The 57671-nt window shown below is 43.1% G+C and carries 65 protein-coding genes and 1 pseudogene (1 of these 66 running past the window's edge); 46 read left to right on the forward strand and 20 right to left on the reverse strand.

The genetic code is table 11. The features are described 5' to 3' along the window. The 5 genes from AWV70_RS18745 to nhaC all read left to right on the forward strand — a co-directional run. Positions 1–1449, forward strand: a 1449-nt coding sequence (locus tag AWV70_RS18745; protein ID WP_060210059.1) for an ATP-dependent helicase, incomplete at its 5' end; no start/stop codon positions are given. Beyond that, a complete protein-coding gene (locus tag AWV70_RS18750; RefSeq protein ID WP_060210060.1) occupies positions 1446–1823 on the forward strand; it encodes a fluoride efflux transporter FluC in 378 nt (125 codons plus the stop codon). The genes AWV70_RS18745 and AWV70_RS18750, both read left to right, overlap by 4 nt. Continuing rightward, complete coding sequence (crcB, locus tag AWV70_RS18755; protein WP_060210061.1) at positions 1820–2179, forward strand: fluoride efflux transporter CrcB; 360 nt, start codon at positions 1820–1822, stop codon at positions 2177–2179. The genes AWV70_RS18750 and crcB overlap by 4 nt, the downstream gene beginning before the upstream one ends. A gap of 73 nt (positions 2180–2252) precedes the next feature. Next, positions 2253–4319, forward strand: coding sequence for a catalase (locus AWV70_RS18760; RefSeq protein WP_060210062.1), 2067 nt, complete (start codon positions 2253–2255; stop codon positions 4317–4319). A 382-nt stretch (positions 4320–4701) separates the two neighbouring features. After that, positions 4702–6081 carry a Na+/H+ antiporter NhaC gene (gene nhaC / locus AWV70_RS18765; RefSeq protein WP_060210063.1) on the forward strand — a complete coding sequence of 460 codons (1380 nt, stop codon included), beginning with the start codon at positions 4702–4704 and terminating at the stop codon, positions 6079–6081. A gap of 39 nt (positions 6082–6120) precedes the next feature. Here nhaC and AWV70_RS18770 read toward each other — a convergent pair whose 3' ends face one another. From AWV70_RS18770 to AWV70_RS18780, 3 genes are all read right to left on the reverse strand, one after another. Next, entirely contained in the window at positions 6121–6654 is a 534-nt protein-coding gene (locus AWV70_RS18770; protein WP_060210064.1) for an isoprenylcysteine carboxyl methyltransferase family protein, read from the reverse strand. Positions 6655–6664: 10 nt separating this feature from the next. Continuing rightward, entirely contained in the window at positions 6665–7744 is a 1080-nt protein-coding gene (locus tag AWV70_RS18775; protein ID WP_060210065.1) for a type III polyketide synthase, read from the reverse strand. A 152-nt stretch (positions 7745–7896) separates the two neighbouring features. Continuing rightward, a complete protein-coding gene (locus AWV70_RS18780; protein ID WP_060210066.1) occupies positions 7897–8346 on the reverse strand; it encodes a YaiI/YqxD family protein in 450 nt (149 codons plus the stop codon). Between the two features lie 154 nt (positions 8347–8500). Here AWV70_RS18780 and AWV70_RS18785 point away from each other — a divergent pair, with 154 nt between their 5' ends. After that, entirely contained in the window at positions 8501–8734 is a 234-nt protein-coding gene (locus tag AWV70_RS18785) for a hypothetical protein (RefSeq protein WP_060210067.1), read from the forward strand. A 155-nt stretch (positions 8735–8889) separates the two neighbouring features. Here AWV70_RS18785 and AWV70_RS18790 read toward each other — a convergent pair whose 3' ends face one another. Both AWV70_RS18790 and AWV70_RS18795 read right to left on the reverse strand, forming a co-directional pair. After that, positions 8890–9921 carry a DUF4097 family beta strand repeat-containing protein gene (locus tag AWV70_RS18790; RefSeq protein ID WP_060210068.1) on the reverse strand — a complete coding sequence of 344 codons (1032 nt, stop codon included), beginning with the start codon at positions 9919–9921 and terminating at the stop codon, positions 8890–8892. Next, on the reverse strand, positions 9914–10237 hold the full coding sequence (locus tag AWV70_RS18795) for a PadR family transcriptional regulator (RefSeq protein ID WP_060210069.1): 324 nt from the start codon (positions 10235–10237) through the stop codon (positions 9914–9916). The genes AWV70_RS18790 and AWV70_RS18795 overlap by 8 nt, the downstream gene beginning before the upstream one ends. Before the next feature lie 154 nt (positions 10238–10391). On the opposite strand from AWV70_RS18795, the gene AWV70_RS18800 reads away from it, so the two are divergent. The 7 genes and pseudogenes from AWV70_RS18800 (at position 10392) to AWV70_RS18820 (ending at position 15417) form a co-directional block, all read left to right on the forward strand. Next, positions 10392–10847, forward strand: a complete 456-nt coding sequence (locus AWV70_RS18800; protein WP_060210070.1) for a hypothetical protein — start codon at positions 10392–10394, stop codon at positions 10845–10847. A 16-nt stretch (positions 10848–10863) separates the two neighbouring features. Then, a complete protein-coding gene (locus AWV70_RS24210) occupies positions 10864–11019 on the forward strand; it encodes a hypothetical protein (RefSeq protein ID WP_201024404.1) in 156 nt (51 codons plus the stop codon). A gap of 72 nt (positions 11020–11091) precedes the next feature. After that, a complete protein-coding gene (locus tag AWV70_RS18805) occupies positions 11092–12468 on the forward strand; it encodes a leucyl aminopeptidase family protein (RefSeq protein ID WP_060210071.1) in 1377 nt (458 codons plus the stop codon). 204 nt (positions 12469–12672) lie between these two features. Further along, the gene (locus AWV70_RS18810) at positions 12673–13149 is read left to right on the forward strand and encodes a GyrI-like domain-containing protein (RefSeq protein ID WP_060210072.1); all 477 of its coding nucleotides are present in this window, start codon (positions 12673–12675) and stop codon (positions 13147–13149) included. Between the two features lie 47 nt (positions 13150–13196). Beyond that, positions 13197–14138 (forward strand): phosphotransferase enzyme family protein, encoded by a 942-nt coding sequence (locus AWV70_RS18815; protein ID WP_060210073.1) that lies wholly within the window; start codon positions 13197–13199, stop codon positions 14136–14138. 56 nt (positions 14139–14194) lie between these two features. Next, a pseudogene (locus AWV70_RS25545) lies at positions 14195–14301 on the forward strand (NUDIX hydrolase); the annotation flags it as partial. A 186-nt stretch (positions 14302–14487) separates the two neighbouring features. Further along, positions 14488–15417 (forward strand): RNA polymerase sigma factor, encoded by a 930-nt coding sequence (locus AWV70_RS18820; protein ID WP_235588756.1) that lies wholly within the window; start codon positions 14488–14490, stop codon positions 15415–15417. 105 nt (positions 15418–15522) lie between these two features. Here the strand turns inward: AWV70_RS18820 and AWV70_RS18825 are convergent, their stop codons facing one another. Next, on the reverse strand, positions 15523–16407 hold the full coding sequence (locus AWV70_RS18825) for a GNAT family N-acetyltransferase (protein ID WP_060210075.1): 885 nt from the start codon (positions 16405–16407) through the stop codon (positions 15523–15525). A 149-nt stretch (positions 16408–16556) separates the two neighbouring features. Between AWV70_RS18825 and AWV70_RS18830 the strand changes: the two genes are divergently transcribed. The 10 genes from AWV70_RS18830 to AWV70_RS18875 all read left to right on the forward strand — a co-directional run bounded on the left by AWV70_RS18830 (position 16557) and on the right by AWV70_RS18875 (position 22938). Continuing rightward, complete coding sequence (locus AWV70_RS18830) at positions 16557–17819, forward strand: serine hydrolase domain-containing protein (protein WP_060210076.1); 1263 nt, start codon at positions 16557–16559, stop codon at positions 17817–17819. 27 nt (positions 17820–17846) lie between these two features. Continuing rightward, a complete protein-coding gene (locus tag AWV70_RS18835) occupies positions 17847–18698 on the forward strand; it encodes a pentapeptide repeat-containing protein (RefSeq protein ID WP_060210077.1) in 852 nt (283 codons plus the stop codon). 39 nt (positions 18699–18737) lie between these two features. After that, positions 18738–19253, forward strand: a complete 516-nt coding sequence (locus tag AWV70_RS18840) for a GrpB family protein (protein WP_060210078.1) — start codon at positions 18738–18740, stop codon at positions 19251–19253. A 21-nt stretch (positions 19254–19274) separates the two neighbouring features. Beyond that, a complete protein-coding gene (locus tag AWV70_RS18845; protein ID WP_082713710.1) occupies positions 19275–19835 on the forward strand; it encodes an NUDIX hydrolase in 561 nt (186 codons plus the stop codon). Positions 19836–19885: 50 nt separating this feature from the next. Next, entirely contained in the window at positions 19886–20620 is a 735-nt protein-coding gene (locus AWV70_RS18850; RefSeq protein ID WP_060210079.1) for a class I SAM-dependent methyltransferase, read from the forward strand. An 83-nt stretch (positions 20621–20703) separates the two neighbouring features. After that, positions 20704–21204 carry a GyrI-like domain-containing protein gene (locus tag AWV70_RS18855; RefSeq protein ID WP_060210080.1) on the forward strand — a complete coding sequence of 167 codons (501 nt, stop codon included), beginning with the start codon at positions 20704–20706 and terminating at the stop codon, positions 21202–21204. Between the two features lie 124 nt (positions 21205–21328). Continuing rightward, the gene (locus AWV70_RS18860; protein WP_060210081.1) at positions 21329–21874 is read left to right on the forward strand and encodes a GNAT family N-acetyltransferase; all 546 of its coding nucleotides are present in this window, start codon (positions 21329–21331) and stop codon (positions 21872–21874) included. A 94-nt stretch (positions 21875–21968) separates the two neighbouring features. Continuing rightward, entirely contained in the window at positions 21969–22316 is a 348-nt protein-coding gene (locus AWV70_RS18865; protein WP_060210082.1) for a MazG nucleotide pyrophosphohydrolase domain-containing protein, read from the forward strand. Positions 22317–22396: 80 nt separating this feature from the next. After that, positions 22397–22654: a hypothetical protein gene (locus AWV70_RS18870; protein ID WP_060210083.1), complete on the forward strand. Its 258-nt coding sequence runs from the start codon at positions 22397–22399 to the stop codon at positions 22652–22654. Further along, positions 22654–22938: a retropepsin-like aspartic protease gene (locus tag AWV70_RS18875; RefSeq protein ID WP_060210084.1), complete on the forward strand. Its 285-nt coding sequence runs from the start codon at positions 22654–22656 to the stop codon at positions 22936–22938. Before AWV70_RS18870 ends, AWV70_RS18875 begins: the two co-directional genes overlap by 1 nt. Before the next feature lie 162 nt (positions 22939–23100). Here AWV70_RS18875 and AWV70_RS18880 read toward each other — a convergent pair whose 3' ends face one another. Genes AWV70_RS18880 through AWV70_RS18895 form a run of 4 tightly spaced genes read right to left on the reverse strand, consistent with a single transcriptional unit; the run spans position 23101 to position 26173 of the window. Continuing rightward, positions 23101–23664: a hypothetical protein gene (locus AWV70_RS18880; protein WP_060210085.1), complete on the reverse strand. Its 564-nt coding sequence runs from the start codon at positions 23662–23664 to the stop codon at positions 23101–23103. A 36-nt stretch (positions 23665–23700) separates the two neighbouring features. Beyond that, complete coding sequence (locus AWV70_RS18885; RefSeq protein ID WP_235588758.1) at positions 23701–24657, reverse strand: RNA methyltransferase; 957 nt, start codon at positions 24655–24657, stop codon at positions 23701–23703. Further along, complete coding sequence (locus tag AWV70_RS18890) at positions 24654–25214, reverse strand: hypothetical protein (RefSeq protein ID WP_060210086.1); 561 nt, start codon at positions 25212–25214, stop codon at positions 24654–24656. Before AWV70_RS18890 ends, AWV70_RS18885 begins: the two co-directional genes overlap by 4 nt. A gap of 56 nt (positions 25215–25270) precedes the next feature. Beyond that, positions 25271–26173 (reverse strand): cation diffusion facilitator family transporter, encoded by a 903-nt coding sequence (locus tag AWV70_RS18895; protein WP_060210087.1) that lies wholly within the window; start codon positions 26171–26173, stop codon positions 25271–25273. 282 nt (positions 26174–26455) lie between these two features. Here AWV70_RS18895 and argH point away from each other — a divergent pair, with 282 nt between their 5' ends. Beyond that, complete coding sequence (gene argH / locus AWV70_RS18900; protein ID WP_060210088.1) at positions 26456–27784, forward strand: argininosuccinate lyase; 1329 nt, start codon at positions 26456–26458, stop codon at positions 27782–27784. 167 nt (positions 27785–27951) lie between these two features. Here argH and AWV70_RS18905 read toward each other — a convergent pair whose 3' ends face one another. The 4 genes from AWV70_RS18905 to AWV70_RS18920 all read right to left on the reverse strand — a co-directional run bounded on the left by AWV70_RS18905 (position 27952) and on the right by AWV70_RS18920 (position 31982). Beyond that, on the reverse strand, positions 27952–29514 hold the full coding sequence (locus tag AWV70_RS18905; RefSeq protein ID WP_160327686.1) for a YndJ family protein: 1563 nt from the start codon (positions 29512–29514) through the stop codon (positions 27952–27954). Beyond that, the gene (locus AWV70_RS18910; RefSeq protein WP_060210090.1) at positions 29507–30115 is read right to left on the reverse strand and encodes a DUF4166 domain-containing protein; all 609 of its coding nucleotides are present in this window, start codon (positions 30113–30115) and stop codon (positions 29507–29509) included. The genes AWV70_RS18905 and AWV70_RS18910 overlap by 8 nt, the downstream gene beginning before the upstream one ends. A gap of 8 nt (positions 30116–30123) precedes the next feature. Then, positions 30124–31020, reverse strand: coding sequence for a DoxX-like family protein (locus tag AWV70_RS18915; RefSeq protein ID WP_060210091.1), 897 nt, complete (start codon positions 31018–31020; stop codon positions 30124–30126). Positions 31021–31202: 182 nt separating this feature from the next. Then, on the reverse strand, positions 31203–31982 hold the full coding sequence (locus tag AWV70_RS18920; RefSeq protein ID WP_060210092.1) for an enoyl-ACP reductase FabI: 780 nt from the start codon (positions 31980–31982) through the stop codon (positions 31203–31205). Positions 31983–32179: 197 nt separating this feature from the next. Between AWV70_RS18920 and argC the strand changes: the two genes are divergently transcribed. From argC to AWV70_RS18970, 11 genes are all read left to right on the forward strand, one after another. Next, on the forward strand, positions 32180–33214 hold the full coding sequence (gene argC, locus AWV70_RS18925) for an N-acetyl-gamma-glutamyl-phosphate reductase (protein WP_060210093.1): 1035 nt from the start codon (positions 32180–32182) through the stop codon (positions 33212–33214). 15 nt (positions 33215–33229) lie between these two features. Next, positions 33230–34456 (forward strand): bifunctional ornithine acetyltransferase/N-acetylglutamate synthase, encoded by a 1227-nt coding sequence (gene argJ, locus AWV70_RS18930; RefSeq protein ID WP_060210094.1) that lies wholly within the window; start codon positions 33230–33232, stop codon positions 34454–34456. Then, positions 34419–35198: an acetylglutamate kinase gene (gene argB, locus AWV70_RS18935; protein ID WP_060210095.1), complete on the forward strand. Its 780-nt coding sequence runs from the start codon at positions 34419–34421 to the stop codon at positions 35196–35198. The genes argJ and argB overlap by 38 nt, the downstream gene beginning before the upstream one ends. Beyond that, a complete protein-coding gene (locus tag AWV70_RS18940) occupies positions 35195–36340 on the forward strand; it encodes an acetylornithine transaminase (protein ID WP_060210096.1) in 1146 nt (381 codons plus the stop codon). Before argB ends, AWV70_RS18940 begins: the two co-directional genes overlap by 4 nt. Before the next feature lie 274 nt (positions 36341–36614). After that, positions 36615–37841, forward strand: a complete 1227-nt coding sequence (locus tag AWV70_RS18945; protein ID WP_060210097.1) for a CynX/NimT family MFS transporter — start codon at positions 36615–36617, stop codon at positions 37839–37841. A 63-nt stretch (positions 37842–37904) separates the two neighbouring features. Beyond that, positions 37905–38876, forward strand: coding sequence for a stalk domain-containing protein (locus AWV70_RS18950; protein WP_060210098.1), 972 nt, complete (start codon positions 37905–37907; stop codon positions 38874–38876). Between the two features lie 140 nt (positions 38877–39016). Beyond that, a complete protein-coding gene (locus tag AWV70_RS18955) occupies positions 39017–39313 on the forward strand; it encodes a hypothetical protein (protein WP_060210099.1) in 297 nt (98 codons plus the stop codon). 12 nt (positions 39314–39325) lie between these two features. Continuing rightward, the gene (locus AWV70_RS25130; protein WP_268777888.1) at positions 39326–39448 is read left to right on the forward strand and encodes a hypothetical protein; all 123 of its coding nucleotides are present in this window, start codon (positions 39326–39328) and stop codon (positions 39446–39448) included. A gap of 115 nt (positions 39449–39563) precedes the next feature. Further along, a complete protein-coding gene (locus AWV70_RS18960) occupies positions 39564–40016 on the forward strand; it encodes a MarR family winged helix-turn-helix transcriptional regulator (protein WP_060210100.1) in 453 nt (150 codons plus the stop codon). A 24-nt stretch (positions 40017–40040) separates the two neighbouring features. After that, a complete protein-coding gene (locus tag AWV70_RS18965) occupies positions 40041–40559 on the forward strand; it encodes a GNAT family N-acetyltransferase (protein WP_060210101.1) in 519 nt (172 codons plus the stop codon). 19 nt (positions 40560–40578) lie between these two features. After that, entirely contained in the window at positions 40579–41262 is a 684-nt protein-coding gene (locus AWV70_RS18970; RefSeq protein ID WP_082713712.1) for an FMN-binding negative transcriptional regulator, read from the forward strand. Here the strand turns inward: AWV70_RS18970 and nspC are convergent. Genes nspC through speD form a run of 6 tightly spaced genes read right to left on the reverse strand, consistent with a single transcriptional unit; the run spans position 41243 to position 47598 of the window. Then, a complete protein-coding gene (nspC, locus tag AWV70_RS18975; protein WP_060210102.1) occupies positions 41243–42385 on the reverse strand; it encodes a carboxynorspermidine decarboxylase in 1143 nt (380 codons plus the stop codon). The genes AWV70_RS18970 and nspC overlap by 20 nt on opposite strands. A 16-nt stretch (positions 42386–42401) precedes the next feature. After that, the gene (locus AWV70_RS18980; RefSeq protein ID WP_060210103.1) at positions 42402–43601 is read right to left on the reverse strand and encodes a saccharopine dehydrogenase family protein; all 1200 of its coding nucleotides are present in this window, start codon (positions 43599–43601) and stop codon (positions 42402–42404) included. A 24-nt stretch (positions 43602–43625) separates the two neighbouring features. Then, positions 43626–44477 (reverse strand): agmatinase, encoded by an 852-nt coding sequence (gene speB, locus AWV70_RS18985; protein WP_201024405.1) that lies wholly within the window; start codon positions 44475–44477, stop codon positions 43626–43628. Continuing rightward, on the reverse strand, positions 44467–45318 hold the full coding sequence (gene speE / locus AWV70_RS18990) for a polyamine aminopropyltransferase (RefSeq protein WP_060210104.1): 852 nt from the start codon (positions 45316–45318) through the stop codon (positions 44467–44469). The genes speB and speE overlap by 11 nt, the downstream gene beginning before the upstream one ends. Then, a complete protein-coding gene (locus tag AWV70_RS18995; RefSeq protein WP_060210200.1) occupies positions 45315–46742 on the reverse strand; it encodes an aminotransferase class I/II-fold pyridoxal phosphate-dependent enzyme in 1428 nt (475 codons plus the stop codon). Before AWV70_RS18995 ends, speE begins: the two co-directional genes overlap by 4 nt. Before the next feature lie 43 nt (positions 46743–46785). Continuing rightward, on the reverse strand, positions 46786–47598 hold the full coding sequence (speD, locus tag AWV70_RS19000; protein WP_235588760.1) for an adenosylmethionine decarboxylase: 813 nt from the start codon (positions 47596–47598) through the stop codon (positions 46786–46788). Positions 47599–47942: 344 nt separating this feature from the next. Here speD and AWV70_RS19005 point away from each other — a divergent pair, with 344 nt between their 5' ends. The 11 genes from AWV70_RS19005 to AWV70_RS19060 form a co-directional block, all read left to right on the forward strand. Continuing rightward, positions 47943–48365, forward strand: coding sequence for a DUF1801 domain-containing protein (locus AWV70_RS19005; RefSeq protein ID WP_060210105.1), 423 nt, complete (start codon positions 47943–47945; stop codon positions 48363–48365). Positions 48366–48475: 110 nt separating this feature from the next. Next, entirely contained in the window at positions 48476–50371 is a 1896-nt protein-coding gene (locus AWV70_RS19010) for a PrkA family serine protein kinase (RefSeq protein WP_060210106.1), read from the forward strand. Between the two features lie 77 nt (positions 50372–50448). Then, complete coding sequence (yhbH, locus tag AWV70_RS19015) at positions 50449–51606, forward strand: sporulation protein YhbH (RefSeq protein WP_060210107.1); 1158 nt, start codon at positions 50449–50451, stop codon at positions 51604–51606. After that, positions 51603–53006, forward strand: a complete 1404-nt coding sequence (locus tag AWV70_RS19020) for a SpoVR family protein (protein WP_060210108.1) — start codon at positions 51603–51605, stop codon at positions 53004–53006. Before yhbH ends, AWV70_RS19020 begins: the two co-directional genes overlap by 4 nt. 325 nt (positions 53007–53331) lie before the next feature. Continuing rightward, a complete protein-coding gene (locus AWV70_RS19030) occupies positions 53332–53841 on the forward strand; it encodes a GNAT family N-acetyltransferase (protein ID WP_201024406.1) in 510 nt (169 codons plus the stop codon). 4 nt (positions 53842–53845) lie between these two features. Then, on the forward strand, positions 53846–54562 hold the full coding sequence (locus tag AWV70_RS19035; protein ID WP_060210111.1) for an alpha/beta fold hydrolase: 717 nt from the start codon (positions 53846–53848) through the stop codon (positions 54560–54562). A gap of 6 nt (positions 54563–54568) precedes the next feature. After that, entirely contained in the window at positions 54569–55501 is a 933-nt protein-coding gene (locus tag AWV70_RS19040) for an aminoglycoside phosphotransferase family protein (protein WP_060210112.1), read from the forward strand. A 47-nt stretch (positions 55502–55548) separates the two neighbouring features. Then, a complete protein-coding gene (locus tag AWV70_RS19045; protein ID WP_060210113.1) occupies positions 55549–55767 on the forward strand; it encodes a spore coat associated protein CotJA in 219 nt (72 codons plus the stop codon). Further along, positions 55764–56030 carry a spore coat protein CotJB gene (locus AWV70_RS19050; protein WP_060210114.1) on the forward strand — a complete coding sequence of 89 codons (267 nt, stop codon included), beginning with the start codon at positions 55764–55766 and terminating at the stop codon, positions 56028–56030. The genes AWV70_RS19045 and AWV70_RS19050 overlap by 4 nt, the downstream gene beginning before the upstream one ends. A 14-nt stretch (positions 56031–56044) precedes the next feature. Further along, entirely contained in the window at positions 56045–56614 is a 570-nt protein-coding gene (locus AWV70_RS19055; protein WP_060210115.1) for a manganese catalase family protein, read from the forward strand. A gap of 139 nt (positions 56615–56753) precedes the next feature. Further along, on the forward strand, positions 56754–57671 hold the 5' portion of the coding sequence (locus AWV70_RS19060; RefSeq protein ID WP_060210116.1) for a YcjF family protein. It continues 96 nt past the right edge of the window; only the first 918 of its 1014 coding nucleotides appear in the window; its start codon is at positions 56754–56756; the stop codon falls past the right edge of the window.

Here is a 57671-nt window from a genome sequence, read left to right on the forward strand (position 1 = left end):
AGCCAGGATACATCGCTTGTTCAACACCGCATTGTCGAGCATCTCGTAGCGCATCACGGCAATCTGTGTGTCGTGGCGGATGACGATCAATCAATCTATACATGGCGCGGTGCGGATCCCGCTTATTTGTTGAACTTCAAACATGTTTATCCGGACGCGAAATTGCTCAGGATGGAACAGAATTACCGTTCTTCCAAAGAGATTGTCGAAACTGCAGCCAAATTCATTACACGTAATAAGGAAAGATATAGCAAAGAAATGCGGACCGACAACGAGAAAACCGGTCCGATTATTATGAAGCAATTCGAAGATCCGAAACGATTATTGGAATATGTCACTTACGAATTGTTGGATGAGCAAAACTTGGATGAAGTCGCCGTTTTATTCAGAAATAACGCTTCGTCCACGATATATGTCAACGAACTCCATCGAAGGGGAATCCCTTTCTATATGAAAGACGCGGATGATAAATTCTTTTCTCATTGGGTCGTTGAAGATATTTTGAATTTCATGCGGCTAAGCTTCAATGTGGAACGGAAAGACATCTTAGCGAAAATTATTATGAAAATGAATTTATTCATCTCTAGGGATATGCTCTCCCAGTTCATGAATAAAACGACTTCTGGAAATGTTTTTGAGGCATTCGTTCGAACCGTGCAATTGAAAGGCAGTCAAATTGAAAAGCTGGACAATTGCATTGAAATCTATAACAAAATACCCGATATGCGGCCAGCTCAAATCATTCGGATGATCCGCTATGAGCTGGAATATGAGGAAGCATTGAAAAGCCGGGCTGCAAAATTCGGCTATCGGATCGACCACCTTCTCGGTATCCTCGATACGCTTGAAGGAATCGCTTCACAGGTGCGGACGATGGTCGATTTCGCGAATCGTTTAAAGGAATTGGAGCAGGCGGTGCAGCAGGCGAAAATCAATCCCCCTGCAAATGCATTGACATTATCAACTTTCCATAGTGCCAAAGGGTTGGAATTCAGGCGTGTGTTCATGATTGATTTAGTAAAAGGAATCATCCCTTCCGAAGAGGACGAAACTGACCCGATGTTGCTCGAGGAAGCAAGACGTTTGTTCTACGTCGGAATGACAAGGGCAAAAGAACGGTTGGAATTGCTTTCGTATCGGGAAGCGAATGGGAAGTCCAAAGAAGATTCAAGATTCTTGAATGAAGTGCGGGGGATATTGATGAAGCCAGAAGCACGGAAAACAGAGAAAGTAAAGAAAGCGGACTTGTCGACGTTGCCGGATCCGGATGGCATTAGTGATAGACATGCATTATCCATCGGGATGCACATCCTGCACCGGGTATTTGGCAAGGGCATCATCAACGGTATCAGTGATGAAGAAATTCGGATCCAATTCGGCGAGACCGAAAAGCGGCTATCACTCGAAACGATTCTTTCACGTCGTCTGTTGAAAAAGGTGGAGTTATGAAGCAAGCCATCTTTGTCGGGATCGCTGGGGCGCTTGGTGCCATTTGCCGTGTAGGAATCGGAAGGCTGTTTGAAGGGACGTCTGGGTTTCCGTTTGGGACATTGACTGCGAATTTAGCCGGAACATTTTTTCTCTGCCTTCTCAGTGCAGGCGTCATTCAACGGCTTATAGCTGATAAACAGCTTCAAACTGCAGTCACAACAGGATTTTTAGGCTCTTTTACAACGTTTTCCGCGTTCAGCATAGAGACGGTGAATCTATTTCAAAACGGGCAAATAATGCTCGCTATCCTTTACTTTGCAATTAGCATCACTGGAGGTCTGGTGATCGGCCGATTCGGCTATCAAATTGGCCATAGGATGGTGAAGGCATGACAGTAGCGGAAGTGGTTGTCATCGGATTAGGGGGCTTCATCGGGGCAATTGTCCGTTTTTTCATCTCCGCACGGATGAATAAAGAGGAAGGCGTGCCACTCGGGACAATGACCGCCAATTTGACAGGGGCTTTGCTCATTGGTTTCCTAATTGGACTGGATTTGCCAACGCTATGGACGGTCTTTCTTGTGTCCGGCATATTAGGTTCGCTTACGACATTTTCGACGTTGATGAAAGAGTTGCTTCAGTTATGGGGAAGTGGCAGGAGAAAGGAATCGTTGCTATATAGCCTATTGACTTTCGTTTTAGGAGTCATTTTGGCTTTCGCGGGTTATGTTATCGGTCAATTATGCTAATTTGCTGTTTGTTTGGGGAATCTCTTGGCGGGAATAGAGTAGGAGACTACTGAAACCGAATGGAGGAAATGAAATGGATAAAAACCATTCCGTAGATGCGAACAGCAAACATGAACAATTGGAACATTATCGCACACTCGACAAAGGAAAGAAATTGACGACGAATCAAGGACTGAAAGTTTCGGAGGATGAACATTCATTAAAAGCCGGATATCGGGGACCGACCCTAATGGAAGACTTCCATTTCCGTGAGAAGATGACTCATTTTGACCATGAGCGGATTCCCGAGCGAGTCGTTCATGCAAGAGGATACGCGGCACATGGGGAATTCGAATTGTATGAGTCGATGAAAAAGTATACGAAGGCGGCTTTCTTACAGGAAGCAGGATCGAAGACCCCAGTTTTCACACGGTTTTCTACAGTGGCAGGAAGTCGCGGATCTGGGGAAACGGTGCGGGACGTTCGTGGTTTTGCCGTGAAGTTTTATACGGAAGAAGGGAACTACGACCTTGTCGGGAATAACATCCCTGTGTTCTTCATCCAGGATGCCATCAAATTTCCGGATCTTATTCATGCTGTCAAACCTGAGCCGCATAATGAAATGCCGCAAGCCGCTTCTGCGCACGATACATTTTGGGATTTCGTTGCAAACAATCAGGAATCCGCACATATGATCATGTGGCATATGTCCGACCGAACGATTCCGCGAAGCTTCCGGATGATGGAAGGCTTTGGCGTGCATACGTTCCGTTTCATCAATGAAGAGGGAATTGCACACTTTGTGAAATTCCATTGGAAACCGAAACTTGGGGTGCACTCATTAGTTTGGGATGAAGCCCAGAAGATTAACGGTAAAGATCCCGATTTCCATCGGAGGGACTTATACGAAGCGATCGAAAACGGGGATTTTGTCGAATTTGAATTAGGTGTTCAGATGATTGAAGAGAAAGACGAGTTCATGTTCGACTTTGATATTTTAGATCCGACGAAGATATGGCCGGAAGAGCAAGTGCCTGTTAAACTCATTGGTAAGATGACGTTGAACAGGAATGTGGACAATGTATTTGCGGAAACCGAGCAAGTCGCATTCCATCCGGGCAATGTCGTACCGGGCATCGATTTCACGAACGATCCTTTATTGCAAGGACGATTGTTTTCGTATACGGATACACAGCTGATCAGATTGGGCGGGCCGAATTTCCACGAACTCCCGATCAATCGTCCTGTATGTCCATTCCACAATAACCAACGGGACGGATACGGCAGGCAGACGATCAATGTCGGACAAGTGAGCTACCATAAAAATTCGTTAGCGGACAATACACCTTCAGTTTCATCAGATGTGGAAGGCGGCTATGCCCACTATCAAGAAAAAGTTGAAGGGCGAAAGATACAGGCACGCAGCGAATCATTCGCGGACCATTTTTCACAGGCGAAACTTTTCTGGAACAGTATGTCGATAACTGAGAAGAAGCATATTGTCGATGCCTTCAGTTTTGAAGTCGGCAAGGTGAAAAGCATAAGTGTCAGACAGCAAGTCGTAGATATGTTTGCCAATGTGGATGTCGGGCTGGCAACAGCGGTTGCTGAAGCTGTCGGAGTTGAATTTCCAACGGAAGCCAGTGAATCACCAGTCACGGAATCATCCCCTGCCTTGAGTCAACTGACGACTGCCCAGCTTCCGGACACCCGCAGAGTGGCAATCCTGATCGGAAGCGGATTTGATGGGGAAGAGGTGGAATCGTTTGTCTCTTCATGTTTGAATGCGGGAATGATTGTCGACCTCGTCGGAGAAAAATTTGGTGTCCGGTACGGTGAAAATGATTTGGCGGTTGAAATCGATGAAACCTTTTTGACTGTCCACCCGACGTTATACGACGCGCTTTATGTAGTTGGTGGAGAAGCAGACAATAAGAAGAAGTTCACGATGGATATAGCCGATTTTATCAATGAAGCTTTTAAGCATTACAAGACGATCGGCATCGCCTCCACAGGAAAAGAATTTTTCGAGGCGTCTAATGCGGAAATAGGGCCAGGCATCATTACGGGCGATGAGAACGGCGCAATTGCAGATCGCTTTGTGAATGCTGTTGCAGCACATCGTCATTGGAACCGAAAAGTATATGGTTGGGAAGAATAAATTATCAATCTGTCATACCTGTGTAAGCGAACAGGTATGGCAGTTTTTTGATTTGCTGTTTAAAATCGGCGGAAAGACTGTTGACTTATTCTGATAGGCTGGTAATATACTAACATAATCATTAAACATTACTAACAAAATACGTAACGGAGAGTCGACTTAGTAATCCTGTTGTGGGCAGCAAAAAGAGACTGAATGGACAATGCAAATTCAGGCAGCAACAGGCATGAAGTACACCGACGTTTTTCTCCGGTTGAAATGAAGTGGACGACGGGTTTTCCTGTCGTCAATCAGGGTGGTATCGCGGAGAGCTCCTTCGTCCCTTATCCAAGGGATAGAAGGGGTTTTTTGTGTTTATGATAAATAGTAGGAGGAGTTCTTTATGTTTCAAATAAAAGCGATTCATTCGCCAGCGTTTTGGGAGTCAGTTCTGCTTGTCTTCGGTATCGTGGCGATGATTAGTGTCAGTATAATAAAATTCGAGGCGGTCCCTCATTTACCGATCCTGTTTTCAATTCTTTTGTTGATCGGGTACGGCCTTCTGAAAAGGATCCCTTTCAAAAAACTCGAAAAGGGATTGGTCGAAGGGGCGGGCGCGGGTATGGCGGCAGTCTTCCTCTTCTTCTTTATCGGCATTCTCATTAGCAGCTGGATGATGAGTGGGACAATTCCTTCATTAATTTACGCAGGCTTTCATTTGATTACTCCGACTTTCTTTTTTGCGATTGTCTTCGCCGTAACGGCTATCGTTGGTGTCTCGATCGGAAGCTCCCTCACAACTGTGGCGACCGTAGGTGTGGCGTTCATTGGCATGGCCAGTGTGCTTGAGCTATCCCTTCCGATTGCAGCGGGTGCTATCGTTTCGGGTGCATTTTTTGGCGATAAAATGTCGCCGTTGTCGGATACGACGAATCTTGCATCCTCAATCGTGGGGGTCGATCTGTTCGAGCATATCCGCAATATGGGGTGGACTACGATTCCTGCATTCGTCTTGTCATTTGTTTTGTTTGGCGCATTATCGCCGGATGTGACAATCGGGAAGTTCGATAAGATTGCACTGTTTCAAGAAACGTTGCTGGATACGGGAATGATCCATTGGTATACGGTCATTCCACTGGTCGCCCTATTTGTCTTGACGATTGCAAAGGTGCCCGCTCTTCTTACATTGGCAATCAGCTCAGCAGTGGCGGTTCTCCTTTCATTTCTCCATCAAAGCATTGGATTTTCGAAAGTGTTAGGGGTTTTGTTTAGCGGGTATGTCTCCACGACTGGTGTAGAGGACATTGATGCTTTGCTGACGCGTGGCGGTATGGAAAGTATGATGTTCACAGTCGCTTTAGTGCTATTGGCGCTCAGCATGGGTGGATTGCTGTTTACCTTAGGAATTGTCCAAAGTTTGCTGGCGCAGATTGAAATGCTTTTGAAGAAAGTATCGTCGGTCATTATGGCTTCAGCAATGACAGCGATTGGCATAAACGTTTTGATCGGTGAACAATATTTATCGATTTTATTGACAGGGCAAGCGTTCCAAACACAATACGAGAAAGTTGGCCTGGCGAATAAAAACCTGAGCCGTGTCATGGAAGATGCAGGAACCGTTGTAAATCCGCTCATTCCGTGGAGTGTATGCGGCATTTTCATTACGAACGTATTGGGCGTTTCGACGATCGACTATTTGCCGTTCGCATTCTTTTGCCTGTTATCTCCTATTTTGACGATTCTGTTCGGATATGTGGGCAAGACGTTGACACGCACGACTTGAGAAAGAGAAACACCGAGGACCGGTCTCCTCGGTGTTTTGTCATTTATTCAACTGAAATTCTTCGGTGTAATTCGTAGCATTCCGAAGTGCTTGTTCCTCTGCCGGAATCCGAACAGTCATCATCCAAATATTGAGGACTGAAAAGAGGAATGCGGTGAAAATAGCATTGAATAATAACGGGAGTACGAGCAGCTCTGTTGCGACAATAATATAATTCGGGTGACGAAGCCATTTGTATGGACCTTTTCGGACGACTTGTGCATTTGGAAGGACAATAATTTTCGTGTTCCAAAACTTTCCTAAGGAAGCTAGACACCAAATCCGCAAAATTTGTGCAGCCAAAAAGATCCCTAACCAGATCGGCCATATGGAGGAAAGCGTTCGATGAAAAAATAAAATTTCCGTAATGAGCGCAATGAAAAAGAACACATGCATGGCAACCATATATGGATAATGGGATGCGCCTGCTTCAAAAGCACCTTGGCTTTTCATCCATTTTTCGTTTCGCTTTGCGATCATTAATTCGATGATCCGCTGTAATACGACGATGGAAAGGACAATGCCGATGATCATTTCTGACACCTCAATCCCATTTCAGCAATAGCAATTCACCGCAAAATCCTGGCCCAAGCGCAGCCATCAATCCGTAATCGCCAGTGGATAGTTCCATCTCCATGAATTGCTTGAGAACATATAACACAGTCGGGGAGGACATATTGCCGTGATTCCGCAGCACATCTCTCGAAATATCGGTTTTCGAACTGTCGAAACCTAGTGAATCCTCATACGCCGTCAATACTTTTTTACCGCCAGGATGGGCAACAAAATGGGTGATATCGTCTTTGCTCAGATTATAGGAATCGAGGAATTCATGCACGAACGGACCAAGCCAATTGGTAATAATCGATGGGATGCTTTTCGAAAAGATGACATGTAGCCCGTTGTTTTTAATATTCCACCCCATGACATCCTCGGAGTCGGGCATCCATTTTGACGTCGTGCCGATGATGGATGGGACAGTGGTGTTCGTTGTAATTTCAGATTGGTCACCTGCAATGAGCGCGCAAGCGACACCATCGGAGAACAAGGACACTCCAACGAGATTGCTTTTCGAGTAATCATCCTTTTGGAATGTCAAACTGCAAAGCTCGATGGATAGCACTAACACATTAGCTTTTGGGAAGGCTTTGCAATATTCGAATGCGCGGCTCACTCCCGCCGCCCCGCCAGCGCAGCCTAATCCCCATATCGGAATCCGCTTCACATCATCGCGGAAAGGAAGCCTATTCATGATGCGGGCTTCTATGCTTGGCGTAGCAATGCCAGAGCTTGAGATGAAGAAAATGGCGTCGATCTCAGAAGGATCGACTGCGTCGGTCAACGTGCTGGATTGCTGCAAGCATGCTTGTACAGCTTGCACGCCAAAATCGATGGCATGCCGAATGTATAAGTCATTCCGCTCTTCAAAATCATGCGGTTGGCCATACCACTCGAGTGGCATGCAAACATCCCGCTTTTCAATATCGCCGTTTTGAAAGACTTTCAAAAGCCGTTCGATATCTTTGAACTTACGGCTGAAAAGCGAGCGGGTCAATTCAACTGCTTCCGCTTGCTTCACCTCATAGGGCGGCAGGACGGTGCTAACGGAAAGGATTTTTGGCATAGATAGACCTCCGATTAGTTTATCATTCTGTTACCTTTGCAAACAGTTCCTAAACATCGTTGAATTGTCTTTGGATGAAAAATGGCAGGTGGAATTATAGTAGTTTATGAAGAGTAGGAATCGAATATGAAAGCCCGGCAAAAGAGCGGGCTTCAATCGGTTGGAGAAAGTAGTAGTTTGCATAAATGACGGAACTTCTCTTTAAACTTTTCATTGCTTTCTTTCGAGCGTTTTTTAGGACCGCGAAGACGCCCGCCCGCCATTCTGATTTTCTGTGCGGCATGTCTTGCGAATAAAAGCTGATCAATATTTTCATTTGTGTACAGTCTGCCGTTCTGATCAATCGGATGTCCTTGCTTCGCCAGGACCATGGCGGCTAGTCCATAATCCTGCGTTACGACGATATCCCCTTTTTGAACTTTATTGACAAGAACGAAATCGACAGCATCAGCACCTTTGGAAACGATGATCGTCTCCGCCCCTTCACGATGCATTTCATGGGCTGTATCGCAAATGAGCGTGCAGGGCAGATTGAATTGCTTTGCGATGGAAATCGTTTCATTGACGACTGGACAGCCATCTGCATCCACAAAAATCATCATGATTGTCTTGACCTCTTTTCAATTGGAGTATGAAAGCGATTTTCTATCATCATACTATACATGAATCGATGCCTCACTATATCATATTCATTCGTTTTGTTTTCATTCAAAAAGGGTATGTGAGTGTAAATGTGGATAAAGGAGCGGGGTAGGCATGAAAAAGGAAGAAGAAGGAAAGATGACAATCGAGGAGTCTGAACGATACGGCCGAGCGATAAACGCGCGGAATGCGGCTGTTGATAGGAATCAAGTATATGAAGAGGAAGCAATCATACCAGCCGATCAACTTCCACCTCCATTGAGCGAGGATGAAATCAAAAAACGTGTCGGTGAAACGAACTATAAGTATGCAAATGGCGATAACGTCATTAACTCCATAAATAGTTAAAGAGGGCGGAGAAACGCCCTCTTTTTGTGTCTTTTAGCAGATATCAGATATCGATTGAATTTATATCGATATCTATTGAATATGAGAGTTATCTATCGAATAGCTGGAGTTATCGATTGAATCCGTTCATTTATCACCAAAAAGGGACTTATGAATCATCTCACCGTTATTCTTCCGTTATCCGATTTCAACCGGATTTGATGCAATTCCGCGCCAAAGCGGCTGCGGGTATTGCGATCACCGTAAATGTCAATTCGTCCATGTCCGGTTTTTGCAAGGATGGTTGCATTGGTCGCTTTATGTGTTGTCGTGATTTCAATGCTTCCGTTATCCGTTTGGAAATCGATATTTCGATCCAAATGTTCCCCGGTGAGTACGATCCGGCCATTGTCTGTAATGGCTGTCAACTCTCCATCGACTTGGTCGAACTCGAGGCGTCCATTATCTGATTCAGCATAGATGGAATCTGCTTCGACATGTCTCAGCGTCACCCGGCCATTATCCGTTTTTGCCTTCAGACGATCTGTTTGCACTTTTGATATTTCAATCCGCCCGTTATCTGTCTCTGTTTCAAGCGTAGTAGCCGCAAGTTCAGCCAATTCGATCCGTCCGTTATCCGTGCGGCATTCGATTTGTTTCACAATCAATTTTTCGGCGTTGATCCGCCCATTATCTGATTTCATGGAAATGGATTGATACAATTTCTTTGGAATGAACACGTTCAATGCCACACCCTTCGTATTGAAATTGAATAAGAATAGCCAATGCACTTTGTTTTTCAATTTGACCCTGAGCGTATCCCCGATAACTTCTGCGGTCAACTCCAGTTTTTCTCTTGACCCCGTCAATTCGACTCTCGTGTCAGCAGTATTGGAAGGTAGGACGGTGAGAGCCCCGTGCTGTACGTCGATATCCACTTTAGTAAAACTATCATCTTGGATCGTGATTACTTCACTCATCGGACTCACACTCATGTCAGCAGTTTCCTTGAATGGATAAGCTTCCAATAACTCAGACGCAATTTTTGCTGGCGAACCAAGCGAAGCTGCAATTTCCTCTTCCGCTTTTCCATCTTCGCGGCCATCTGAGAAATATTCGCGGATGTCTTGGAGAATATCGTTTCTTTCATCTACAGGCAAACGTTTCAAAGCGTGTTCAAGTTCATTGATAAATTGATTTTCAGTCATGGCGAACGCCCTCCTCGATTAATTTATTTACACCTTCCGTGAAACTACGCCATTCATCCAGTTGCTCGTGCAAATACTCACGCCCGGCATCCGTCAATTTGTAATATTTACGAGGAGGCCCTTCGGTTGATTCCTGTAAATAGGTCGTGAAATAGCCTTCTTTCGTCAATCGGCGCAACAGCGGATAAACGGATCCTTCAGAAATGGATATTTGGTCGGAAATTTTCTGGACCAGTTCATAGCCGTAGCGATCTTGTTTATCCAACAAAACAAGGACACATAAATTTAAAACGCCCTTTTTGAATTGAATATTCACCAACTACCCCTCCTTTTTCAGTACTGCACATAGAATACTACTGTGTTAAGAGTAATATATCATATGGTATTATTCATTGCAAGGTACTGTAGAAAATATTATGTCTGAAACTTTTCCATCGTTCGGACGTATATAGCGTATGGAGGTGTTCGTCTTGTTCGGAAGAAAAAAGTCGCAAGCAGAAGGACCAGATAAAAGCTATTTCAACGTTGGCATCATCTCGGTCAATGAACTGAACGATGACCAGTATGAAACGTGGTCCGATGAATTGATGGATGCAGCTGACAATGTCGGGTCCACATCTTCATTGATACAGGCCAGTTGGGATGAAAAGCAATTGAAGATTCTTATAAACCGTTTTCCGGAAGTGGAAATGAATAAAACGATTTTCATGATAAATGAAATCATCCATGAGGAAATTGAAAAGGAAATCAAACAGCTCGAGCAACAGCATAAATGGAAAAAGTTCTTTAATACGATTCCGCTTACGGATTATATTGATGCGGAAGATCGGGTCGTTATGGACGCAAGTAGGACGCTTTTCTGCACGAACGATTTGCAGGAATCGGCTAGATTTCTCAAGGAACAGGCTCGAAAGACAGACATCTAAGTGAGGAGGAAATAGTATGGAAGGAAGCTATTTTGTAGGATGGGGAACACTAGCATTAATCAACGCTGGAATCGCGCAGGGCAAAAATAGAAGCGGACTGAATTGGTTTTTATTATCATTGCTACTAGGCCCTTTTGCGACATTTTGCCTAGTCATTGCCGATAAAAGATAATTCTTTAAAAAATGCTGACATATGGTAAACTATTTCTGTACTCGAAATAAATAGCTATTGGGGGAAACGGAAATGGCAGAAGTGAAAATAATCTTTGCAAATGATGAATTGATTAGCGGAAATGAAGCGCGGAAAAATTTCGTTGCACAGCAGAAGGCTGGCCATTGCTCAGTCTTGATCGAAGACATGCATTACATCGTCATCAAAGAAGCTGAAAAGGCAAATTTGGAAAAGGTCCGTTCGACGGCAGGGGACATTGCGCGTGATTTGGCAGCGCAAAAAGTGGACAAGGCGACTGTACAGGAAGGCGTCTTAGGGAAGGCTTTCGTCAGCTTGGATAACGAGGAAGTGTACACAGCCTTTGCGGAAGGATGGGAGCTCGGTTCCTATCAATTCCTATCCTATAAATCAGAAGCGGAGCGATTCAATACGGAATTGCGAGTTGATGAAAGCAATTTGCAAGCAGCTGTTCAATCGGGTAAAATCCGTGCAGCAGCAACAGCTTTCTCTCGTGACTTGATGAATGAATTATCGGACGTCCTGAACCCGGAAACGTACCCGGAAGTATTGAAGAAAAAGTTCGAAGGGAAAGCCGTCGAAATTACTGTACACGGCAAAGAGCAGCTTGAAGAGATGGAAATGAATGGTCTTTTGGCAGTTAACCGTGGCAGTAAATACAGGCCATCATTCGTGGAGATCCGTTATGAAGGTGATGCGTCCAAACCGCTTGTAGCGCTCGTCGGAAAAGGCGTTACATTCGATACAGGCGGAATCAGCCTGAAAAGCGGCAAAGATTTGAGCAGCATGCGTATGGACATGGGTGGTTCTGCGGCAGTTGCAGGAGCAATGCAGCTGCTCGTCGATTCACAGGCGAAAGTGAATGTTGTCGCTTTGATTCCGATGGTTGAAAACACACCGGATGCACATTCCGTATTCCCTGGTGAAGTGATCCGTTATAAAAACGGGAAAACCGTCCAAGTGGGCAATACAGACGCAGAAGGACGTCTCATCTTGGCGGACGCACTTATCCGTGCTGGTGAGCTAAATGCGGAATACATCGTCGATATCGCAACACTTACAGGCGCTATCGTAAATGCACTAGGTTCAGAAATCGGCGGTGTCTTCGGCGATGAAGAACTATCATTCGTCATGAAAAAAGTAGGCGACCATAATGGTGATTTCGTATGGCCGATGCCATTGGTTGAAGCGTACGACAAGTCATTGGCAAGTGATTATGCAGATATGAACAATATCAGCTCACTGAATTTTGCCGGCTCCATTACAGCAGGCTTGTTCCTACGCCGCTTCGTGCCAGAAAACAGCAAATGGCTTCACGTCGACATGGCTGGGATGATGAGCAAGTCAAGTGCCTCAGGCTATTATACAAAATCAGCAACAGGCTACGGCGCAAGACTATTGGCTGACTACACTGTGGAAATTTCAAAATAAAATAGACGAAACAATAAGAGGATATATGTCAGAAAAGCATATATCCTCTTTACTAATGCATATAGTTTTATTTTCAGTTATTGTAAAAATAGTTTGGTATGTATAGAATAAAAGGAAATGTCTGTTTTTACTGAGAGTTCAAATGCTGGCCAGTTAAAGAAAAAAGAATGAATGGGTGTTTTCGAGAATAACGGGGGGATTAAAATGTCAGGAACGACAATACAAAATAAGACTATTAAAGAGCTTGATGAAGTAAGGTTAGTAGGTTTTCGAGTTTTGTGTTCTGGGGACCAATATGTAGCTGAAATACCCAAAGCGTCATTAAAGTTAAGCAAGCGTATAAGCGAAATTAAACACGTTGTTAATGCGATTGAACAATTTGGTGCATTTGTTGTGGAAACTCGAACTGCTGACGAAGATGGATATTGGGTTTGCGTCGAAGTGGAAAAATACGAGGATATCCCCACTGATATGGTGACTCTGACTATTCCACCTCAAAAATATGCTGTTTATAGACATCAAGGTTCTAATTACAAAATAATGGATTCATACCAGGACTTACATAAGTGGATTGAAGAAAACAACTATGTAAGGTTGAAAAATAAATGGCATATAGAAAAATTTTATGATTGGAAGGATACCGAAAAATTAGATGTTGAGTTGTTAGACACGATTGAGTAAATTGTTCAGCTTCATGATAGTTAGAGTTCATATGGGAGAGAAAAGCTATGGACCAAAAAATACTTAAGTTACTTAACCAATTATATCCAGTGGACATTAGGAAAGTTGAAGCAGTAACGAATGAAATGTACCGCTGTACTGCTAAACATGATACTTATTTCGCAAGGATCACCAACTATAAAACCTATGAAGAACAGCTTGAAGAAGTTACTTATACAAACTTCTTATATGAAGAAGGACTGGGAGTATCACCAACAATATTTTCTAGAGATGAGAAGGCAGTGGAAAAAATAACACTTGGCAACAAAGAAGTGTTGACCGTTCTATACAAAGCAGCGCCAGGTATCCATTTACCAAGAGAGCAGTGGAACGCCGATGTATTAAAAGAAGTTGGCCGCCAAATCGGTAGATTACATCGTTATTCGAGTAAATTTGAAGAGATATATCCTATAAATTATATTAACGATTGGCATGAGAATGAAGAATATGCTTTTCTCAAATATATCCCTAAAGAAGAAAGTGTCATTAGGGGAATTGCGGAAGAGGTTTTATCGACGGTTAAGGGATTGCCGAAAAACCGCTCGAATTACGGATTGCTACACGGAGATTTATGGTTGGAAAACGTATTGGTTGATAGTAATTCGAAGTTGACGATCGTTGATTTTCAAGATTGTGAGAAAAATTATTACATTTTTGATTTGGCAGTTCCGATATACAGCGCTATTGAGTATTCGTTCGTAGGAGGAGGCAACATAGTTGAATACGGACGCGACATTACAGAAGCAATCATTGTAGGATACCAGGAGGAACATGGCCTTCCCCTTGAAATGTTAGAACAACTACCCTTGTTTATAAAGTTAAAGGAAGTATTCGAATACAGCTTGATGCATATGTACTGGAATAAAGAAAAGTTAACGGAAGAGCAGATTCGAATCATGAACCATTATAGGATGAGGATTGAACGAAATCATTCGCTTCTAGATATATAACACAGTATGGAAATGATGAACGGAATATTCTTGTAGCCGGTCACAGATGTACTATGAGAGGTTGGGAAATGCCAGGTGGAATCGTTAAGAAGGCGAGTCTTTGAAAGATGCAGCGATAAGGGAAACGAAAGAGGAGTCGGGAATTGAAATAGAAGTTCTTAAATTGTCGGCTAAGGATGATGTAAAGACAGGATTGCCCTTCCATATACAATGCCCCTTTCATTGGATCAACTGATTTTGTTCATAGTGTTCAGCCAAACTTCAGCAATATGAATTTTTACAGTGAATCCGTATAATTCTTCCAGACTTATTCGTTATACATATGAAAGATATAAAAGGGGGCTATACTTTGGATGAACAGAAAATTAATCAGGTCATTGAGCTTTCACGGGAATTTCAGAAAGAATTCGAAACTGTCATTGCTGATTTGGGGGAAGGATTATGGAACTATTGTCGCTATTTAACGGGATCTCCTTGGGATGGTGAGGATCTATATCAGGAAACGATGTTAAAGACGATGGGAAGCTTATATCAACGTTGGCATGTTACAAACCTCAAATCATATCTTTATCGAATTGCGACAAATACTTGGATTGACCATTATCGCAAAGAAAAGCGAATCATCGGAACGTTGTCTGAAGAGGACATACCTACGGCAGATTTTACTGATAATCTTGATCTTGAAGAGGCACTGGAACAACTATTTTACCTTTTCACGCCAAGGCAGACTGCTGTCTTTTTGTTGAAGGAGATTTTCCAATTCAACGCAGCCGAAGTGGCAAGTATAGTGAAAACAACACCTGGTGCTGTGTATGCTACAACAAGAAGGATGAAGGAAAAGTTGAAAGATAAGCCGGAGAGGTTAACGTCGAAAACAAAACCTATTGAGAGTGAAAATCAAGTCATCCAGACTTATTTGAAAGCATTAACGCATGGCGATGTGGAAGGGCTTCTTGAATTGTTTAGTGACCAGCCGCATTATGAAGCTTCCCTTGGATTTCTGGAGACAACGAAGGATGAAATTAGAAATGGGTCGATGCAATTTGGATTGCCGAGACACAAAGTGGAGCAATATATTCTTTGGGGCAGGCCAGTCATTGTCGTGTTAGCGGAATCGAAAAATGGGTTACTCATTCATGATATTCAGTATCAAGAGGTTGAAAACGGGAAAATTGTACTGAGCAGAAGTTACTTTTTCAGGAAAGAGTTTATATTTGCCGCATCAAAGGAGTTAGGCTTTACTCCACAGCTCAATAAACCGCCACTGAATTGGGAGTAAAAGAAATTATTGTTGAACTGGTTGTAAGGAAAAGTACCACACTTGCAAGAAAAAAGGGCGCGCTAATGAAAATGAAAACGTGCCCTTTGTAGTGGCTATTTATGTTTAAAACTCAGCAACAATTGGGAACTTGATTTGAAGGCTTGCAAAATCAATGTCACCTCTCGCCATAAGAAAAACAACATCTTCATATTCAACAGTAGAAAACTCATCGTCAAATAAATCTGGAGAGAAGTATAGATTTACCTCATTAAAAGGAAAAGGTATCACAGAAAATATTTGTTCAAGTGTCGGTAATTCCGGTCCAATGATGTCGTACAGTCTTAAGGTCCCTTCATCTACTTCGAAAATGACGATGACATTTAAGTCAGACGAGAAGTAGACCATTTCAAGCAAGGTCGGATTGTACATATTCAAATAAAAAGATGGCGCGTAGGCCAATGGATAAAATCGTAATGTTGTAGGTGAATTATTCTTAAACGCCCACTGTATTTTTTGCAAATCATTTGGATCAAAAATATTTAGTCTTTTTAAGCTTGTTCTCCATTTTTTAGGTGAATGGAGATATTTCTTTATAAAATAATGCTCCTTGATTACATTAAATTCATACTTCGTATACAGCTCTGGGTTTGAAGTCATTAGAAATGAAGATTCATAGTGCGTGTCAATATACTCCAATGCACTATGCATTAAAGATTTCATCAGTCCTTTACCCCGATAGTCAGGATCTGTCATAACAGACTGGATTCCAGCTGCTTGTATCTTTTCACCGTTAATCATCAAGGGCATCTCAAATACGGAAACATTTGAGACAGCCATTTCCCCATTGAAAAAGGTAAAAGGAACATAAGTAGGATCCCAAAAACCCCTCGCATAAAAGTCTTTGAAAGTATCAACTTTAATCCCAAACACCTTATCAAACAAAGGATAAAGTCGCTCACGTAATTCATTGTTTTCTGCGTATTTCTTTTTTAATGTTAACTGATTCAATTTATAGTATCCTCCCAAATTGTTTAATCTTATGGTTGGATTGTAAATGTCGGCATATGTAGACCTCCCTTTCATTTTAGTTTAATATAGAATTTACCATTGTCAATAAATTCTAAAGGGATTGCAAATTGTGTTTGGAGTGTGATCTGATGGAAGCTCTAAGATTAAAACTAGAAGGATATATCCACGAATATCTAAAGTTATGGGACTTTTACGGAGTTATTCAAGTGGTCAACAAAGGGGTAGTGCTTTTTGAAAATGCATATGGCTATGCAAGTATCGAGTTCGGGATAAAGAATAAAATAAGCTCGCGTTTTTCCATCGCTTCCATGTCAAAACAGTTTACTGCTTTTGCGATTATGCTTCTTCATGATAAGAAAATGCTGGATATCGATAAACCTGCAAATTACTACCTCCCTTCGGATATGCAGATTGACGAATCGATCACTATCCACCATTTATTATCACATACTTCCGGTTTACATAATTTCACGAACTTCGAAAATGACTTTTTTGCTGGTTACAACAGAATGAATTATTCACGAAACCAATTTTTCCAGTTATATATTAATAAAAAACCTACAAAGTCGCCGGGAACTGTATTTGATTATAATAACGCCAACTATAATTTGCTTGCGTGGATCATTGAAAATGTTTCAGGAGAAACATATGATGATTTTCTACGAAACCATATTTTCCAACCTTTACATATGATGAACAGCGATGTTGATGATGGTTGTAAACCGATTGATAACAGATCATGTAATTACGTAAAAGATTTTGATGCAACTATCATAAGCCCGTATTTTAATGAAAAATTTAGCATTGGTGCAGGTGCGATCATTACAAACTGTGAGGACTTGTACAAATGGTATACCTGTTTGCGGGACCAGAAACTACTTTCCGAGAAAGTGTATGCTAGGTTTTTTAGCGTGAACCAAAGCAATTACTGCTATGGACTGGAGCATCATCATATTTATGGTACAGACAAGTATTCCCATGGAGGGGATCACCTCGGAATCAGTACGTATATGCAAAGTTTTTTTGAGGAAGATATTTGTATCGTCATTCTTTCCAATAATGAGGCGATAAATCAGTATAGACTGGGCAATGGAATTTCAGATATTCTCCATCAGGTTGAAGTAGCTGCTCCGACAAAACATAAAGAGCTTCCAATTGATGAAAGTCAGCTTCAAAAATATTGCGGAACATACTTGAAAGATAAAATTGTAATAGAATTCCTGAACGGTAAATTATACTTTACGAGATTCTCCGGCAATCTCCATATTGAGATCTACCCAGTAGGTGAGGGGAGATTTGTTCGAAGATATTTTGATCAAATCCATCCTTATAGTATTGGGGAGAACGAAAAAGGCGAATTGTCGTTTTTCGGATATATAAAGGAAACGTAAAACTGAAAATGTAATGGGGAAATAATGATGAATAATGAAACAGCCAAAGAGATTAGAAAAAGTTTAACGGCTGATTGTACGAAGTGCTTTGGACTTTGCTGCACCGCGCTTACGATTGTTGCATCGAGCGATTTCTCGATTAATAAGCCTGCAGGTAGCCCTTGTGCTAATTTACAATCCAATTATGGTTGCCGAATTCATAGTAACTTACGAGAAAGCGGTTTTAAAGGCTGCACAGTGTTTGACTGTTTAGGTGCCGGGCAATTTGTTTCCCAAGTTACTTTCAAAGGTCAAAGTTGGCGGCGTAATCCCGAAACAGCAGATAAAATGTTCCGAGTGTTTCCGATCATGGAACAAATACATGAAATGATTGCGTATACGGCAGAAGCCTTGTCGTATGACATACCCCGTGTTTTGTCAGAACAATTGAGTGTCCAGTTAATAGAATTGCAGAACTTAACAATGCTTGATGCTGATCAATTATTATCTCTTGATTTAGTGATGTACAGATTTAAGTTGAATAAATTGCTTACAGAAACAAGCGAGTATATTCGACAAATATTAATTGCAACGTTGCCTACATCTAAAAATGCCAAGAACTATAATCAAGAAAGAACCGACTGGATTGGCAAAAAGTTAAATGGCAAAGATTTAAGGGCAACAAATTTTAGGGGAGCCTATTTGATTGCTGTTGATCTGAGAAATGCAGATTTACGGGGTGTTGATTTTATTGGGACTGATTTGCGTGACGCTGATGTAAGAGGAGCAAATTTATCTACAAGTATGTTTTTAACTCAAATGCAACTCAACTCAGCGAAAGGTGATGAAAAGACTTCATTGCCGACTCATATTCAAAAACCATCCCATTGGATGAATTGATAGGGCGAATTTAATGTTCAATGGCAAGGAGGAACTTATTTGAAAGTAAGGCTGTCGGAGTATGATGGAAATTGGGTTCAAATGTTCAATAATGAAGCTATATTTTTAAGAGGAGTATTCGGGGAGGAAATCATCAAATTTGAACATTTCGGAAGTACTTCTGTTCCGGGCATAAAGGCAAAGCCTGTCATTGATATGATGTGTTTCGTGAAAGACATTGAGAAAATCGATACGTTTAATGGCCGGATGCATTCACTTGGATATGACGTTGCAGGTGAATGGGGAATTGAAGGTCGGCGGTTATTTCGTAAGGGCGGGGAAAACAGAACTCATCACATTCATGTTTATGAGCAGGGCAACCCGCATATCCAAAGACACTTGATATTGCGGGATTATTTGAGAACTCATCCCGACGAAGTTGAACGTTATACATATTTGAAAGAAGAATTGGCTCAAAAATATGATGACACAGCTTTTTATAGCAAAGCAAAAAAGCCATTCGTGAAGGAGTTGGAACAGCGGGCGTTGAATTGGTATGAAAGCCAAGAAAAATAACGAAAGACTGGAGGGGTTCTAGTGGAATTTTGGGATATATACGATAAGAACCGAATAAAAACTGGAAGGATGCACGAGCGGGGAACCCCCATTCCTGACGGAGATTATCATTTGGTCGTCTCAATTTGGATTATTAATAGTAGACAAGAAATACTGTTAGCCAAAAGGCATCCGGAGAAGCTTTATCCAAACATGTGGGAATGCCCTGGTGGATCTGCTTTAGCGGGAGAAAACAGTCTGGAAGCTGCATTGAGGGAAGTAAAAGAAGAAATCGGGATTGACCTATCGAGTTGCAATGGAGAACTAATGAAAAGTGAAAGGCGCATGCATAATTTCCGTGATGTCTGGTTATTTACTCATGATTTTTCAATTGAAGACACTGTGCTTCAGCCAGAAGAGGTAATTGATGCTAAATGGGTTACTATACTGGAACTGGAAAGTCTGTTTAATGAAGGTGTTGTTGTTCCTTCTCTAAGATATTATAAAAGTTTTTTCTTTGAATGTGTTCAGCGACAGCGATTAAACCGAATAGGTTATATTGCAGTTTATCAGAGACCACTGGTCATACACTGTGTAAATTAATTATATATCCCTGCGACTCACCAGCAAACAGGAGATGTTGACGATGAAACATGAAACAAAATAAATACGACGATCCAAATTTCTTTTCTGCCTATGAACAAATGTCTCGATCCGTGAAGGGGCTTGAGGCTGCAGGAGAATGGCATATTTTAAAGGAGCTTATACCAGATGTAAAAGATAAAACTGTACTCGATTTAGGTTGTGGTTTTGGGTGGCATTGTCGATATGCCCGTGAACAGCACGCAAATCTTGTGGTAGGTGTAGATATATCTGAAAAAATGATTCAAAGAGCGGTTGAAATGACCGAAGATCCGTTAATTTCATACATTCATTCATCAATAGAAGACATTGATTTTCAAGACTCCCAATTTGACGTGGTAATCAGCTCGCTTGCGTTTCACTATCTCAAATCGTTTAACTCCATCAGTAAAAGAGTTTATGATTACTTAAAACCCGGTGGAAGCTTTGTTTTTTCTGTTGAACATCCCATTTTCACTTCTCGAAAAGAGCAAGATTGGGTTTATGATAACCAAAGGAACCGTCTGCATTGGCCGGTTGATAATTATCAAAAAGAAGGAGTGCGTGAAACGTTGTTCTTAAATGAGAACGTTACAAAATACCATCGCACGGTTTCAACATATATAAATGACTTGATTGATGCAGGATTTATGATAAGAGTAGTCAAGGAATCGTTTCCATCATTTGAAAAGTTGAAAAGTAATCCTGAAATGGAAGATGAGAACCGGAGACCTATGTTTTTAATGATCTCTGCAGAAAAGAACTGAACATGCCTTACATCCTAAAAGGATATTGAAAGGTTGTTCGCTGACCTGTTAACTAAAATACGAAAATAGAAAGGAGTTTTTTTATGCAACATTTTCGGTATGAAATTGTGGAGATACCTGCCTATCGAGGAATGGGAATAAAGTGGAATGGAGCGTACACAGAAATTAATTCTTTGAAAGAATTTATTACGACAATGAGCAGTAGAGTAGGGGAGTTGGAATATGCAATCAATCCAAAAGTGCAATTAGGACTCTCATATCATCTTATGCCAGATGGGTTTGTACATTATTCTGTGTGTGAGGTTAGCGAAGAACAACAGCTACCTGAGGGGATGGTAGAAATAAATGTACCGAAAATGACCTACTTAATGATACACCACAAAAAAGATCAAGACATCGGTCAAACTTATGATAAGATCTTTCAATGGCTGAAGGAAAGTGACTATGAGCCATTTAGGGAGTCTAACGTGGAATATTACGATCGTTTACCGATAAAACATGAAAGATATCCAAATGATCGCGATGTCAACAATCCGCATTTTGATATCTTAATTCCTATTAGTAAGCGGCTACAAAATAAATAATCTGTTATTTTTAATTGTTGGACACTGTGGACTGTGACTGAATAAATACTTCATGCACTTGGCATCGTCTGCGCATTAATTTCAAAATGAAATGTTGATTAGGGAACCAATGGAGGACAGTAATATGATCAATAACCTAATAAGTGACAGAATTAGTATTCGGGAAATGGAAGAAAGCGATTGGATAGAAGTTCACAAATATGGCTCACTGGAAAAGGTTTGTCAGTTTCAGCCTTGGGGCCCAAATTCAGAGCAGGATTCCAAGGATTTTGTGAAGCAAGTTCTCATAGATGCAAAAAGAGAACCGAGGAGCCGATTCGTCTTTGCCGTAATTGTAAAGGAAAGTGGGGGAATGATTGGTGCAGGTGAACTTACTATTCGAGATTATACCAATAGGGCCGGTGAGATAGGCTATATAGTAAATCCCCAATATTGGGGGAAAGGATTCGCAACAGAAGTAGCGAAACTGTTACTTGCATATGGCTTTACTGATTTAAAACTCCATCGTATTTTTGCGACTTGTGACCCGAGAAATGTTGGGTCATTAAGGGTGCTAGAGAAAATAGGAATGAGTAAGGAAGGTAGGATGCGTGAGGACTTATTACTAAGAGACGGCTGGCGGGATTCGCTTTTGTACAGCATCTTAGAGCATGAGTGGGGTAGGAGATAAAAAGACTTTTGAGGTTTTGTGGCGGTGTAAAATAGAAATAGTCTATTTAGATAAAAAATATGAGTATAAATAATTCGCATTGAGAGGACTTATTATGGAGCATTTAACGTTTCAAGCGTTGCAAAATTATTTGGCATTAAAATACAAAGAAGGTCGTACTTCATCAGGGTTATTCATGAAATTAGTAGAAGAAATAGGGGAAGTAGCAGAGGTTTTAAACCAGTTGGAAGGACGAAAATCAATTACATCGGATATTTCCCTGGAACAAGAGTTAGTTGATGTAATCCATTACGCGGTAGCCATTGCAAGTATAAATCAAATTGATTTGTCAAAAGCAATACTAGAAAAAGACAAGCAAGCCGCAGTGAAATATAATCAATCTCCGAATTTGGAAGAGTTTATGGCCATCGGAAACATGATGTCATCACAGGAAATACAGTAAAACTCCTGTTTTTGAAATTTTATAAATGCGTAAAAGTAAGTTATAATATGAGAAAGAAATGCTTTGGGAGGTGACTTTAAATGAAATGGGAAGATGTACGTCAAGCATTTCCGGAACAATGGGTTTTGATTGAAGCTGTACAAGCTTATACGAATGAGGATAGTGAACGAATTTTGGAAGATGTTACACCTTTAGATAGATATTCTAATTCCCCAGATGCAATGAAAGCATATCAAGAACTTCATGGTGAGAATCCGACTCGCGAGTTGTATGTTCTTCATACAAAACGTAAGAATCCGAATATTATTGAGAAAAAGTGTGTAGGTGTGAGGCGATAGTGAAAAGGTTGATCATTGATGATGGGCTATTACTTACTACGATAGAATTAACATATAAAGGACAGGCGTTATTGCTGGAGCGTGTTCTGGTTGACACAGGTTCTGGAGGAACGATTATTTCAGCGGATTTAGCAGAGTCGATAGGTATAATTGCAGAAGAAGATGATATGATATACCGAATTAGTGGCGTCGGAGGTTCAGAGTTTGTCTTTACTAAAAAGTTGATTCAATTAAAATTGGACAAACCGAAACAAGTAATTTTCCATTGGAGATCGGAGCAATGAACTATGGCTTTGATTTAGATGGCATTATTGGACTGGATTTATTACAGCAAATTAAAGCTATAATTAACATTGATAAACTAACAATAGAGTTCAATTAAAAGGCAAGTATAGTTGATTACTCTGTACTTGCCTTCCAGTGGATTGTTGGAGTAAGTATACTATCTACTTAATAAACTTCTCAATCTCATCCTTATGATCGTCTACTAACTTATCCAATAACTGATTTATTTTTTTGTCGAATTCTTCTACATCATCGACTTCAACTGATTCAAATGACTGCCCAAGCTTCTCTTCAATGTAAGCAACCATATATGCGCTTATTTCATTCATTATTTCGTAATGTTTAACGATGTACTCTTCTGGATTCATATTAAGCTTTTTAGCCTGCGATTCTGGAAATTGACGCAATTCTTTTGCCATTTCACTGTCATCGTCCTTTGGATAAAGCTCAACGGCTGAACTTTTTGTTTCTTGAATTTCCTGTAGCTTGTCGGACACATCGAGATTCAGTCTCTTTGCCTCCTGTACGGCTAATGTCGCTTTTATCATCCCATCAAGATTGTCTAACACTTGATCATCCGCATATAGAAACCTCAGCTCACCAACTGTAATTTCTTCCCCTCTGACAATAGCCGCAACATCATCATCTTCATACTTTGAAATGGAATTACATCCAGCCAAGAACATCAAACAGCTAAGAAACATGACGCGCGCAAATCTTTTCAAGTATCCCACCCCTTTGTTTACATGAACATTTCCCTTTCATTCACAAACAACGACTTGTCGTTCGAACGTTCCTTTTTTCGCTACACAGCGGTCGACAATCGTGAAGCCAGCTTCCATAATCATATGATCCATCGGTTCAATCGTGACAACTATGAGTCTGGAAGTAATCCGTCTGGCATCCTTTAAAATGTCCTGTTGTCCATCTGTGGTGATATGTGTAAACAGATTGTACGGCATATCGATTATGGCGGCGTCATATGTATCCGTCACTTCGGAAATAGGGCCTTTAACAACTTCCCCCTCCAACCCGAAGTGGGCGAGGTTCTTCCTGGAGCCGAGGCAGACGAGAGGGTTGATGTCCCTGCCGACAATGTCGATGCCCATCGAGCGCGCTTCGACCAAGACAGTTCCGATTCCGCAGCAAGGATCTATCGCTCGGATGCCTTCTGGATGCGGTACGGCGATGTTCGCGACAGCTCGTGCAACACGAGTGCTCAATGCTGTGGAGTACATATGAGGCTTTTGCATATGGAATCGCCAGATCGGCTCGCTTTCCTGAACAATGCCGAAATGCCAAACTTCATCCAGTAAGACGACTCCAAAGGTAACTTCTGGTTCAAGGAGATCGGCTTCTCCTTGAATCACTTCACCGATTTCCCGCTCGATTGAACGCCTATCTGGATGATGAAGTTTAGCTGTCGCATTGAGCGCAATCGAATTTAAGCAAGTCACTCTGAATGACTTATGTGTGACGAGCTCGGATGCTTGCCCTTTTATTTCATTCAAGTCGTTTCCGGAGAATAAAACTTCCAGACGCTCTTTCATGAAAGGACTTCTGCTCGGATCAATTTTCACGTTGCTCTTTATGACGTTCGAGGGGCTGTCAAAGCCGAAAAAGGCCCTCATTTCCAATCGACATAGATCATGTTCGTCTTTTTGCCTTACATATGTGTAGATGAATTCCTTGTTTTCAACTTCAAATGCTTGCTTCAATTGGCTGCCTCGATTGCTTCAAGCAATTTGAAAATGAACCGGTAGACGAGATCCATCGCATCTTTTATTGCCATGTCTTTATGGAAGCCTTCCAATTGGTCGAGCGGTATATTGATATCCCATAGTCCGTCTTGGTCGGAAAACATAGCACTATATGTTGCTGAACCGACATTAGCAGCCAAATATTCCTTCAAGAAAGCACTCCATTTTTTCTGCACTTTCAAACCGAAGAGGACAGTAGTCGTTTCAAAAACATCATCCATTTCTAAAGCGATCCCATCGACACCGATTGTTTCGAATGCAGTTGATTCAACAAACAAAAATTCATCAGCATGTTTGGTGAAATAAGAGACTGGTTCATTCATGAATGATACCGATTCACCTTTGATCACTTCTTCTGTTTCTTTCAAGCATCTTTCAATGACTGGAAAGCTCCATTCTTTATTGTTAATTTCAGCATTTTCCTCAATCAATTCTTGTTTGACTGCGTACTCTTTTTCAATTGGAAACAATGCTTCATTTTCAGCGACGATTCGTGCAATTTTATCTTTCAACATCGAAGACACTCCTTTTCATTCACCAGTATACATCACTTCACAGCCCTTATGCCGGATTATTCATCCGGATACCAAGGATTCAAATGGATGAGGACTTCATCCACATCTACATGTTCATTAATGATCAAATCCCGGATTTCACTTGAGATATCATGACCTTCTTGGATCGTCAATGTTCCGGAAATGCCGATCCGTAAGTCGACAAGGACATAATGACCATGCTCTCTTGCGCGCAGACGGTCGATTCTTTTCACTTCAGGAACCGTACGAACCAGCGCCGCGAATTCCCGGAGACGGTCTTCTGACACGTTCTTTTCCATTAGGATATCCATCGCCTCTATCCCGATTTCATAAGCTAGTCTGAGGACAAGCACCGAGACTATCACGCCTGCAAACGGATCTCCATACGACAAGAGGGGAATATGATAGGCATCACCGATCAATGCCAAGCCGATGCCGACAACAGCGGCAAGGGAAGCGTAGACATCTGCGAGATGGTCGTATGCCGTAGCTATTAATCCTTTACTGTTCACTTTTTTTCCTATGCGCATCGTGTATAGATAGAGTGCCTGCTTCCAAACAAGGGAGATGATAGCGGTGATTAATGCAATCACGCTCGCTTTCGCCGGCTCCTCGAAAAATGTTTTAACAGCTTCATAACCGATATAAATGGCGGCGATTCCTAAAATGATTGCAACGAGACCTGATCCGATGACCTCTGCTTTGCCATGCCCGTATGGATGGTCGTCATCAGCGGGGCGCTGTGAAAACCGCATGGACGTAAGGGCAGCTGCAGAAGCGACTACGTCCCCGGCGTTATGAAAGCCGTCTGCGAGCAGCACGGGGCTGTTGAAAAGGACACCAACGAGAATTTTCAAGACAGTTAATACAATATTGCTCATCAGACTGATCCAAATCGCAAAGACTGAAGCGATGGAATGGTTTTGATTAGTTGTCATTTATTATGCCTCCATACTGATTTTCCCCGGGGAAAGAAAAACCCCTGACATATTGTTGTCAAGGGTTTTGGGAAATATAATCTATAATTGCGCCTGTTATTGAGTTTTATCATCGTCATCACTCTTTTTTTCGTCAATGTATCAAGCATAGCATTACTTCATTATGCGGGCAAGGAATTGCTGATGATTTGCAGCTGTTTTCGAATTTCATTGCAATAGCAAATGGGATTAATTATAATACAATAAAGTGAATAAAAATACATAAAGAGAGGTTGATCATATATGAAACTTTGGGGTGGACGTTTTACGAGTCGTGCAGATGAAATTATGGAGCAGTTCAATACTTCATTGCCAGTTGACTATAGATTGTATAAAGAAGATATTGCGGGGAGCTTAGCCCACGTCAAGATGCTGGTCCAATGTGGTCTGCTGTCGTCGGCGGAGGGGGAGTTGCTCGTTCAAGGGCTTACTTCCATTCTGCATGATATCGACAATGGAGACCTGGTCATCGAAGGGGATTACGAAGACATCCATTCCTTTGTGGAGATGCATCTGACGGAAAGAATCGGAGAAACGGGGAAGAAGCTCCACACGGCACGCAGCCGAAACGACCAAGTGGCTGTCGACATGCGCCTCTATGCAAAGAATAAAGCGGTCGAGGTGATGGACGGGCTTCAAACGCTGATTGATTCCTTGCATGTAAAAGCAGCAGTGAATAACGTCATCATGCCTGGATATACGCATTTACAGCGAGCGCAAGTCGTTACATTCGGCCATCATCTAGGTGCGTATGAGCAGATGTTCAAGCGTGATAAAAAACGCGTCGGCAATGCACTCGAGCTGCTCGATGAAAATCCTTTAGGCTGTGGAGCGCTTGCTGGAACTACTCATGCGATCGACCGTGATATTACGACATCGCTGTTGGGGTTTGCAAAACCGGTTGATAATTTCTTGGATGGTGTGAGCGACAGAGATTACATGCTGGAGCTCATGTCCGATTTCTCGATCATCATGATGCATTTGAGCCGTTTGAGCGAAGAGATGATTTTATGGAGCAGCCAAGAGTTCAAATTCATAACGATGGCAGATGCATATTCTACGGGAAGCAGCATCATGCCGCAGAAGAAAAATCCGGATGCGGCGGAGTTGATCCGTGGGAAAACCGGAAGAGTGTACGGCTCCTTATTTGCTTTATTGACGACATTGAAAGGGTTGCCGCTGACGTATAATAAGGATATGCAGGAGGATAAAGAGCAATTTTTCGACGCACTCGATACGGTCCTTGATTGTATGGAAATCATGTCGAAGATGATCGACACATTGCAAGTGAATGCCGACAATATGAAAGCGGCCATCAAAGCCGGCTTCTTGAATGCGACCGAAGTGGCTGATTACTTGGTGGCAAAAGGCACCCCATTCCGCGACGCGCATGAAATCGTCGGGAAAATCATTATTTATTGCGAAGCGGAGAAAAAGGCGATTGAAGATTTGACAGTACAGGAGCTTGCAAAGTTCAGCGAGAAAATTGCGGATGATATTTACGACTATATCGACTATGAAAATATATTGACGAAAGGGAATAAGGGAATAATGAGGGAAGTGGGCAAGTAAGCTAATGCCGGGAAGCCAAGCGCTCATAAAAGGCGGTTTCGCGCTCATAAAAACCATTTCGCGCTCATAAACATCGGCCGCGCGCTCATAAAACTGAATACGCGCTCATAAACAGCATTTTTGCGCTCATAAACCAGAAAGCCAGAGGAAATTCCCTCTGGCTTTTGTCATGCCTTACGGATTCTATATTCAATCGTCAAAAACAGTATCGAAAAAAACCACATTTCATGCTTCGCGGTCATTGCCCCATCCTCCACTTCGCACACGACGAAATTTTCCTCCAGAGGCAGTTTGAAATATCTTCCAAACTTTGAAGTCAAATAGATTCCAGCGTCTGAAGTCGGATCGGTTTTCCTGCTCGTTAACTGTAAGGCATCGCCGATTTCACGAAGTTCCAATATGCCAGTCATCATAGAAAAGGGGAGCGGCAATGCGATGTTCATGAATTCCTTGTCAGTGGGAGATCTATGGTGGGAATAAAGGGCAATGAATGCATAGCGCTTGCCGACCTTCCGAATCCATGCGCGGACAGCATGTCTGCCATCTGAATCAGGCGAAAGAGTAATAATGTCTCCTGTCATTTCCACTTCATTTCGATGGAGCGGCAAGTTAATCTGCTCGGTTTTCCTGCTGATGAATGAATAAAAGAATGCAAAAGGCTTAAACCATCGATGCCAGTTGACAGTAGCGAACAGCCGGTAATCGATCGTGTTTTCGTAAAAGTCCACTATACATGGAGAAACTTTGCTAACTCCATATAGTCTCATATCATCTACAAGGCCCCTATGCATTCCGGAAGTACCAAGCTGTTCGACACGCTGTTTTCCTCGTACCCGGCTAATTGGGAAATCCGGTTCCTTATAGTTGGAATCAGGAACAGATAATGCCCATCCTGCAATTCCGAACAATGCAAAGATGATGCAATTCAAGATGCCATGAAAACGGAGCATGAATTCTATCGTAATGGAAGTAAGACCAAAACCGTTTCCGAGTACGTAAAGGAGCGAGAACATAATCGTCAGACCGAGAGATGTAAATGAAGTGACGACAAGCCACTTCTGCGTTCGTTTCGGATAGGAAGCTCGCCAAGCAATCGCGATCATCCCAGTTAATCCGACGATGTAAAGAAGAACAGAAAACAATTCAATCCATCGTGAAAATGTAATGCCGATTGCCACAACCATCGGCGCGGCCAATATTAGAATGCTGAATAACGGAAAGGACCGCGGCTTATGCAGTCTTCCAAGAAGTCCGATGAAAATAGGTAAAAGGAATGCGGAGTAATGGAAATGAATGCCTGTCAGCCACGTCAATAACGGGGTGAAACCTGTATCGATATCCGCAACGTAGGCAAAGTACCACCCGCCGCCGAGCACTATGTACATCCTCCCAAGATCGATTGAAAACTCTTCGATATTTGTAAATCCACGGCGTAGAAACCTAGACAATCCATATAGTGCGATGAATACAGTGAACGCCAAATAGATGATTGCAGGAATTACGGACCATTCGGGTGAAAATACTTGAATGATAGCAATCGAAACATAAGCGGGAAGTGCAAAATAATAATAGCGCTTGGAAAACCAATCCCCGCGATTCATGACAAACCGAAGAGCTACTGGCACATAGACAATTTGCGCAATTGTCAGCAGTAAAAAGGGCCAAGGGTCTTTGCTAAAAACAGCAATAATTATAAACAATAGAAAGTGTATTAGTACAAACTTACGCATTTTGCACAAACTCCCCTTCATAGGAAAACACATGTCCAATCAGTGGATTTCGCACACTTACATTTATACAGAAAACGCCATTCACTTCATCGTAGCGTTCTGCAACCGTTGCAAGTCCTTGAAAGAGTTTCGGCAGCGGCACTTCAGTTTTTCCGAGAACGAGACGTTGATTCAACGAATGGATTGTCAGCGAGCCATCGTCTGCAACGGCGAATGCTAAATCGGAATAGACAAGAGGAGGCTCCCCGAGATAATCTTTTATGACGAGGCGTGTTTCATCCAAACTCATCAACGCATTGAAATAACGCTTTGTCGAACCGAAATGAAAGATGCGCTCCCAATGGATTTGGCTCTCGCCATTCGGTCCGATTCGAGATACGTTCTTAATTGAAAAAGGAATGTTCTTTCCACGTTCCGGGAAAAGAAGTTTCCAGTTGACGCCGAGCGTGAAGAGGGGATAGAGCCACTTTGGACCGCCTTTGATTTCCTTCATCGTTCCCGTCGCTTCAAAAACACTGCCATCTGCAAGGTCATAACGCTTTTGCAGCATCGGATGCAGCCGTTCGAAATCTTCACCGAGAACCTTTCTATAAATGGTCACGTAAACATTCACCTTTTCCTTTTGCAACGTTTTGCCGTCGGGACGTCTTTACTCGTACAATAACCGATAAGAGAAAGAACAAACAATGCCAAATTGAATGTGACCGGGTTGAAAGGGTGGATAGCCGCTTCAGGCGCAGCAATGAGCGCTGCAATAGTGAGTAGTGGAAATACTGCTACCTGCAAGGCGAATATATGCTTTTTTCTCCTATATATAAGCCAGAGAACCCCGAACAGCACTTCAGCGATTCCAATGAAGATCATCAATGTTTCGGTCGCATCAAATGGAATCGTATTCGCCAGCATCCTTATTTCCTCGGGATGCTTCCCGATGATTTTCGGCACCAACCCATGATAGATCCAAATGAATGCAAATAGGATGGAAAGCCCATATGTCGTAAAAAAGCGGAAGTATTGGGAACGGGGGGCTTCCCCTTTTTCAAGCCATCTTTTCAGCACATCGAAACTGAGTGCGGTGCCCCATCCAATAAGCGGGCGGAAGACGAATGCATCAAACATATTTCCAAGCTTTCCAAAATTAACATCATAATCATATTGGGTGAGGAAAGTTGTCCCTTTTTTATTAGGTATATATTTCCAATATCCTCTCCCTTCTTTAATCGGCGAAAACCATTGATTTGTTCCAAATTGGAGGGAAGAGGAGCGGGTGCCATCTTTTTTATTCAGCGTCCCCGTACTTTTCCCCCAGCCTTCAACGGTGAGAAGGGGTGTAACGCTTCGTTTGTATGTAAACATTTGCGGTTCATCGTCTTTTTTCGGCAAATAAGTTATGGATGAAAACCGCAAATCCCATTGCGAATGCAAGTTCGGATTTTGAGATGCATTCCATAGCTCATCTATACCTGATTCAATTTCGATTTCAACGTAAATCGGCTTTTTTTTCATAAAATGTCACCTCATTAGTACGACGATACGCAGTACGGAATGTTTCGTTTTGCTAATGGATCATTTTCTAAGTTTTATCGTTCATTTCCCCGGGTATATGATTATTTCGTGACTTATGACTTATGCTGTTTGTATGTTTCCATCAACTTAAAAAGAAAAAAGGAGCCGCTAAGCTCCTTTTTTCATCCCATTATATTGTAGCCACCGTCGACGTAAATAATTTCGCCAGTTACACCGCTTGAAAGATCGCTTAACATCGCAATTGACATCTTCGCGACTTCCTCATTTGTAATATTGCGTTTCAATGGAGCTTTTTCTTCGATCTGCCCCAAAATCGTGTTGAAGGAAGGAACGCCTTTTGCGGAAAGGGTACGGACTGCGCCTGCTGAAATTGCATTGACGCGGATCGCTTCTTTCCCTAAATCATTTGCCAAGTAGCGGACAGACGCTTCAAGCGCAGCCTTCGCAACACCCATGACATTATAGCCGTCAAGTACCCGTTCAGCACCTAAATAGCTCATCGTGATGATCGAGCCGCCTTCCGTCATGAAACGGCGCGCTTCCCTTGCAGTCGCTACCAGTGAATACGAGCTTGAATCTTGCGCGAATGCATAACCGCTTCTCGTTGTATTTACAAAATCATTCTTCAAGTCTTCAGCATGCGCAAAGGCGATCGAGTGAACGATGCCGTGGATTGTTCCGAGCGTTTCACCAATTTGAGTAAATGCATGCTGAATACTTTCATCTTCATTCACATCACATTGGACAATCATTTTCGGTTCAAGTCCATTGCTTTCCAAAGCTTTCTCGAGCTTGGCAAGAGAACGTTCCTTACGATACGTGAAAATCACATTCGCACCGACTTCAAAAAGAGTCTTCGCTACGCCCCATGCGATACTTCGCTCATTCGCCACACCCATTACGACAATGTTTTTCCCTTTAAGTTTCAATAAATCTTCCATAGTGACCTCCTCAATCGGTAGAAAACTATCACCTAATATTAGTACCTGATAATAACAATAGTATAGCATATTCTCCTCTAATTCAAAACTCCAATTCTGTGTGTATGAATAAAACTTGTTATAAAATTTATATTAATACAGTTGACTTTATATTTATGCATACGTATACTAATTTTAACGATAAAAGGGGTGGGGACATGAAGATAGGAATCATCGGTGCTTCAGGCTATGGCGGGCTTGAATTGATCCGTTTGCTGCATAATCATCCGGAAGTGGAACAACTCGATTTATACACATCATCAGATGAAGGGACATCGTTTTCCGCCAAGTATCCACATGTATCCAACTTGTATGATCAACCTCTTCTCAAGATCGATCATGCGCAGTTGAAAAACTATGATGTCCTATTTGCCAGTACGCCAGCTGGGGTGACGAGCCGCTTGCTGCCATCGCTCATTGGCAGTGGTCCGAAGTTGATCGATTTGTCAGGAGATTTCCGGCTGAAGGATGCCTCGGAATACGAACGCTGGTACAAAAAAAATCCTGCACCAGCAGAAGCCGTGCAGCAAAGCGCATACGGATTGACGGAATGGAATTCAGAAGAAATCCGGAACGCACAGCTCATCGCGAACCCCGGCTGCTATCCGACTGCGGTGCTCCTTTCTTTATTGCCATTACTAAAAGAAAGACTGATAGATTCATCAGCGCTTATCATCGATGCGAAAAGCGGCGTATCGGGAGCCGGGAATACACCAGGTCCGATGACGCATTTCAGTGAGACGAATGAAAACTTCTCCATTTATAAAATCCATGAACATCAGCATATCCCTGAAATCGAACAGGGTATGGAACTGTTTGGCGGTCAAAAGTCGCCGGTGACGTTTACAACACATCTCGTCCCGATGACGAGGGGCATCATGGCGACAAGTTATGCACCTGTCAATGCCGGCGTTACGGAAGAACAGCTTGTCAGCTGCTTGCAGGAAACATACGCAGGACGGCCTTTTGTAAGGATCATGAAAGAATCGGCAAAGTTTTGCACGAAGCAAGTTGCCGGCTCGAATTACTGTGATATTCATGTGAAAGTGGATCCGAGAACGAATCGGGCAACAATCGTCGCGGTCATTGATAATTTGGTGAAAGGGGCTGCCGGCCAGGCGGTCCAAAATATGAATGTGCAATTCGGCTTGGATGAAACGACAGGTTTGACGCAAGTCCCGTTATTTATTTAAAGAGGAGGAATTGGTATGGCGGTAGCTGTTCAACATTTGAAACGAGTTTCAGGAAAAAATATTGCAACACCGAAAGGATTTAAAGCGGTCGGCATCCATTGTGGACTGAAGCATAAGAAATACGATTTGGCGGTTTTGCTTAGTGAAGTGCCTGCGAGTGTGGCGGGGGTTTTCACGACAAACGCCATCCAAGCGGCTCCTCTTATAGTAACTAAGGAAGTGGTGCAGCAAACCGGTCATATGCAAGCGGTCATCATCAATTCAGGCAACGCGAATGCATGCACTGGGAAACAGGGCATGATAGATGCGCTAGTGATGCAAGAGAAAACGGCTGAGCGTTTCGGCATCGCTTCGAACTTGGTCGGAGTAGCGTCAACAGGCGTCATCGGTGAGAAAATGAATATGGAGCCTTTGTTGAAAGGGATCGGGCAGCTGAAGCCGACGAGCACTCTTGAAGGGTCCATCCAGTTTTCACAAGCGATCTTGACGACAGATACCGTCACGAAAAATACGACATACCGGACGGAAGTGGATGGCAAGGAGGTCATCATCGCGGGGACGGCGAAAGGTTCCGGAATGATTGAACCGAATATGGCAACGATGCTTGGCTTCATAACGACTGATGCCAACATCCAATCAGGTTATTTGCAGGAAGCGTTGAAATCGGTAACAGATGTGACGTTCAATTCGATTACAGTCGACGGGGATACGTCGACAAACGACATGGTGCTCGTGCTGGCAAATGGAATGGCGGGCAATCAATCATTATCTCCCGCCCATCCAGACTGGGACTCCTTCATCCAAACATTGCATGCGGTCGCTCAAGACCTTGCAAAAATGATAGCAAAAGACGGGGAAGGGGCGACGAAACTCATTGAAGTGGAAGTGGATGGCGCGATGACGGATGCTGAAGCGAGAAAAATCGCCAAGACGGTCGTTGGGTCTCCGCTTGTGAAAACGGCAGTGTTCGGCTGCGACGCGAACTGGGGGAGGGTCATTGCGGCGGTCGGTTATAGCGGTGCGTCTGTCGATCCGTTAGGGATCACGATTAAAATTGGTGACACGACAGTCGTAACGGACGGTGAGCCGGTAAACTTTTCGGAAGAGGAGCTGCTTCTTTATTTAAAACAGCCGGAAGTGAAAATCTTTGTCGGGTTGAATAAAGGAAGCGGTAACGGAATAGCATGGGGGTGCGATTTGACATATGACTACGTCCAAATCAATGCTTCCTACCGATCATAAGCGGATCGTCATTAAGCTTGGAGGAAGCATGCTAGAAGGGTTGCAAAGCGGCTTTTTTAAGAAATTCCACGAAATGCAAAGTGAGGGCAAGAAAATCGTCATCGTCCATGGCGGTGGGCCTTCCATCAATGCAGCGTTACGAAAAAATGCCATTGAGTCGAACATCGACAATGGCATCCGGGTCACTTGCGAAAAGTCCATCGGCATTGTAAAGGATGTGCTGATCAGCGAAGTGAATCTATCACTCGTACATCAGTTGAATCGTGCAGGCATCGATGCTATTGGACTGAGCGGATTCGACGGCAAGCTATTGACGTGTACATTGCTGGATGAAGACCGATATGGATTCGTCGGTGACATACAGCATGTGAATGATAGTCTGCTTGAGAAGTTACTAGCCGCCGGAATCGTCCCTGTCGTTTCTTGTATTGGAGCAACGGATTGCGGCAAGCCGCTCAATATAAATGCCGATACAGTCGCTAGCAAAGTAGCCCTTGCGATTCAAGCGGAAAGCCTTCTGTTTGTGACAGATACACCGGGAATCAAAATCAGAAATGAAATTCAAACAGCTGTCTCCCCAGTTGATATAGGATATTGGATAGCAACAGGGGATATATATGGCGGAATGATACCGAAAGTGCATGCCGCTATTGACTGCTTGGAAGCCGGCGTGCCGTCCGTCCAAATTGCTGATCAGCATTTAGGAGGAACAACAATCGGATTTGAGGAGGTATTCAGTTGAGTGCTTTATTCAACAATTATGCACGGCGTCCTGTGCATCTCGTAAAAGGCGAGGGGACGGTCGTGGAAGATGCGGACGGTAAGACGTACCTCGATTTCACAAGCGGCATTGCTGTCGTCAGCCTCGGTCATGCGCATCCCGCAATCGTCAAGGCGATACAGATACAAAGCGAAAAGCTTTGGCATGTATCGAATTTATTTAAGAGTCCGGGGCAGGAAAAGCTCGCCGCCTCTCTACTAAAAGACACGCACTTTTCCCATGGTTTCTTCTGCAATAGCGGAGCAGAAGCGAATGAAGCGGCGATCAAGCTCGCGAGAAAGCATACGGGCAAATCGACCATCATTACGTTCTACCAATCATTCCATGGCCGTACATTCGGGGCGATGTCAGCGACGGGTCAAGAGAAGATCAAGCAAGGATTCGGTCCGATGCTTGAAACGTTCAAGACGGTGCCATTCAATGATTCTGCAAAATTGGAAGCCGCTATCGACGACGACGTGGCCGCCATTATGCTGGAAGTAATTCAAGGAGAAGGGGGCATCCACACCGTTGCACCCGAATTTGCTTCGGTCATTACAGACATTTGCCAGTCGAAAGGGATTCTATGCATTGTCGATGAAGTGCAGACGGGTATCGGACGGACCGGCACCCGTTATGCATACGAGCATGCGGAGGTAAAACCGGATATTCTAACACTGGCAAAAGGATTGGGAGGGGGCTTCCCGATTGGAGCGATGCTCGGAACGGCCGATCTATTCGATGCATTCGGACCTGGGAGCCACGGCACTACATTCGGCGGTAACCCGCTCGCTGTGGCGGTTGCGCAAACTGTCGTAGACCATGTTTTTGAGGAAGGGTTCTTGAAGGAGGTCAGCGGCAAATCCGATGCTTTGTTTAGGAAGTTGAAGGAGAACCTGCCGACTGAACGATTTGAAGTGCGCGGGCAAGGATTGCTCATCGGCATTGATTGCAAGGAAGACGTCGCACCTTTCATCCGCCAGGCGGAAGAAGGGGGGCTGCTCATCGTACAAGCGGGTTCCAACGTGATCCGTTTGCTGCCGCCGTTAACTGTGACTGAGCAGGAAATTGATCAGGCGGTTGATATCCTGACATCGATTTTGCTTGTACCGACGACTGTATAATCTAAACAAAACGGATCTCACAGAACTAGGGAGATCCGTTTTTTCAATGATTGTTTCTTAAACTTCGAATGAGTAAATAGTCCCGAAAAGAGCATAACTAGTCTCAACTCGTCAAGATTACGCCAAAACTGCCTCGAACTCGCGCGTAACTCTCCTAGATTGCGCCAAAACGCCACCAAACTCTCGCAAAACTGTCCGACCACATCACATCTTTAGAAAGAATGCCTACTATGATATGCTCATATAGCATTTATCACGAAAGGGAGACGACCAGATGAAGCTAAAGGAAACAGATAGGTCCACAAAGAAACTCAACTTCGAGAAAAAAACTTGGTTATTGATTATCGGCATCATTTTTATCGCATCAACACTGCGTTCCCCTTTAACTTCAGTGGGACCGATTATCGGTCCTATACGGGATGGGCTGGGAATGTCGAATGTGCTGGCGGGCTTCTTGACGACAATTCCTCTTTTGGCATTCGCCTTTATATCACCGTTTGCTCCTAAGCTCTCAAAAAGATTCGGCATGGAACTGACTCTATTCCTATCTCTATGTTTATTGACGGTCGGTATTTTAATCCGCTCAGCTGGTTCCATTTTCTTTTTGGTCGCTGGCACTTTCCTTATCGGTGTCGCCATCGCATTCGGAAATGTTTTATTGCCAGCCTTGTTGAAACTGAGCTTTCCATTACATATCGGATTAATGACAGGAATCTACTCGGTCGCTATGAACATTTCAGCGACGACTGCTTCGGGAATTAGCGCACCGATTGTGATCAATACAGAATTCGGTTGGCAAGGCGCGTTAGGGATTTGGGCTGCCTTATCCATGCTGGCGTTGTTATTATGGTTGCCGCAGCTGAAAAACAATGTATCCTTGCAACCGCAATTGGAAAAATCATTGGGGGATAAATCCGTTTCCTTATTGCGTTCGCCAATTGCTTGGGCGGTTACGTTTTTCATGGGCTTGCAGTCTTTGCTATTTTACTGTACAGCTGCATGGCTGCCCGAAATACTCGTATCTGATGGAATGACAGCCGAGAAAGCCGGCTGGATGTTTTCCCTTTTACAATTATCGCAATTACCGATGACGTTCATCATTCCGATACTAGCAGGCAGATTGAAAGATCAGCGAATAATCGTTATCGGAATAGCGGCATTGTACTTGATCGGCTATGGTGGAGTTCTTGCCGGAGGAACATCGTGGATTCCGTTATGGATGATTTTAATCGGCATTGCCGGCGGCGCCTCCTTTGGATTGGCTATGATGTTTTTCACACTACGAACGGTGACACATACAGAAGCCGCGGAATTATCAGGCATGGCCCAATCGTCAGGCTATCTACTAGCAGCTGTCGGACCTGTGCTGTTTGGATTTCTTCATGACATCACGGATTCATGGAAAAGTCCGTTGTTGATATTTATGATAGGTTCACTGCTCTTCCTGATTTGTGGATTGAAGGCAGGGCGAGATGAAAAAGTTGTTCTGTTAAAAAATTAATGTAACTTTTACCAATGTGCTCCGTCTAATTCATTGAATACCTGTAAGAAGGAGAGAGAGAAAATGAAAAAAATTGGAGCAGTAGCACTAACCGCATTATTGGCAGGAAGCGCGTGGACACCTTTTGCAGTTCAGGCAAATGAGGACGTGATTCAGATGGAAAGTGAAGAGGTCAAGGATGCTTCGGATTTCATGCGAGCGACTGGCGTTATTACTAACATCGAAAACAGGGATAACGATCTGATGGTAACTGTCGAAAATGAAGAAGGGCTCATCACGATTTTCCGTATCCAAGACAAGACGCTTCTATTCAATAGCGGTACTACAGAAGAAATTCAACCGGCCGACTTGAAAAAGGATATGAAAGTGGAAGCATATTACGATAAAAACAAGCCAATGATCTTGATTTATCCAGCACAAATTACACCGGAACTATTCTTCGTCATCGATGAAGAAAAACCGGGCAGCGTCAAAGTCGGTAAGTTCGATGAAGATTTCCTCAGCTTGGACAAGGAATTGAAATTGAACATTGGAGAAGAAACGACAATCGTTAACCAACAAGGAGAAAAAATTAACAAGGGCGATTTATCAGGTAAGGAATTGGCAGTGTTTTATTCGATTACAACAAGAAGTCTGCCTCCACAAACACCTCCAGATAAAATCGTCGCGCTTGATCCATTGACAGATGAGGGTACAAACGAGGAGGAGGGTGAGGAAACTCCAGAAATCCCAGAAACTCAGGACATTCCGAATTCCGTTGTGAAGATGATCGCAAACGACCATTACATGAAAGATGGCGTCAAGATGATTCCTTTACGCAAAGTAGCGGAAGAACTCGGCTATACTGTAGTATCTCAACCAAAAGTGAACGGAGCTATTCTGACAAAGGAAAATCGCTCATTCACAATTACGCGTGGCGAATTGACGTACGGTTTCAATAAGAGCTTACAGAAGTTTGAAGCAGCTCCGGAATTACATGAATGGAACAAAACCTATGTATCCGAAGACTTCCTAAAAGCATTGCTTGGTGAATAATAAGTAAATGAATCGAAGTCTGAAACGATGGGACCGTCTTGACGGACGGCGTTTCAGACTTTTTTCTATGAGCTAAATAGCGAACAATCACCAATTACTTCCCATACACTATACAAAGGATGCCAAGGGTGTGGTGACGAATGAACGATCAATTTCAGCAAGGGGCAAACAAAGCGTATTCCATTAGCGATCTGTTAAAAGGGAAAGATCTTGAAATTGTAGCGGCCTCCCTTCTGCTAGTAGGAAAACTGAAAGTGGAATCTGTCCAGTTGTTCAGAGGCCAGCCTGTCGTAGCAGTCACATTGCTTGGCCAATTCAAATCGGCTTCTAATGATAATGAAAAAGGAAATGTGATGGCGGAATTTCTAGAACAGAATGGCGATATAACTTTAGATGAAGTGTTTGAAGGGATACGTAGACAAATGTATAAGAAATAGGAGGAGAAGAGGTTGTTCGGCAACACAGAATTTGACGCGGGGAAATTCATTAATATAGTATTGCTGCTCGTCTTTTTGCTACTTCTCATTTTCGGATCGACAAAACTGGATGAACTTATATCAGATGTACCGTGAAAAACTGCCCAGTCCAAAATGGCAGTTTATTTTCGATGGAATTTATGTTGCAAATGCAATAAAATTAAACTATGTTTGATCTATGCAAACAAAAATTTGTGCAAGGAGTAAACATATGAAGGAAATTCTGCGTGAAATTGGAATGATAGCAAGGGCCTTGGATTCTATTAGTAACCTCGAATTCAAAGAATATGAACTTACAAAAGGGCAGTATTTATATCTTGTGCGAATATATGAAAATCCAGGAATTATTCAAGAGAAGGTAGCTGAGATGATAAAAGTTGACAGAACAACAGCATCTCGTGCGATAAAAAAGCTTGAAAGCAATGGCTTTATAGAAAAGAAAGAGGATAAACTGAACAAAAAAATAAAAAAGCTCTATCCTACGGAGAAAGGAAAAAACATTTATCCTATTATACTAAGAGAACATGATCATTCCAATGAAGTTGCGCTCAAAGGATTTTCGCAAAAAGAGGAAGAAGATATTTATAATCTACTTCAAAGAATACGAATAAATATAGAAAAAGACTGGGAGTTTGTGAAAAAAGGAAACAAGAGAGAATATTGATCATATAAAGGAGTGACACGTGGCATGGCTGTAACGATAAAAAAATGTAATCTTGAGGATCTACATAAACTTCGAGAAATTAGTTATGAAACATTTAACGAAACGTTTAAAGATCAAAATTCGCCCGAAAATATGAAGGCCTATTTGGAAAGGGCATTTAACTTGAAACAGTTAGAAGAGGAAGTATCCAATACTTGTTCTCAATTCTTTTTTGTTTATTTCCATGATGAAATCTCTGGATACATAAAGGTCAATATCGATGACGCCCAGTCTGAAGACATGTGCGATGAGGCACTCGAAATCGAAAGGATCTATATAAAGAACAATTTTCAGAGACATGGGCTTGGGAAACATCTATTACAACTTGCGACAAATATTGCATTAGAATGTAATAAAACAAAAATTTGGCTGGGTGTCTGGGAAAAAAACGAAAATGCCATTGCTTTCTATAAGAAATTGGGGTTTATCCAAACTGGAGCGCATTCCTTTTATATGGGCGATGAAGAACAAATCGATTATATTATGACCAAAACACTTAACTAATTTTGGAAGGTGGATTGCTATGTTTATTCCCAAGTATTTTAAGGTCTCTGATGTTGAAGAAGTTTGGGATTTCATTCAGGAAAACTCATTTGGCACCCTTGTCACGACAGAAAAGGGGAAACCGATTGCGACTCATTTGCCTTTGCAGTTACTAAAAGACGGAGAAGCTTTCTATATTACGGGGCATATGGCGTATGCAAATCCGCAATGGAAAACGTTTGAGGAAAATGAAAATGTGCTTGTGCTTTTTCAAGGGCCGCACGCTTATATCTCCTCCTCTTGGTATAACCATGAAAATGTCCCGACTTGGAATTACCAAGCGATTCATGTATATGGACGAGCTTCTGTGATGAGTGAGGAAGAATTGGAAAAAGAGCTTGCCTTATTACTACGAAAATATGAGCGGCATAGAGAGAGTGCTGTTTTGTGGGAGACACTTTCTCCTCAAACTAAAAATCAAATTAAAGGAATTGTTGGGTTTAGCATTAGGATACAAGAAATACAAGCCGCCTATAAACTTAGCCAAAATCGAAAGGAAGCAGACTATAAAAACATTATCGATAAGCTGAATGAGGAAGAGGATTTCAATTCTCATGAGATGGCGGAAGTGATGAAGAATAATAGAAGGTTCTGGAAATGTGTGGAAAAAAGCTGCCCCGTCCAACAGGGCAGCCTCCTTTTTATTAGGATAAGCGTTCTTTAAAGTCCTCGTAGCCGAATTCCTTGATCACTTTCGGACCATCTGCAACTGTATTCAACACGATTGCAGGCAATTCCATGCCGTTGAACGTATTGTTTTTCACCATGGAGTAATGGGCCATATCACAGAAAACAAGCTTATCGCCAGCTGTCAGTGGCTGATCGAATGAATAGTCGCCAATGACATCACCCGCTAGGCATGTAGGTCCGCCAAAACGATATGTTATGGCTTTCTCATTAGGCATACCAGCACCGACGATTTCAGGTCGATACGGCATTTCCAAAACGTCAGGCATATGGCACGAAGCCGAAGTATCCAAAATGGCAATCGGCATCCCGTTATGCATCGTATCAAGCACAGTCGTAACGAGGAAGCCGGTGTTCAGTGCAATTGCTTCGCCGGGTTCCAAATAGACGTCTAGTCCATACTTTTCTTTCATGAACAGGATGGATTCGATCAGTGTTTCAATATCATAATCGGGACGTGTAATATGATGGCCACCGCCGAAATTGATCCACTTCATGTCTTTCAAATACTTGCCAAACTTTTCGTCGACAACTTGTATGGTCCTTGCAAGGGTATCAGAGTTCTGCTCGCACATCGTATGGAAATGCAAGCCGCTTATTCCTTCCAGCTCATCTGGTTCGAAGTTCTCAAGCGTTACACCGAAACGTGAAAAGGTGAAGCACGGGTTATACATATCGACTTCAATCTCCGAGTACTCGGGATTGATCCGGATACCGCATTCAATATGCTTCGGATAGTTTTTCACTTTGTCCCTGAAACGTCTCCATTGATCGAACGAGTTGAAGACGAGGTGATCGGAATACGAGAGGATTTCATCAAAATCAGCTTCTGCATAAGCAGGGGAGTACGTGTGCACTTCTTTCCCCATTTCTTCAAATCCCAATTTCGCCTCCAATAAACCGCTTGAAGTCACCCCGTTCAAATACTGTCCGATAAGTGGATAGACTGAAAACATCGAAAAACCTTTTTGGGCCAATAAAATTTTGCAACCAGTCCGGTCAATAACCGACTTCAGTAATTCCAAGTTTTTGATCAACAGCCCTTCATCGACGACATAGGAAGGGGAGGGGACTGCATGTGGATCAAAATTCAATTTCATTTACTGCAACCTCCTATCAATCGATCAACTCTGGGTTGAAATCTTCCTGCCAAGGCAGACCGTATTCATTCAATGCTTCCATAAACGGATCTGGATTGAACTCTTCAACGTTATACACGCCAGGTTTTTTCCATTCGCCTTTCAGGAATAGCATCGCGCCGATCATCGCAGGCACGCCAGTCGTGTACGAAATCGCTTGGGAACCTACTTCGCGATAGCACTCTTGGTGATCGGATACATTATAGACATAATACTTTTTCTCTTCGCCGTCTTTTGTGCCTTGGAAAATACAACCGATATTCGTTTTTCCTTTTGTGCGCGGTCCGAGGGAAGCAGGGTCAGGAAGAACCGCTTTCAGGAATTGCAATGGAACGATTTCCTGTCCTTCGAAGTTGATCGGCTCAATTGAAGTCATGCCGACATTTTCAAGCACTTTCAAATGCGTCAAGTATTTTTCCGAGAATGTCATCCAGAAACGGATTTTCTTGATGCCTTTAATGTTTTGTGCAAGTGACTCCAACTCTTCGTGATAGAGAAGATAAACATCTTTAGGACCGATTTCAGGTAGATCGTATACGCGTTTTTCGGAAAGTGGCGGAGTTTCGATGAACTCGCCGTTTTCCCAGTAGCGGCCGTTTGCCGTGATTTCACGGATGTTGATCTCCGGGTTGAAGTTCGTTGCGAATGGATAGCCGTGGTCACCAGCATTTGCATCCACAATATCGATCGTATGGATTTCATCGAAATAATGCTTTTGTGCATACGCAGAGAAGACGCCAGTTACGCCTGGGTCGAAGCCGCAGCCTAGGATTGCAGTCAAGCCTGCTTGCTCGAACTTCTCGCGATACGCCCATTGCCATTTATATTCGAATTTCGCCGTGTCGAGAGGCTCATAGTTTGCTGTATCCAAATAGTGGACGCCTGTTGCAAGGCACGCATCCATAATCGTCAAGTCCTGGTACGGCAATGCAACGTTAATGACGATGTTCGGTTTGAAGCTGTTGATCAGTTCAACCAATTCATCTACATTGTCCGCGTCGACTTGCGCCGTCTGGATTTTCGTTCGGCCGCCGTCGAGCTTTTCCTTCAATGCATCACATTTCGATTTTGTACGGCTGGCGATGCAAATTTCTTCAAACACGTCAGGTACTTGTACACATTTATGCACAACTACACTTGCTACTCCACCTGCTCCAATGATTAACGCTTTACCCAATCAAAACACCACCCAGTATGATTTTTAAGAATGTATTGCCAATAAAAGTTCGCGAAGCACTTTACAAGCAACCGCTGTCGATACTCCGCTTTGATCATAAATCGGTGACAGCTCATTGACATCGCAGCCGACAATATTAAGGCCGCTTACTGTCAAAATCGCTTGCAATAATTCCATGAAACTGACACCGCCAGCTTCAGGCGTTCCCGTGCCAGGGAAGACGGAAGGGTCCAATACATCCAAGTCGATCGTTAAATACACCGGTTTCCCTTGTAATCTTTCAACGACCTCTTCTAGTCCATTAAAATTGAATTTATTCGTGAATACACGATCTTTGCCCCATTGGAACTCGCTCCGATCTCCGGAACGGATGCCGAATTGGAAAATCCGGTCGTCTCCGAGGATATCCCATACACGATGAATGACTGTTGCGTGCGATAGTTTCTCGTCGAGGTAATGATCACGCAAATCCGCATGGGCATCGAATTGAATAATATGCAAATCAGGATATTGATCAGCGACAGCACGGACGGATCCGAGCGTCACTAAATGTTCTCCGCCAATCATGCAAGGAATTTTGCCGTCCTGCACGACTTTACGCGTATACTCCTCGATTTGGCCTAAAGCTCTTTCCGTGTTACCAAAGCTTAACTCAAGGTCTCCTCCGTCATAAACGGGTAAGTCCTCTAAATCTTTATCCTGATAAGGACTATACGTCTCGATTCCGAAAGATTCGCCGCGCATCACTTTGCTTGCGAATCTTGTACCCGGACGGAATGACGTCGTCGAATCGAAAGGGGCGCCGAAAACGACGATGCCTGATTCGTCATATTCATTGTCACATCCGATGAACGTTTCGATATTTTTATTCAACATCTTTCAATTGCTCCTTTACGTAGTTCGGCAATGCAAATGAGCCGATGTGGATGTCGGTGTTGTAATACTTTGTTTGCAAGCCGAGCTGATTCCAAGCATCTGCGTCCAAATCCTTGATCGGATCATATTTTTTCGAGGCGAAACCGAATAGCCAATGACCTGAAGGATACGTCGGAATGTGTAATTGATACACTTCGCACACTGGGAAGAACCCGATAATCCGCTTATGCGCACGCTGCATACCAAGAGCGTCTTCCTCATAAAAAGGACTTTCATGTTGATTGACAAGAATGCCTTCTTCATTCAGCGCCTTATAGCAGTTGCCGTAAAACTCCCTTGTGAAAAGGCCTTCTCCCGGTCCGAATGGATCTGTCGAATCAACGATGATCAAATCATATTCATCATTTCGTGAACGGACGAATTTCAGACCGTCCTCGAAATGGAGATGTACACGTGGATCATCGAGTTTACTTGCCGTTTGAGGGAGGTACTCCCGACAGACATCAACGACCATCTCATCGATCTCGACCATATCAATATGCTCGATCGAATCATATTTCGTCAGTTCACGGATCGTACCGCCATCACCGGCACCGATGACGAGCACTTTCTTAATGCGGGGATTCGTCGCCATCGGTACGTGTGTGATCATGTCATGATAAATGAATTCATCCTTTTCAGTAACCATGACGTATCCGTCTAACGTAAGAACACGGCCGAATTCAGCAGTTTGCAGTACATCGATTTTCTGGAAATCGCTTTTTCCTGTGTAGAGATGTTCAATGACTCTCATCGAAAATTGGACATTCGGTGAATGATTTTCCACAAACCATAAGTTCATTGCTCGGCCTCCTTCAACACATTGATATATTCAATTTTGCTATCTTCTGTACCTGTCATGAAGCTCCCTTTGTCTTTACAGTATTGAATATATTCCAAAATCTCGGGAGTGATCCGTTCACCTGGTGCGACAATTGGTATGCCGGGCGGATAAGCCATGACGAACTCACTCGCGATACGGCCAGCGCTTTCATTGATCGGAAGCGTCTCCTTCGGTGCATAGAACGCTTTTTGAGGCGTATAGACGACCTGAGGAGTGATATACTCGTGATCGAACAAGCCGCTTTTATCCTGACTATAGCGTCTCTTAATCTCAGCAAGGGCAGAGACGAGCCGTTCGAGATCCAAACGGCGGTCTCCGACTGATATGTACGCCAGAATGTTCCCGATGTCCCCGAACTCGATTTGGATGTCATATTCATCCCGCAGAATGTCATACACTTCAACGCCCGCCAATCCTAACTCCAGTGTGTGGACGGATAGCTTTGTCGTATCAAAATCATAAATCGTATCACCGTTTTTCAATTCCTCCGAAAAAGCGTAGTAACCGCCAATCTTATTGATTTCATCTCGGGTATACTGTGCCATTTCCCCGACTTTCCGGAAGATTTCTTTACCGTTTAGGGCAAGATTTTTCCGTGAAATATCGAGAGAGGAGAGAAGCAGATACGAACCGCTCGTCGTTTGCGTCAAATTGATGATTTGCCTCGTATATCCTTCGCTCACCTCATTGTTGATCAAAAGCAATGAGCTTTGGGTCAAGGAACCGCCGGATTTATGCATGCTCACTGAAGCCATATCTGCACCGACTGACATTGCGGAAGCGGGCAGGTCATCACTGAAATAAAAATGTGTCCCATGCGCCTCGTCAACAAGAACGAGCATTCCGTGGCGATGGGCAAGATCTGTAATCGCCTGCATATTTGAACAGATTCCATAATACGTCGGATTGTTGATCAAAATCGCTTTCGCATCAGGATGCTCAAGGATTGTTTTTTCCACTTCCTTCACGGACATGCCTAAAGGAATTCCTAGTTCATTGTTCACGCCTGGATTAACATAGACAGGAATAGCTCCGCTCAGAATCAAAGCATTGATGGCGCTGCGGTGTACATTGCGGGGCATAATGATCTTTTCGCCCGCTTTGCATGCCGTCATCACCATCGCTTGTACGGCAGAAGTCGTTCCATTCACCATGAAGAAGGCATGCTTCGCTCCGAAAGCTTCGGCTGCGAGTTCTTCGGCTTCCCGGATGACGGAAACGGGGTGGATCAGGTTATCCAACGGTTTCATCGAATTGACGTCTACCGTCATGCAATTCTCACCTAAAAAAGCGGTCAGCTCCTCGTTTCCTCTGCCACGTTTATGGCCGGGGACATCAAAAGGAACGACCCGCATCTTTTTGTAATTGTTTAGAGCCTCCATGATCGGGGCTTTCTGTTGTGAAAGAATGTCCAACACCGTCCTCTCACTCTTCGTATATATTGGAACCGCTGAAAATTTCAATCATCTCTTTACGTAAGTTGTTTGTAATATTTAGCCTTTCTTTCGGAGGTATTTCATATACATCCGTGTTGAAAAGGTAATTTTGTAAATTGATGTCTTTGATCAGCAGTTTTGTATGAAAGATATTTGATTGATATACATTGACATCGATAGCATCATATTTTTGCAACGTCTCACTGTCGATGTAGTCTTGGATTGACGTCATTTTATGGTCCATAAATAACTTCTTCCCTTTATCATCACGGGTAAAACCGCGTACGCGGTAATCAGTCGTGATAATATCCGAATCGAAGCTGCCAATCAGATAATCCAAAGCGTTCAGTGGCGAAATTTCACCACATGTTGACACTTCGATATCGACACGGAAAGTGGCGATCGAATTATCCGGGTGATATTCAGGGTACGTATGGACGGTGACATGGCTTTTATCCAAATGGCCAACAACCGAATCTCGGGTCTTCAAAATCTCGATTTCCCCGCGATTGCAGGATTCATCGATCAATGCTACTGGCAGTGTTTCCTCAGTTATAAGGATTGTGACACTTGCACCTTGCGGATCATAATCCTGTTTGCTCACGTTCAACACATGTGCTCCAATGATTTCCGTAACATGATAAAGAATGTTCGTCAATCGTTCAGAGTTATACTGCTCATCGATATAGGCAATATAATCTTTTTGTTCCCGCTCACTTTTTGCATAGCTCACATCATAGATGTTGAAGCTAAGTGTTTTGGTGAGGTTGTTAAAGCCGTATAACTTCAGCTTATTTTCCAACCCGAATATCCCTCCTTTATTCGACAAAATCGACAAAATCCAGCTCCGGGCGCTAGCTGCTCGGGTCATAAGTCGAAGCGGCTGTGTGGCAAAAAGCGCCACTTCGCCTCTTCGTCTAATGCCTGTCGCAGCTAAGCAAGCGCCCTCCGCTTTATAGAAAATCATTTTAATTATAGAGTAAAAAACTTCCGAGTCAAGATAATTTATTTCCGTTTTGCGCTCCGTTCAAACAATCTATATAGTAGTAGGTAAATGAAGGGTTCCCTATGCTTTTAACGTTAGTCTATGTTACGTGCAATAGCAAGCATTTGGACCATTCAGACTCTTGGGAAGGGGATTAAAAAATGTACGAGCAAAAGACTAAAGAAACGGATACAAGTGTCATCGAATTCATCGAAGCGGTGGATAATCCGAAAAAACGTGAGGACGCTTATCGCTTGTTGGACATCTTTACAGAGACGAGTGGATATGAAGCGAAAATGTGGGGGCCGAGCATCATCGGTTTCGGATCGTATCATTATGTTTATAAGACGGGACATGAAGGGGACGCGCCGCTCGTTGGCTTTTCACCCCGTAAAGCGAAGGTGAGCCTTTACTTCGCGCCGGGTGATGATGAAAGGGAAGTGCTTCTCGCTAAATTTGGCAAACATACTACTGGAAAGGCGTGCGTGTACATTAATAAAGTCAACGACATCGATATCGATGTATTACAACAGCTCATCAAACAATCCATTACATTCCTTAAAAAAACATATCCGGAAAACTGATTCAGGCGGCTAAACGAGCATATTCGTTCAGCCGCTTGTTTTGTATGCCTCATTTTACAGAGCCTCCTCGCATACAATATTGAAACCAGGCCCTGAATGGAGGGAAACGAATGGATATTTTACGCAAGTTGGAGGATTTTCGTGAAGAAGAAAGCAAGCTGAAGTGGGAAGGTACCTTCGCCGAGTATTTAAACATTTTACAAGAACGTAAAGAAGTCGCGCAAACGGCACATTCAAGAGTGTATGAAATGATCAAAAGCCATGGACAATCGAAAGAAAATGGTTATACAAAGTTCTGCTTTTTTGAAAATGAAATTTACGGTCTCGAGGACACAATCGAGCGGCTTGTGACCGAATATTTTCATCCTGCAGCGAAACGTCTGGATGTAAGGAAGAGAATTCTATTGCTTATGGGACCCGTCAGTGGAGGGAAGTCAACCATTGTCACATTGTTGAAGCATGGATTGGAGCAATATTCGAAGACAGATGAAGGTGCAGTCTATGCCATTAAAGGATGCCCGATGCATGAAGACCCTTTGCATCTCATCCCGGAATATTTACGTGATGAGTTCTATGAAGAATTCGGCATCCGAATTGAAGGAAGCTTATCCCCATTGAATACGATGCGCCTTGAAAAAGAATACGATGGACGGATTGAGGATGTGCTCATTGAAAGGATATTCTTTTCAGAAGACAAGCGGGTGGGCATCGGAACATTTACGCCATCCGACCCGAAATCCCAAGATATCGCAGATTTGACAGGAAGCATCGACTTTTCGACAATTGCCGAATACGGTTCAGAATCAGATCCACGTGCATACCGTTTCGACGGCGAGCTGAATAAGGCAAATCGCGGGTTAATGGAATTCCAGGAGATGCTGAAACTCGATGAAAAATTCCTATGGCATCTATTGTCGTTAACGCAAGAAGGAAACTTCAAAGCGGGCAGATTTGCATTGATCAGTGCGGATGAATTAATAGTCGCCCATACGAATGAAACCGAATATCGGGCATTCATTTCCAATAAAAAGAATGAAGCGCTCCATTCGAGAATTATCGTTATGCCGATCCCTTATAACTTGAAAGTGAGCCAGGAAGAGAAAATCTATGAAAAGATGATTCGTGAAAGTGATATGGCCCATGTTCATATTGCCCCCCACGCCCTTAGGGTCGCTGCAATCTTCTCCGTATTGACACGTTTAAAATTATCGAAAAAGCAAGGAATCGATATTGTGAAAAAGATGCGGTTATATGATGGTGAAAATGTGGAAGGCTTCAATTCGGCCGATCTGGAAGAGTTGAAAAAAGAATTTCCAAACGAAGGCATGGACGGCATTGATCCAAGATATGTCATCAATCGGATTTCTTCCGCAATTATCCGTAAAGAAGTGGATGCTATCAATGCGCTTGATGTACTCCGTTCCTTAAAGGAAGGATTGGATCAGCATGCGTCTATTTCTAAGGAAGATAAAGAGGAATACTTAAATTATATTTCTATCGCTCGTAAGGAATTTGATGAAATTGCGAAGAAGGAAGTGCAGAAGGCATTCGTCTATTCATATGAAGAGTCTGCCCGCACTTTGATGGATAACTACTTGGATAATGTTGAGGCGTTTTGCAATAAACATAAAATGAAAGATCCTCTCACAGGAGAAGAGATGAATCCTGATGAGAAACTTATGCGATCGATTGAAGAACAGATCGGAATTTCGGAGAATGCGAAAAGGGCTTTCCGTGAAGAAATCCTTATCCGGATTTCCGCATACGCAAGAAAAGGTAAGAGGTTTGATTACAAATCCCATGAGCGGCTGCGCGAGGCGATCCAGAAGAAGCTATTCGCCGATTTGAAGGATGTCGTTAAAATTACAACTTCATCGGCAACACCTGACGAGACGCATTTGAAGAAAGTCAATGAAGTCGTTGCAAGGCTCATCGATGAATATGGCTATAATTCCATTTCAGCAAATGAATTATTACGGTACGTCGGCAGTCTATTGAACCGGTAATAGGGCGTTCCATATCAATAACCCGCCAGTCGTTGCATATAATACAAAAATGAGTGGACTGGAGTAGGTGAATAGAAATGCAGGAAGAGCAGAGCGAATCTTTTGTCGTCTCCCAGGAAAACTGGTCGCTTCACCGAAAAGGATATCAGGATCAAAAACGTCATTTGGATAAAGTGAAAAAAGCGATCCACAATAATCTGCCCGAATTGATCAGCGAAGAAAGCATCGTCATGTCGGATGGCAAAGACGTCATCAAAATACCGATACGTTCGTTGGATGAATACAAAATCCGTTATAACCACAATAAGTCGAAGCATGTCGGCCAAGGCGGCGGGGATAGTCAAGTCGGGGACATTGTAGCAAGCGACGGCAGTCAAAGTGCTGGAAAAGGGAAGCAGGCGGGCGATCAGCCGGGGCAGGATTATTATGAAGCGGAAGTGTCGATCGCCGAAATCGAAGAGACATTATTCAAAGAGCTTGAATTGCCGGATCTCGAAAAAAGGGAACAGGCGGAAATCACGGAAGAGGATATTCAGTTCAATGACATCAGGAAGAAAGGGCTCATTGGAAATATTGATAAAAAGCGGACGATCATCGCGGCGTTCAAGCGGAATGCAATGGAAGGCAATGCAGAAATCATGCCAATCTATAATGATGATCTGCGTTTCAAGACGTGGGATGAGGTCGTCAAACCGCAGTCGAAAGCAGTCGTGCTCATGATGATGGACACGAGTGCATCGATGGGCACCTTTGAAAAATATATGGCGAGAAGTTTTTATTTCTGGATGACGAAGTTTTTACGGACGAAATATGAAAAAGTGGATATTGAGTTCATTGCCCATCATACAATCGCGAAAGTCGTATCAGAAGTCGACTTTTTCTCGAAAGGGGAGAGCGGGGGCACGATTTGTTCGACTGCGTATGAAAAAGCGCTTGAGCTCATTTCCAAAAAATACAGTCCGTCCCGTTATAATATTTATCCATTCCATTTCTCGGATGGAGAAAATATGTCCTCAGACAACGGAAAGTGTATGTCACTGGTAGAAGAACTTATGGAAGTATCGAATATGTTCGGTTACGGGGAAGTGAATGCGCATAGCCGATATTCGACGTTGATGAATACGTACCAAAAAATCGAAGATCCGAAATTCCGGCATTATGTACTCAAGGAAAACAAGGACGTGTACTATGCATTGAAAAAGTTTTTCCATAAACGCCTGGAGGAATCCGTATGACGGAGCACAGAACACTACAATACGCCGCGGAGGAAATTACGGAGATTGCCAAAGGGTTCGGCTTGGATTTTTATCCGATGCGCTATGAAATTTGTCCGGCGGATATCATTTATACTTTCGGCGCGTACGGCATGCCGACACGATTTTCGCATTGGAGCTTCGGCAAACAATTTCATAAGATGAAGCTTCAATATGATTTGGGGCTTAGTCAAATCTATGAGCTCGTCATCAATTCCAATCCTTGTTATGCGTTTCTATTGGAAAGCAATACGTTGATACAGAACAAATTGATCATTGCCCACGTTCTCGCCCACTGCGATTTTTTCAAAAATAATTCCCGCTTCGCGAATACGAGGCGGGACATGGTCGAAAGCATGACAGCAACGGCCGAACGGATTGCCGAGTATGAGATGCTTTATGGGAATGAAGAGGTCGAACGCTTCTTGGATTCGGTGCTAGCCATCCAAGAGCATATCGACCCGTCGCTAGTCAGATGGCGCCATGGAAATGAAGAAGTGGAACCGGAGGAAGATACGCCAATTGTCCGCAAAACGGTTTACGATGATTTATGGGAAATCGATCATAAGAAGTTAAGGCCGCCGACGGAAACAAAATGGAAAAAGACGCCTGCTTCACCGGAGAAGGATCTATTGCTTTTCATTTTGGAAAACAGTCGGGAATTGGAAGAATGGCAAAGAGATATTTTAACGATGATCCGCGAGGAAATGCTTTATTTCTGGCCGCAAATGGAAACGAAGATTATGAATGAAGGCTGGGCAACGTATTGGCATCAGCGAATTTTAAGGGAAATGGAATTGACAACGGACGAAACGATTGAATTTGCGAAGTTGAACGCGAATGTGATCCAGCCATCTAGGACATCCATCAATCCGTACTATTTAGGGCTGAAAATCTTTGAGGACATCGAACAGCGGTATAATCACCCGAATGAAGAGATGCTTGAATTAGGGGTGAAGCCTGGGTCCGGTCGCGAGAAAATGTTCGAGGTGAGGGAGATGGATTCCGACATTTCCTTCATCCGCAACTATTTGACGAAAGAGCTCGTTCAAAAGGAAGATTTATATGTGTTCGAGAAAAAAGGGAGCCATTATAAAATATCGGATAAGGAATATCATAATGTGCAAGATCGCCTCATTGCACAGCGTGTAAACGGGGGCTTTCCATATATTGTCGTGCATGATGGGGATTACGTCAGAAACGGGGAGCTCTACTTAGTGCATAAATACGAAGATACGGAGTTGGATGTGCCGTATTTGGAGAACGTTCTCCCGCATATCCATCAACTTTGGGGCCGCATCGTGCATTTGGAGACATATGTGGATAATAAACAAGTGGTGTTTTCATATGATGGAAAGAAGGTTCATCGGAGATTTGCATAAGAAGTGAGGGGCCGCCACAATGGGATGACGATGTGGCGGTTTTTTTGGTGAGTTGACGGCGGGTCTTAAGTCACAAAATGACAATAAAACTCGGGAAATGATCGATAAAACTCGGGAAATGAACGATAAGTGCTTCAGATTGATCGATAACTGTTTGGAAATGATTGATATCTTTCAGGAAATGATTGATATCTTTCAGGAAATGATTGATAACTATCCAACGGACTCTGAAAAAAGTCGAATCTACATAACCTTTCCAAATGCAATTCTATTATTTCGCTATTTACTGTAAACTAAAATGAATAATAGTCGAGGGGGATTGCACATGAGAATCAGAGAAGCGGTGGAAGGCGATGAAGAAGGAATTGCTCGTGTTCACGTGGACAGCTGGAGGACAACTTATAAAAATATTGTTCCAGAGTCCTATCTTCAACAAATGTCGTATGAGCAGCGTGCTGAAAATTGGCGCAGAGGTATTGGGAAAAATGCGTTATATGTTGCTGAGGATAAAAATGGTAAGATTGTCGGCTTTGCAACTGGGGGCAAAGAACGGACGGGCAACTATGATGCAGATGGAGAGTTATACGCAATTTATTTACTGCATGAAGTTCAAGGCCAGGGAATTGGCAAGAAACTGACACAAGCAATTGCACAAAACCTGAAAACACAAGGATTTACCTCCATGCTCGTATGGGTGCTTGAACGCAATCCATCAAAAGTATTCTATGAAACACTTGGCGCACAACCAATTGACACGACGATGATCGACATAGGGGGAGAGAAATTCAAGGAGATTGCTTATTATTGGGGAAGTATAGAAGCGATAGGGGGATAAGGGAGTGATTCTTCATACAAAAGTCCTCGGTGAGGGAGAACCGATAATCTTCTTGCATACCGGATTACAAACAGGGGAAACCGATTTCGTATACCAACAAGAGTATTTTCAAAAGGGATATAAAGTTATTCTTCCTGACTTGCGGGCTCATGGTAAATCAAAAATTGAGCAAATTGATATCCATAGTTACTTTGAAGACACGGCCAATGATTTGTACGAAACAATGCTTCATTTACATATCCAACAGGCTCATATTGTAGGCTGTTCATTAGGGGCGCTTGTCGGACTGTTATTCGCGAAGAGATTTCCAGAGTTCGTCACGAGCCTATCATTGTCGGGCATCATTCCTCAAAAACCTTCTAATTGGGATGAATTACGACAAGCTGACATGATAATGCAATACGGGATTCTTGAAAACGATGATGCAATGCAATACTTTGATTCGATTCATCAGTTGGACTGGAAAGATTTTTTAACGAAATCATTTGAACAGGATTGGTATCCATTTCATGAAACTGGAAGCATAGAGGAGCTCCAATGCAGAACGCTGCTCATTGTCGGTGAAGCAAAGGGTCATGAAGTGCAGGGGGCAACGTTTTATCCGGAACAAAACGAGAAAGTCCATATTGCGGTCATTCCATTTGCAGGCCATCTAGTGCATAGTGAGCAAGCTGAACTTTACACAAACATACTCGAACTATTCTTTAATGAAAGAAGTTGATCCAGAATGAATATACCTGTTTCATTCCAAGAAAAAATCGTAAACTGTTTTGGTGAAACGGGGGAGGAGTGGCTGCAGTCACTGGAAGACAACGTAAACAGTATCGCGCATGATTGGGGATTGACACTGGAAAGCCCCGTCACGAATCTTTCCTATAACTACGTCATTCACGTAATCGATTATAACAGCGACCCGTACATTTTGAAGATAGGCTTGCCAGGATTTGATTTTCAAAATGAAGTTCGGACATTACAGCTCTACAATGGACAAGGTTGTGCAAAACTACTAAAAGCTGATGCTTCGCGGGGGGCTATGCTGCTTGAAAAGCTTCAACCCGGAACGATGCTTTGTGCAGAAACAGATGTAGTAGTTGTCATTCAAAACTTCTGCCATGTTTGGAAGGAGATTCGTTGTCCGTTGCCGACTGCTTATGATTTCCCAACAGTTTTAGACTGGGCGGCCGCATTTCCGAAGTATCAAAGCAATCACCCTAAAAACAACGGCCCAATTCCAAATGAATGGGTCAAGATGGCGGTTGACTACTTACATGAGATCCATCAATCGTCAACGGAAATCGGATTACTGCACGGCGATTTACATCATGAAAACATTTTGTTTTCAAACGAGAGAGGCTGGCTCGCGATTGACCCGAAAGGTGTTGCCGGCAGTCCGTACTTCGACGTCGTTTCATTCCTTATCAATCACCTGTTTACAAAGTCGAATCCCGAAGCATTGTTGAAGAAGCGAGTGGACCTGCTCAGTGAATCATTGGACTTGAATCGCGAAAAACTATTGAAATCTGCCGTTTCGATGTCGACTTTGTACGCTTGCTGGGGAATTGAAGACAAAGACTCTAATTGGGATAAAACATATCAATGTGCAAAATGGTTCAAGGGATTATTAGAAGGAAATTACGCTTGTCATCACTTGGACGATTGAATCATTTCAAATCCTCCCGCATAACATAGCTTGAGGAGTGATGAGATTTGGAACGACCGTCATACCGGGGAAGCTACGAACCTTACAATTCCCCTCTTGACCCGTGTCCGCCCATTAGGGTGAAGACGTTTGTGTTGCCACCTCAACTGTTCATTGGTTTTCAACCGCCAGGACTTCCGCAGTTCACGCCTGAGCAGGCTCTCCGCCATGGAACACTTTGGCCGATACTTGCCGATGGATTCTCTCGCGAGGAGGGCATTTCGTGAATGCATTCGAAGAAGAACGTCAAATGATGATCCGCTTGCAGGAAGCCGATTTTGTCGTTGTCGAACTGACTTTATACACGAATACACATCCGACTGATGAAGAAGCATTGGACCAATGGAGGGAAGCTATTAAAGAGGCTGCCCGTCTTCGGCGCCAATATGAAAATCGATATGGACCCCTATCGCTCTATTCCATTCCTTCCGAACAGGCTATCGAGGCAGGCTGGCGCTGGAATCAACCACCGTGGCCATGGCAACGGTGAAAGGGGGAGATTGAATGTGGGTCTATGAGAAAAAGCTTCTATATCCAGTAGAAGTGAGTACGTGCAATCCGAAATTGGCGAAGTATATGATGGAGCAATACGGAGGAGCTGACGGCGAGTTGGCTGCGGCTCTGCGCTATATGAATCAGCGGTATACTGTTCCTGATAAAGTGATCGGTGTGTTGAACGACATTGCCACTGAAGAGTTCTCTCATCTCGAAATGCTGGCAACAATGATTTATAAACTGACAAAGGATGCGTCACCACAGCAATTGGAAGAGGCCGGTTTAGGAGCGCATTTCGTCAACCACGGCCATGCACTCTTCTATGAAAATGCAGGCGGCGTTCCATTCACATCGACATATTTCCAAGCGAAAGGCGACCCGATTGCCGATTTATATGAGGATATTGCGGCGGAAGAAAAAGCGCGCGCGACGTATCAATGGCTCATCGACATTTCGGATGACCCGACATTGAACGATTCACTCAAATTTCTGCGAGAACGGGAAAATGTCCATTCCTTACGTTTCCGGGAATCCGTTGTGATTTTAAAAGAAGAAAGAGATCGAAAAAAGATATTCTAGAAATAAGACCTGTGTCTCTTAGGAGATGCAGGTTTTTCATTTCCAAATAGGGTATTGAATAAGAAACTGAATCCTATTGCCATACTATCCGTATGAATAGGAAGTGGCCATAACTAATCGTAAGAGGAAGGTGATCCAGATGAGTCGACAATGGATGTCAGACGATGAGTTCGACAAAATATTTGATGAGAAATCAGCTGAAATAAACGAACAACTGGAAAGCGAAATCCTGATTGCCATGATCGGTGACGTGAATGCCGGAAAATCATCGACGATCAATCGTCTAATGGGAGACGACGTAGCACAAGTCGGCGCGAAGCCTGGTGAAACACAGGAAATTAAGAAATTTAGTTACAAGGATAAAATCATCTTTGTCGATACTCCGGGACTGGATGATATCTACAGTGAACATTCCGATGAAACAATGAAATTTTATAAGCAGGCCGATCTGATTTTATTTTTCTTAAATGCTGCGGGGACGGTTTTGTCCGAAACAGAGCTGAAATCTTTAAAGAGGATTGCGAAGGTGAATAAAGACCTTATTCTTGTTTTAAATAAAATCGATGCCGCTGACGACATACCGAGTCTCGTGAAGTATGTCCAGGACCATACAGGCTACGAATATCCGGTCACTCCGATTTCTTCACGGACCGGGGAAAATATAGGAATGCTGCAAAAAGAAGTGCTCACATTATTGGAAGCCAAAAAAAAAGATATTTTAATGGCGGCAAACATGAATGATAAATCAGCAATCGCAAACCGGTGGATCCTCGCTGCAGGAGCATCCGCTGCCACAATCGGAGCCGTACCGATTCCAGGGTCCGACTTTGTTCCGCTAACCGCATTACAAGTCAGTCTAATGTTGAAGCTATCGACGTTGTACGGAAAACCGATAACGAAAGACAACGCCAAGGAATTGATCATCGCGACGATTGTCGGAAACATTGGAAAGACGGTTTTCAGGCAAATCGTGAAGTTTGTTCCCGGAGCAGGCATGGTGGCGGGGGCAAGTGTTGCTGGCGGAATGACGATTGCTTTAGGACATGCCGTCAAATAT

The organism is Sporosarcina koreensis (genome assembly GCF_001531445.1).
Taxonomy (GTDB): domain Bacteria; phylum Bacillota; class Bacilli; order Bacillales_A; family Planococcaceae; genus Sporosarcina; species Sporosarcina koreensis_C.

What these genes read in the sequence shown, in the direction of transcription:
- AWV70_RS19020 (WP_060210108.1), top strand. Translation starts at nt 51,603, where the DNA reads ATGACGGAGCACAGAACACTACAATACGCCGCGGAGGAAATTACGGAG.
- argC (WP_060210093.1), top strand. Translation starts at nt 32,180, where the DNA reads ATGAAGATAGGAATCATCGGTGCTTCAGGCTATGGCGGGCTTGAATTG.
- AWV70_RS18915 (WP_060210091.1), bottom strand. Translation starts at nt 31,020, where the DNA reads ATGAAAAAAAAGCCGATTTACGTTGAAATCGAAATTGAATCAGGTATA.
- AWV70_RS18860 (WP_060210081.1), top strand. Translation starts at nt 21,329, where the DNA reads ATGATCAATAACCTAATAAGTGACAGAATTAGTATTCGGGAAATGGAA.
- AWV70_RS18805 (WP_060210071.1), top strand. Translation starts at nt 11,092, where the DNA reads ATGGCAGAAGTGAAAATAATCTTTGCAAATGATGAATTGATTAGCGGA.
- yhbH (WP_060210107.1), top strand. Translation starts at nt 50,449, where the DNA reads ATGCAGGAAGAGCAGAGCGAATCTTTTGTCGTCTCCCAGGAAAACTGG.
- AWV70_RS18920 (WP_060210092.1), bottom strand. Translation starts at nt 31,982, where the DNA reads ATGGAAGATTTATTGAAACTTAAAGGGAAAAACATTGTCGTAATGGGT.
- AWV70_RS18815 (WP_060210073.1), top strand. Translation starts at nt 13,197, where the DNA reads ATGGACCAAAAAATACTTAAGTTACTTAACCAATTATATCCAGTGGAC.
- AWV70_RS18960 (WP_060210100.1), top strand. Translation starts at nt 39,564, where the DNA reads ATGAAGGAAATTCTGCGTGAAATTGGAATGATAGCAAGGGCCTTGGAT.
- AWV70_RS24210 (WP_201024404.1), top strand. Translation starts at nt 10,864, where the DNA reads ATGGAAGGAAGCTATTTTGTAGGATGGGGAACACTAGCATTAATCAAC.
- AWV70_RS18750 (WP_060210060.1), top strand. Translation starts at nt 1,446, where the DNA reads ATGAAGCAAGCCATCTTTGTCGGGATCGCTGGGGCGCTTGGTGCCATT.
- AWV70_RS18865 (WP_060210082.1), top strand. Translation starts at nt 21,969, where the DNA reads ATGGAGCATTTAACGTTTCAAGCGTTGCAAAATTATTTGGCATTAAAA.
- AWV70_RS18785 (WP_060210067.1), top strand. Translation starts at nt 8,501, where the DNA reads ATGAAAAAGGAAGAAGAAGGAAAGATGACAATCGAGGAGTCTGAACGA.
- AWV70_RS19010 (WP_060210106.1), top strand. Translation starts at nt 48,476, where the DNA reads ATGGATATTTTACGCAAGTTGGAGGATTTTCGTGAAGAAGAAAGCAAG.
- AWV70_RS19030 (WP_201024406.1), top strand. Translation starts at nt 53,332, where the DNA reads ATGAGAATCAGAGAAGCGGTGGAAGGCGATGAAGAAGGAATTGCTCGT.
- speB (WP_201024405.1), bottom strand. Translation starts at nt 44,477, where the DNA reads ATGTTGAATAAAAATATCGAAACGTTCATCGGATGTGACAATGAATAT.
- AWV70_RS18810 (WP_060210072.1), top strand. Translation starts at nt 12,673, where the DNA reads ATGTCAGGAACGACAATACAAAATAAGACTATTAAAGAGCTTGATGAA.
- nspC (WP_060210102.1), bottom strand. Translation starts at nt 42,385, where the DNA reads ATGAAATTGAATTTTGATCCACATGCAGTCCCCTCCCCTTCCTATGTC.
- AWV70_RS18890 (WP_060210086.1), bottom strand. Translation starts at nt 25,214, where the DNA reads ATGTTGAAAGATAAAATTGCACGAATCGTCGCTGAAAATGAAGCATTG.
- AWV70_RS18870 (WP_060210083.1), top strand. Translation starts at nt 22,397, where the DNA reads ATGAAATGGGAAGATGTACGTCAAGCATTTCCGGAACAATGGGTTTTG.
- AWV70_RS18775 (WP_060210065.1), bottom strand. Translation starts at nt 7,744, where the DNA reads ATGCCAAAAATCCTTTCCGTTAGCACCGTCCTGCCGCCCTATGAGGTG.
- AWV70_RS18790 (WP_060210068.1), bottom strand. Translation starts at nt 9,921, where the DNA reads ATGACTGAAAATCAATTTATCAATGAACTTGAACACGCTTTGAAACGT.
- AWV70_RS18780 (WP_060210066.1), bottom strand. Translation starts at nt 8,346, where the DNA reads ATGATGATTTTTGTGGATGCAGATGGCTGTCCAGTCGTCAATGAAACG.
- AWV70_RS18950 (WP_060210098.1), top strand. Translation starts at nt 37,905, where the DNA reads ATGAAAAAAATTGGAGCAGTAGCACTAACCGCATTATTGGCAGGAAGC.
- AWV70_RS18905 (WP_160327686.1), bottom strand. Translation starts at nt 29,514, where the DNA reads ATGCGTAAGTTTGTACTAATACACTTTCTATTGTTTATAATTATTGCT.
- AWV70_RS18855 (WP_060210080.1), top strand. Translation starts at nt 20,704, where the DNA reads ATGCAACATTTTCGGTATGAAATTGTGGAGATACCTGCCTATCGAGGA.
- AWV70_RS19040 (WP_060210112.1), top strand. Translation starts at nt 54,569, where the DNA reads ATGAATATACCTGTTTCATTCCAAGAAAAAATCGTAAACTGTTTTGGT.
- AWV70_RS18850 (WP_060210079.1), top strand. Translation starts at nt 19,886, where the DNA reads ATGAAACAAAATAAATACGACGATCCAAATTTCTTTTCTGCCTATGAA.
- AWV70_RS18770 (WP_060210064.1), bottom strand. Translation starts at nt 6,654, where the DNA reads ATGATCATCGGCATTGTCCTTTCCATCGTCGTATTACAGCGGATCATC.
- AWV70_RS18945 (WP_060210097.1), top strand. Translation starts at nt 36,615, where the DNA reads ATGAAGCTAAAGGAAACAGATAGGTCCACAAAGAAACTCAACTTCGAG.
- speE (WP_060210104.1), bottom strand. Translation starts at nt 45,318, where the DNA reads ATGAACTTATGGTTTGTGGAAAATCATTCACCGAATGTCCAATTTTCG.
- argJ (WP_060210094.1), top strand. Translation starts at nt 33,230, where the DNA reads ATGGCGGTAGCTGTTCAACATTTGAAACGAGTTTCAGGAAAAAATATT.
- crcB (WP_060210061.1), top strand. Translation starts at nt 1,820, where the DNA reads ATGACAGTAGCGGAAGTGGTTGTCATCGGATTAGGGGGCTTCATCGGG.
- AWV70_RS18835 (WP_060210077.1), top strand. Translation starts at nt 17,847, where the DNA reads ATGAATAATGAAACAGCCAAAGAGATTAGAAAAAGTTTAACGGCTGAT.
- AWV70_RS18830 (WP_060210076.1), top strand. Translation starts at nt 16,557, where the DNA reads ATGGAAGCTCTAAGATTAAAACTAGAAGGATATATCCACGAATATCTA.
- AWV70_RS19055 (WP_060210115.1), top strand. Translation starts at nt 56,045, where the DNA reads ATGTGGGTCTATGAGAAAAAGCTTCTATATCCAGTAGAAGTGAGTACG.
- nhaC (WP_060210063.1), top strand. Translation starts at nt 4,702, where the DNA reads ATGTTTCAAATAAAAGCGATTCATTCGCCAGCGTTTTGGGAGTCAGTT.
- argB (WP_060210095.1), top strand. Translation starts at nt 34,419, where the DNA reads ATGACTACGTCCAAATCAATGCTTCCTACCGATCATAAGCGGATCGTC.
- argH (WP_060210088.1), top strand. Translation starts at nt 26,456, where the DNA reads ATGAAACTTTGGGGTGGACGTTTTACGAGTCGTGCAGATGAAATTATG.
- AWV70_RS18965 (WP_060210101.1), top strand. Translation starts at nt 40,041, where the DNA reads ATGGCTGTAACGATAAAAAAATGTAATCTTGAGGATCTACATAAACTT.
- AWV70_RS19005 (WP_060210105.1), top strand. Translation starts at nt 47,943, where the DNA reads ATGTACGAGCAAAAGACTAAAGAAACGGATACAAGTGTCATCGAATTC.
- AWV70_RS18760 (WP_060210062.1), top strand. Translation starts at nt 2,253, where the DNA reads ATGGATAAAAACCATTCCGTAGATGCGAACAGCAAACATGAACAATTG.
- AWV70_RS18970 (WP_082713712.1), top strand. Translation starts at nt 40,579, where the DNA reads ATGTTTATTCCCAAGTATTTTAAGGTCTCTGATGTTGAAGAAGTTTGG.
- AWV70_RS18895 (WP_060210087.1), bottom strand. Translation starts at nt 26,173, where the DNA reads ATGACAACTAATCAAAACCATTCCATCGCTTCAGTCTTTGCGATTTGG.
- AWV70_RS18995 (WP_060210200.1), bottom strand. Translation starts at nt 46,742, where the DNA reads ATGGAGGCTCTAAACAATTACAAAAAGATGCGGGTCGTTCCTTTTGAT.
- AWV70_RS18955 (WP_060210099.1), top strand. Translation starts at nt 39,017, where the DNA reads ATGAACGATCAATTTCAGCAAGGGGCAAACAAAGCGTATTCCATTAGC.